The 57334-nt window shown below is 72.4% G+C and carries 49 protein-coding genes and 1 pseudogene (2 of these 50 cut by a window edge); 24 read left to right on the top strand and 26 right to left on the bottom strand.

The genetic code is table 11. From position 1 onward, the window contains the following. The 3 genes from GHR20_RS35225 to GHR20_RS35215 form a co-directional block, all read right to left on the bottom strand. Nucleotides 1-240, bottom strand: the 5' end (the start) of a protein-coding gene (locus GHR20_RS35225; RefSeq protein ID WP_111582978.1) for a hypothetical protein. Its footprint begins 486 nt before the window's first position; the window shows 240 of its 726 coding nt (coding positions 1-240); the start codon lies at nt 238-240; the stop codon falls past the left edge of the window. A 342-nt stretch (nt 241-582) separates the two neighbouring features. Continuing rightward, on the bottom strand, nt 583-1956 hold the full coding sequence (locus tag GHR20_RS38230) for an RICIN domain-containing protein (protein ID WP_153815570.1): 1374 nt from the start codon (nt 1954-1956) through the stop codon (nt 583-585). Between the two features lie 54 nt (nt 1957-2010). Beyond that, nucleotides 2011-2928: a spherulation-specific family 4 protein gene (locus GHR20_RS35215; RefSeq protein ID WP_194859075.1), complete on the bottom strand. Its 918-nt coding sequence runs from the start codon at nt 2926-2928 to the stop codon at nt 2011-2013. Nucleotides 2929-3619: 691 nt separating this feature from the next. Between GHR20_RS35215 and GHR20_RS35210 the strand changes: the two genes are divergently transcribed. Then, nucleotides 3620-6496, top strand: coding sequence for a LuxR family transcriptional regulator (locus GHR20_RS35210; RefSeq protein WP_194859074.1), 2877 nt, complete (start codon nt 3620-3622; stop codon nt 6494-6496). A 37-nt stretch (nt 6497-6533) separates the two neighbouring features. Here the strand turns inward: GHR20_RS35210 and GHR20_RS35205 are convergent, their stop codons facing one another. Next, on the bottom strand, nt 6534-7346 hold the full coding sequence (locus GHR20_RS35205) for a DeoR/GlpR family DNA-binding transcription regulator (RefSeq protein ID WP_153815567.1): 813 nt from the start codon (nt 7344-7346) through the stop codon (nt 6534-6536). 752 nt (nt 7347-8098) lie between these two features. On the opposite strand from GHR20_RS35205, the gene GHR20_RS35200 reads away from it, so the two are divergent. Then, on the top strand, nt 8099-9829 hold the full coding sequence (locus tag GHR20_RS35200; RefSeq protein WP_153815566.1) for a hypothetical protein: 1731 nt from the start codon (nt 8099-8101) through the stop codon (nt 9827-9829). Continuing rightward, entirely contained in the window at nt 9830-10312 is a 483-nt protein-coding gene (locus tag GHR20_RS35195) for a hypothetical protein (RefSeq protein WP_153815565.1), read from the top strand. It abuts the gene before it with no gap. Between the two features lie 159 nt (nt 10313-10471). Here the strand turns inward: GHR20_RS35195 and GHR20_RS35190 are convergent, their stop codons facing one another. Further along, nucleotides 10472-11062, bottom strand: coding sequence for a TetR/AcrR family transcriptional regulator (locus tag GHR20_RS35190; RefSeq protein WP_111582972.1), 591 nt, complete (start codon nt 11060-11062; stop codon nt 10472-10474). 127 nt (nt 11063-11189) lie between these two features. On the opposite strand from GHR20_RS35190, the gene GHR20_RS35185 reads away from it, so the two are divergent. Further along, complete coding sequence (locus GHR20_RS35185; protein WP_153815564.1) at nt 11190-11576, top strand: nuclear transport factor 2 family protein; 387 nt, start codon at nt 11190-11192, stop codon at nt 11574-11576. A gap of 9 nt (nt 11577-11585) precedes the next feature. On the opposite strand, the gene GHR20_RS35180 is transcribed toward GHR20_RS35185, so the two are convergent. Continuing rightward, nucleotides 11586-12218 (bottom strand): TetR family transcriptional regulator, encoded by a 633-nt coding sequence (locus GHR20_RS35180; protein ID WP_153815563.1) that lies wholly within the window; start codon nt 12216-12218, stop codon nt 11586-11588. A gap of 163 nt (nt 12219-12381) precedes the next feature. Here GHR20_RS35180 and GHR20_RS35175 point away from each other — a divergent pair, with 163 nt between their 5' ends. The 5 genes from GHR20_RS35175 to GHR20_RS35155 all read left to right on the top strand — a co-directional run bounded on the left by GHR20_RS35175 (nt 12382) and on the right by GHR20_RS35155 (nt 17350). Continuing rightward, the gene (locus GHR20_RS35175) at nt 12382-13167 is read left to right on the top strand and encodes an SDR family NAD(P)-dependent oxidoreductase (protein WP_153815562.1); all 786 of its coding nucleotides are present in this window, start codon (nt 12382-12384) and stop codon (nt 13165-13167) included. Between the two features lie 135 nt (nt 13168-13302). After that, nucleotides 13303-14067, top strand: a complete 765-nt coding sequence (locus GHR20_RS35170; protein ID WP_153815561.1) for a glucose 1-dehydrogenase — start codon at nt 13303-13305, stop codon at nt 14065-14067. A gap of 111 nt (nt 14068-14178) precedes the next feature. Beyond that, on the top strand, nt 14179-15705 hold the full coding sequence (locus GHR20_RS35165; RefSeq protein WP_153815560.1) for a hypothetical protein: 1527 nt from the start codon (nt 14179-14181) through the stop codon (nt 15703-15705). Nucleotides 15706-15911: 206 nt separating this feature from the next. Further along, nucleotides 15912-16664 carry a hypothetical protein gene (locus tag GHR20_RS35160; protein WP_153815559.1) on the top strand — a complete coding sequence of 251 codons (753 nt, stop codon included), beginning with the start codon at nt 15912-15914 and terminating at the stop codon, nt 16662-16664. Further along, entirely contained in the window at nt 16661-17350 is a 690-nt protein-coding gene (locus tag GHR20_RS35155) for a DUF4166 domain-containing protein (protein WP_153815558.1), read from the top strand. The genes GHR20_RS35160 and GHR20_RS35155 overlap by 4 nt, the downstream gene beginning before the upstream one ends. Nucleotides 17351-17426: 76 nt before the next feature. Here GHR20_RS35155 and GHR20_RS35150 read toward each other — a convergent pair whose 3' ends face one another. Continuing rightward, the gene (locus GHR20_RS35150; protein WP_243878231.1) at nt 17427-18047 is read right to left on the bottom strand and encodes a restriction endonuclease; all 621 of its coding nucleotides are present in this window, start codon (nt 18045-18047) and stop codon (nt 17427-17429) included. A 535-nt stretch (nt 18048-18582) separates the two neighbouring features. On the opposite strand from GHR20_RS35150, the gene GHR20_RS35145 reads away from it, so the two are divergent. Together GHR20_RS35145 and GHR20_RS35140 are read left to right on the top strand one after the other, a co-directional pair. Beyond that, entirely contained in the window at nt 18583-19167 is a 585-nt protein-coding gene (locus GHR20_RS35145; protein ID WP_153815556.1) for a sigma-70 family RNA polymerase sigma factor, read from the top strand. Further along, nucleotides 19164-19913, top strand: coding sequence for an anti-sigma factor (locus tag GHR20_RS35140; protein WP_153815555.1), 750 nt, complete (start codon nt 19164-19166; stop codon nt 19911-19913). Before GHR20_RS35145 ends, GHR20_RS35140 begins: the two co-directional genes overlap by 4 nt. 98 nt (nt 19914-20011) lie before the next feature. Here GHR20_RS35140 and GHR20_RS35135 read toward each other — a convergent pair whose 3' ends face one another. From GHR20_RS35135 to GHR20_RS35105, 7 genes and pseudogenes are all read right to left on the bottom strand, one after another. After that, on the bottom strand, nt 20012-20821 hold the full coding sequence (locus GHR20_RS35135) for a DUF1295 domain-containing protein (protein WP_148025150.1): 810 nt from the start codon (nt 20819-20821) through the stop codon (nt 20012-20014). Further along, nucleotides 20818-22134, bottom strand: a complete 1317-nt coding sequence (locus tag GHR20_RS35130; protein ID WP_153815554.1) for a cyclopropane-fatty-acyl-phospholipid synthase family protein — start codon at nt 22132-22134, stop codon at nt 20818-20820. Before GHR20_RS35130 ends, GHR20_RS35135 begins: the two co-directional genes overlap by 4 nt. After that, nucleotides 22131-23417 (bottom strand): cyclopropane-fatty-acyl-phospholipid synthase family protein, encoded by a 1287-nt coding sequence (locus tag GHR20_RS35125; RefSeq protein WP_153815553.1) that lies wholly within the window; start codon nt 23415-23417, stop codon nt 22131-22133. Before GHR20_RS35125 ends, GHR20_RS35130 begins: the two co-directional genes overlap by 4 nt. Then, on the bottom strand, nt 23414-24160 hold the full coding sequence (locus GHR20_RS35120; RefSeq protein WP_153815552.1) for a DUF1365 domain-containing protein: 747 nt from the start codon (nt 24158-24160) through the stop codon (nt 23414-23416). Before GHR20_RS35120 ends, GHR20_RS35125 begins: the two co-directional genes overlap by 4 nt. After that, nucleotides 24157-25470: an FAD-dependent oxidoreductase gene (locus GHR20_RS35115; RefSeq protein WP_153815551.1), complete on the bottom strand. Its 1314-nt coding sequence runs from the start codon at nt 25468-25470 to the stop codon at nt 24157-24159. The genes GHR20_RS35120 and GHR20_RS35115 overlap by 4 nt, the downstream gene beginning before the upstream one ends. Before the next feature lie 204 nt (nt 25471-25674). Beyond that, entirely contained in the window at nt 25675-26328 is a 654-nt protein-coding gene (locus tag GHR20_RS35110) for a fasciclin domain-containing protein (protein WP_153815550.1), read from the bottom strand. 99 nt (nt 26329-26427) lie between these two features. Beyond that, nucleotides 26428-28076: pseudogene (locus GHR20_RS35105) on the bottom strand (molybdopterin-dependent oxidoreductase). 733 nt (nt 28077-28809) lie between these two features. Here GHR20_RS35105 and GHR20_RS35100 point away from each other — a divergent pair. Next, nucleotides 28810-29739: a CapA family protein gene (locus GHR20_RS35100; RefSeq protein ID WP_194859073.1), complete on the top strand. Its 930-nt coding sequence runs from the start codon at nt 28810-28812 to the stop codon at nt 29737-29739. 108 nt (nt 29740-29847) lie between these two features. Then, complete coding sequence (locus GHR20_RS35095) at nt 29848-30339, top strand: hemerythrin domain-containing protein (protein WP_111582953.1); 492 nt, start codon at nt 29848-29850, stop codon at nt 30337-30339. Between the two features lie 63 nt (nt 30340-30402). Here the strand turns inward: GHR20_RS35095 and GHR20_RS35090 are convergent, their stop codons facing one another. Then, nucleotides 30403-31416, bottom strand: a complete 1014-nt coding sequence (locus GHR20_RS35090; RefSeq protein ID WP_153815548.1) for a YhjD/YihY/BrkB family envelope integrity protein — start codon at nt 31414-31416, stop codon at nt 30403-30405. A gap of 305 nt (nt 31417-31721) precedes the next feature. On the opposite strand from GHR20_RS35090, the gene GHR20_RS35085 reads away from it, so the two are divergent. Both GHR20_RS35085 and GHR20_RS35080 read left to right on the top strand, forming a co-directional pair. Continuing rightward, nucleotides 31722-31985, top strand: coding sequence for a GlsB/YeaQ/YmgE family stress response membrane protein (locus tag GHR20_RS35085; RefSeq protein ID WP_111582951.1), 264 nt, complete (start codon nt 31722-31724; stop codon nt 31983-31985). A 228-nt stretch (nt 31986-32213) separates the two neighbouring features. Continuing rightward, nucleotides 32214-32639, top strand: coding sequence for a DUF6003 family protein (locus GHR20_RS35080; RefSeq protein WP_111583054.1), 426 nt, complete (start codon nt 32214-32216; stop codon nt 32637-32639). 50 nt (nt 32640-32689) lie between these two features. On the opposite strand, the gene GHR20_RS35075 is transcribed toward GHR20_RS35080, so the two are convergent. The 3 genes from GHR20_RS35075 to GHR20_RS35065 all read right to left on the bottom strand — a co-directional run bounded on the left by GHR20_RS35075 (nt 32690) and on the right by GHR20_RS35065 (nt 34877). Then, nucleotides 32690-33082, bottom strand: coding sequence for a DUF2267 domain-containing protein (locus tag GHR20_RS35075; protein WP_111582950.1), 393 nt, complete (start codon nt 33080-33082; stop codon nt 32690-32692). Between the two features lie 65 nt (nt 33083-33147). Next, on the bottom strand, nt 33148-33645 hold the full coding sequence (locus GHR20_RS35070; RefSeq protein WP_111582949.1) for a hemerythrin domain-containing protein: 498 nt from the start codon (nt 33643-33645) through the stop codon (nt 33148-33150). 185 nt (nt 33646-33830) lie between these two features. After that, nucleotides 33831-34877: a LacI family DNA-binding transcriptional regulator gene (locus GHR20_RS35065; protein WP_153815547.1), complete on the bottom strand. Its 1047-nt coding sequence runs from the start codon at nt 34875-34877 to the stop codon at nt 33831-33833. A 218-nt stretch (nt 34878-35095) separates the two neighbouring features. On the opposite strand from GHR20_RS35065, the gene GHR20_RS35060 reads away from it, so the two are divergent. From GHR20_RS35060 to GHR20_RS35030, 7 genes are all read left to right on the top strand, one after another. Beyond that, nucleotides 35096-36385, top strand: a complete 1290-nt coding sequence (locus GHR20_RS35060) for a sugar ABC transporter substrate-binding protein (protein WP_153815546.1) — start codon at nt 35096-35098, stop codon at nt 36383-36385. 5 nt (nt 36386-36390) lie between these two features. After that, nucleotides 36391-37335 carry a sugar ABC transporter permease gene (locus GHR20_RS35055; protein WP_153815545.1) on the top strand — a complete coding sequence of 315 codons (945 nt, stop codon included), beginning with the start codon at nt 36391-36393 and terminating at the stop codon, nt 37333-37335. Further along, complete coding sequence (locus GHR20_RS35050; protein WP_153815544.1) at nt 37332-38240, top strand: carbohydrate ABC transporter permease; 909 nt, start codon at nt 37332-37334, stop codon at nt 38238-38240. The genes GHR20_RS35055 and GHR20_RS35050 overlap by 4 nt, the downstream gene beginning before the upstream one ends. A gap of 41 nt (nt 38241-38281) precedes the next feature. Further along, a complete protein-coding gene (locus GHR20_RS35045) occupies nt 38282-39538 on the top strand; it encodes a glycosyl hydrolase (protein WP_153815543.1) in 1257 nt (418 codons plus the stop codon). Beyond that, complete coding sequence (locus tag GHR20_RS35040; protein WP_153815542.1) at nt 39535-41562, top strand: endo-beta-N-acetylglucosaminidase; 2028 nt, start codon at nt 39535-39537, stop codon at nt 41560-41562. Before GHR20_RS35045 ends, GHR20_RS35040 begins: the two co-directional genes overlap by 4 nt. 90 nt (nt 41563-41652) lie before the next feature. Continuing rightward, nucleotides 41653-44673: a glycoside hydrolase family 38 C-terminal domain-containing protein gene (locus GHR20_RS35035; protein ID WP_153815541.1), complete on the top strand. Its 3021-nt coding sequence runs from the start codon at nt 41653-41655 to the stop codon at nt 44671-44673. 122 nt (nt 44674-44795) lie between these two features. Continuing rightward, entirely contained in the window at nt 44796-45083 is a 288-nt protein-coding gene (locus GHR20_RS35030; RefSeq protein WP_153815540.1) for a hypothetical protein, read from the top strand. Nucleotides 45084-45144: 61 nt separating this feature from the next. On the opposite strand, the gene GHR20_RS35025 is transcribed toward GHR20_RS35030, so the two are convergent. Then, entirely contained in the window at nt 45145-46038 is an 894-nt protein-coding gene (locus GHR20_RS35025; RefSeq protein ID WP_153815539.1) for an NADP-dependent oxidoreductase, read from the bottom strand. Nucleotides 46039-46124: 86 nt separating this feature from the next. On the opposite strand from GHR20_RS35025, the gene GHR20_RS35020 reads away from it, so the two are divergent. Further along, on the top strand, nt 46125-46730 hold the full coding sequence (locus GHR20_RS35020; protein WP_153815538.1) for a TetR/AcrR family transcriptional regulator: 606 nt from the start codon (nt 46125-46127) through the stop codon (nt 46728-46730). A gap of 58 nt (nt 46731-46788) precedes the next feature. Here the strand turns inward: GHR20_RS35020 and GHR20_RS35015 are convergent, their stop codons facing one another. The 6 genes from GHR20_RS35015 to GHR20_RS34990 all read right to left on the bottom strand — a co-directional run bounded on the left by GHR20_RS35015 (nt 46789) and on the right by GHR20_RS34990 (nt 53405). Further along, nucleotides 46789-47469 carry a class I SAM-dependent methyltransferase gene (locus tag GHR20_RS35015; protein ID WP_153815537.1) on the bottom strand — a complete coding sequence of 227 codons (681 nt, stop codon included), beginning with the start codon at nt 47467-47469 and terminating at the stop codon, nt 46789-46791. 143 nt (nt 47470-47612) lie between these two features. Beyond that, entirely contained in the window at nt 47613-49337 is a 1725-nt protein-coding gene (locus tag GHR20_RS35010; protein WP_153815536.1) for an acyl-CoA dehydrogenase family protein, read from the bottom strand. A gap of 77 nt (nt 49338-49414) precedes the next feature. Next, nucleotides 49415-49978, bottom strand: coding sequence for a PadR family transcriptional regulator (locus GHR20_RS35005; RefSeq protein WP_153815535.1), 564 nt, complete (start codon nt 49976-49978; stop codon nt 49415-49417). A gap of 125 nt (nt 49979-50103) precedes the next feature. Next, the gene (locus GHR20_RS35000; protein WP_153815534.1) at nt 50104-50871 is read right to left on the bottom strand and encodes an alpha/beta fold hydrolase; all 768 of its coding nucleotides are present in this window, start codon (nt 50869-50871) and stop codon (nt 50104-50106) included. Between the two features lie 110 nt (nt 50872-50981). Then, a complete protein-coding gene (locus tag GHR20_RS34995) occupies nt 50982-52481 on the bottom strand; it encodes a GMC oxidoreductase (RefSeq protein ID WP_243878230.1) in 1500 nt (499 codons plus the stop codon). 309 nt (nt 52482-52790) lie between these two features. Further along, entirely contained in the window at nt 52791-53405 is a 615-nt protein-coding gene (locus tag GHR20_RS34990; protein ID WP_202440620.1) for a LuxR C-terminal-related transcriptional regulator, read from the bottom strand. A 365-nt stretch (nt 53406-53770) separates the two neighbouring features. On the opposite strand from GHR20_RS34990, the gene GHR20_RS34985 reads away from it, so the two are divergent. Then, nucleotides 53771-57289 (top strand): AfsR/SARP family transcriptional regulator, encoded by a 3519-nt coding sequence (locus GHR20_RS34985; RefSeq protein ID WP_194859072.1) that lies wholly within the window; start codon nt 53771-53773, stop codon nt 57287-57289. Nucleotides 57290-57310: 21 nt separating this feature from the next. Here the strand turns inward: GHR20_RS34985 and GHR20_RS34980 are convergent, their stop codons facing one another. Continuing rightward, a protein-coding gene (locus GHR20_RS34980) for a ferredoxin (protein WP_111582932.1) crosses the window boundary here: on the bottom strand, nt 57311-57334 show its end. Its footprint extends 171 nt past the window's final position; the window shows 24 of its 195 coding nt (coding positions 172-195); the start codon falls outside the window, past its right edge; its stop codon occupies nt 57311-57313.

Genomic DNA, 57334 nt, shown 5'->3' with positions numbered 1-57334 from the left:
CTGGTAGGGGTAGAAGCCGCAGCTGACGTCGGAGAGGGTGTTCATCTGGGCCTGTGCGCAGTCGTTGACGAGTTGGGTGGCGCTGACCGCCCCATGCTGCGACTGGGCGGGGAACGCGTCGGCCGGTGCGCCGAAGCGGGTCCCGTCCTTCAGGCACACCTCGTGGTCGCAGTACTGGGGTGTCTCGGCGAACGCGAGCGCCGTGCCGAGCGTGGTGAGGGCCACCGTGGTGGCTGCCACGGTCAGGGCGCGAGTGGTACGACGGGGCAATTCGGGCTCCGATCGAGATCGTTCCGTCCGGGGCGGGCGACGGCCGGGCATGGGAGTGGGGGTTCCGCATGTGCCTGATGTCGCCCGCCCGGACGGGTGGGGGGTGTGGGGGGATGTACGCGGCTGGGGGGAACTGGAGGCGGTGGAGACACCGTTCGCCTCACGTTCCTTCTGGGGCGCGCGAGTTGGGACGCTACGGCACCGGGTCTCCCTGGTGCCACCGCCGGGGGCGGACCGTGCGGGGCGGGTGAGCCGTTCCCGGCGACGTGTTGACAGGGCCCGTTGCCGCCGGTAGGGGGTGGCGGGGTCGCCTCAGCGGTAGTCGCCGGCCGGAGCCCACCACTTCTGCTGGGTGCCGCCCCAGCAGTCGAAGAGTTCGAGGTTCTTGTCGCCCCTGGTGCTGGAGGCGTTCGCGACCTCCAGGCAGCGGCCGGACACGGGGTTGTAGACCTGGCCGTAGCGGCCCAGGACCCACTTCTGGTGCTGTCCCCCGTCGCACGCGTCGAGACCGACGGGCGTGTGGTCGGCCGTGCCGTCTCCGGATGTGCCCAGGCACAGGCCGTGCACCTGGAGGGTGTCGTCCTGGCCCATGGTCCAGTCCTGGGCGTCGCCGCCGTTGCAGTCCCAGATGTCGGCGACGGCGGGCGGCCGCGTGGCGTTGTCGTAGTCGTCCAGGCACAGGGACTGCCCGTCGCTGCCCTTGAGGCCGTACGTCAGGGGTGCGTGGACGGGTGCGCTCGGTGTCATGCGCGCATCGACGTCGCTGACCGAGGCCGTGGTGGAGCTGCCCGTGTTGCTGCTGACGATCTGCACGCCCCGCAGGACGAAGTCGGACTTCGGGAGGTGCCCGGGGTTGACGTAGTCGACGTAGCGGTCGAACAACTGGCTGAAGTCGTCGTCGATCGACGCCCAGGTGGCGTCCTTCATCAGGTCGGGGCTGCGCACCATGACCCGGCAGCCGTCGGGGCAGGTCATGGTCTTGTCGTCCCTCGTGTACCAGACGACTCCGTTGCCGTCGGGGGCCTTGAACGTGCCGGGATCGTAGTGGACGACGGAGATCACGTCGGGGTGCGCCGAGCCGTGCTCGGAGTCCTCGAAGATGAGGTCCGTGGTCAGGAGCGCGCGCTTCTCGCCGCAGGTGAAGGGCTTGGTCTGCTGGATCTTCGCCCGGTAGGAGACGTCGATCCGGCCGTCCGCCGCGGTGCGGTACCCGCGGTCGGGCCCCGGTTCGAGCTGGGAGTCGGGGTAGGTGTAGCTGACGTTGGTCTCGTGCAGTCCGCAGACCCCGGAGGCGTCGTTCTGCATGGTCACCGTCTTGTCGGCGGTCTGGGTGGTGAAGGAGTAGCCGGGTGAGGTCCCCCAGTCGGAGGTGTTCCACCCGTAGGTGCCGATGTCCCAGGTGGGACGCTCGGGGCTCTTCCGGGTGAACTCCTTGGTCCCGGCGAAGGCACCGCAGCCGGCGCTGCTGGTACGCCCGGGATCGGGTGTCGTGTTCTTGTCCGGCGGGTCCTCCACGACCATTCCGTAGCAGTCGTGCGAGGGGCCGGGGTCGTACAGCAGCGAGAAGGAGCCGGTGTCGGCCGACGCGGGCTGCGTCAGCCGCGGCCACAGCACCGGTATGAGGAGGAGCAGGGCGGGCAGTGCCAGCAGGGCGATCCTGCGGGGTGGGGCGGGTAGGGCCCTCATATGACGCTCCGAGAGGGGTGAGAGGGGACGGGCGGCGACCAGGACCGGCCGCGGTCAGCCGACGGTGTTCACCTCGGCGGACCAGTACGACGGGAGGGTGTCCCACGGGTTGCCCCAGTCCTGGCCCGGGGGGTGGGAGTTGTCGTCGTCGGTGACGTAGACGTAGCCCGCGCCGCGCTGCTTCGAGAGGGCGATGGCGTTCTGCATCCGCGCCTGGCTTCCCGTGGTGTGGATCAGGTGCCAGATCTTGGACGGGTCGGCCGATGCCTCCCAGGACGCGCGGTCGTCGCCGTAGTGGTTCACATAGTCGTCGTAGGTGCCCTCGAAGGTGACCAGTGTGTCGGCGGCCTGTGTGTAGCACTCCTCGGGCGAGGCACCCGGGTTGATGACGACCTTGGCGCCGGCGTCCTTGCCCTTCACATAGGACCGGAGCCTGTTGTAGGCGTCGACGTAGGCGGTGGCGTCGGACGGGGTGCCGCAGGCGGTGAGGCCGTCGTCGAAGAAGATCCCGTCCAGGCCGGAAGCGCCGTAGTAGCTGTACCACTTGTCGACGTTCCGCTCCGCGCCGTCGACCCAGTCGTCGATGGACGTGCCGCCGTCGGGCGCGGTCCAGCCCTTGGTGCCGAGGTATCCGGAGTCGACGTATCCGATCACCTTCGTGCCGGCGTCGTGCGCGTTCTTGATGGCGCTCGCGTAGCCGCCGTCCTTGCCGTCGCCGGGGCCGGACTGCGGATTGGCGACGGCCAGGCCCGCGCCGGGGGCCGGACTGGACAGCCGCGCCCACAGATCGCCGTCGGCCGGGTTGAAGTACGCGGGTACGGCCACCGTCTGCCGGACGGCGGCGGACGCGTGGCCGGCCGGGAGGGAGATCAGGGCGCCGGTGGCCAGGCCCGCGCTCACGGCCGCCGCGCACAGGCGGCGCCTCCTTCCGGCGGCGCCCGGCCCGCGGTCCAGATGAGTCCTGCTTCTCATTGCGGCATGCCTCCACATTGCTTTCCTCCGGCGGACTGCCGAATCACTCGGCCTTCACGAGGAGAGGGTCTGTTCGTGAGCGGGGAGAGCGGCCTGGGGTACGCGGGAATTCGTGGGGGAAGGTGACTGCTGCGGCCGGCTCCGCGATGCGTTTTAGTCCTCGGTATTGATACTCGTCAAGGCGCGGAATTCGCAGGTGCCTTGGGGAACCGGAACCCCGAGACCGCCTCCCCGGGCCCGGCCCGGAACCGCCGCCCGCACGTGCGACGCGGCTCTCCGCGCACTCTGATGGCGTTCCCTGGCTGAGCTACCTGCGGTGATACCTCGGCAACGGTCCCGGGCGGCCACGCGCCGGCGTGCCCCGGGTCGCCGTTCCCCCTCGGCGGACCGGGATGACCGGAGCCGATGACGACGGACCGAAAACGCTCACCGTTTACGCACGGTCCGCCCGGACACTTTCCGGATGTCCTAGCCGGGTTTCATTCCGTTCCGGCGGCTCGGCACCGATATTCCGATTTCGACGGGTGGCGCGGGGATCGGTCCGTCCGATCGGGGGTGCGCCGCGGTCGTGGCGGGTGCCTGTCCGCCGTCGAGGGATACGGCGTCGGTGGCATAGGCTGCCGTTCCACAGTGCGGAGCCGAGGTCATGGCCTGGATACCCAGACGCCCGGCCCCGGCGGAAAGGGTGGGGATGTTCACCGGCCGCCTGAGCGAGTCGCGGGCGCTGCGCGCCGCCGCCGACTCCGCCCGCGCGGGTACGGCCACGGTCGTGCTCGTGCAGGGGCCGCCCGGCGTCGGAAAGACGGCCCTCGTGCGCCGGTTCCTGGCCGGCCTGAGCGGCTTCTCCGTGCTGGAGAGCGCGGCGACACCGTCTTTGGCGCCTTCCGACGGCGACTGCCTGTCCCGCCTGCTGCGTCAGGCCGCGGTGCGGGTGCCGGGCCGCTCCCCGGCCGGAGAGCCGAGCGCACCGGCGCGGAAGAAGCCCGCCGCCGCCCCGGGGCCGCGTGCGCTGCGGGAGTTCCTTGACATGCCGGCGGCGGCCCCCTGGGCCCTGTTCGTGGACGACGCCCAATGGGCCGACGGCGCTTCGCTGAAGGTGTTGTTCGAGGCCGCGCGCGAGGGCGGTCCCCTGTGCCTCGTGCTGGCCGCGCGGCACACGCGCGGCTGGGACGAGGAGGTCCTGCGGGCCCTGCACACGGTGGCCCCGCTGACCCACGTCGACCTGGCCGGACTGGGGGAAGCGGAGGCGGGGGCCCTGGTGGCCACCGCGCTCGGCGATCTCGCCGACGACGTGCTCACCCGGCGCCTGGTGCTGCGGTCCGGCGGCCACCCGCTGTATCTCAGGAGCCTGCTCGACGGCCACACCACCGCGCGGCCCGGCGGCCCGCCCTGGCCCGCTCTGCCCGCCTCCGTGGTACGGCGTCAGCTGAAGGGCGTGCCCGCCGAAGGTGTGGCGGCCCTGGAGGCGCTGGCCGTGCTCGGCGGTTCCGCGACCGTGCCGACCCTGAGTACCGTCCTGGGCGCCCCCGACTGCGCCTCGGCGCTGGACCCGCTGGTCCACGAGGAGTTCATCACGCGGACGGATGTCCACGTGCCCACCGTCGCGATCCGGCACGGCGTGTTCCGCGACGCGCTGTACGACACGCTGCCGGCCGCGCGGCGGCGCGCGCTGCACGTCGCCGCGGCCGGCGCGGTCGACGAGCGGCGGGGTCTGGCGCACAAGGTGGCGGCCGCCGAGACCGTCGACCTCCGCCTGTCCGCCGACCTCCTGGAGACCGCGGCCCACGAACTCGCCGAGGGCGGGCTCCTGCACGCGGCACGGACGCTGCTGTCGGCGGCGTCCCTCTCGCACGCCGACGACCACCGGACCGACCATCTGTTCTACGGCGCGGTGCGGCTCCTCTTCTGGGCCGGCGCCGACGGGGAGCTGACCCGGCACGGGGAGGCGGTGGCCGCCCGCCGGCCGTGCCCGTGGCGGGACGAGGCGCTGGGCCTGACCGAGTTCGCCGCCGGCCGTCTCACCTCGGCACGGCGGCTGCTGGACCAGGCGGGGCAGTCCCTGCGGGGGGCTCATCCCGGCCAACGGGCGGTCGTGCGCACCGAACTGGCCCTGGTGCACGCCATCCTGGGCCAGGGGGAAGCCACCCGGCTCCACGCCGACCAGGCCCTCAGCCCGGCTCCCCCGGAGGGCGAGGCATGCCCGTACGGTCCCGCCGGACGCCACCGGGGAACCGGTCCGGCCATGGACCGGCCCGCGCCGGATGAAGCCGCCGACGCCGGCCCGCCGTCCGGTGGCCTCCTGGAGGTCTGCGCGCAGGGTCCCTGCGTCGTCGTACCCCCGGGTGTCCGGCAGGCGGCACGGGCTCTGGCCGCCTACGGTACGGCGCTGCGGGACGGCCCCCGGGCCGGTCTGGATCTCCTGGCCGGCCTGCCCGAGGACGCGGACCGGATCGGTGAGGAGGACCTCCCGGCCCTGACCGTCCGGGGCATACTCCGGCTCGCGGACGCGCAACTCTCGTCCGGGACGACCGATCTGACCATGGTGACGGCCCGCCGCCGCCCCGGCGCCGCACGGCTCCTCGGGACGAGCGCCTCGGTCCACCTCGCCATGTGTCATCTGCTGGGCGGCGACTGGAACCGGGCGGTACGGGAAGTGGAGACGGCGCTCGACGACGAGCAGGGGCGCTGTTTCGACCCGCCCGCCCTGTGGTCCCTGCGCTCGGTCCTCGACGCGTTCCGGGGCGACGCCGGAGCGGCCGAGGCGGGTCTGCGCCGGGCCCGAGGACTGGCCCAGCCGCTGGACTTCGGGGGGCCGCAGTACCACACGGCCATGGCCCGGGCGATGGGGGCGCGGGCGCGGGGCGACCACCGCGGGGTGGTGGACGCCCTCCAGATGCTGGCCGAGCGTTCCGCGCACTCCGAGCGTGTGCGGATCGTCTCCACGAGCTGGCTGCCCTTTTTCGCCGAGTCGCTCGTCGAGTGCGGTCTGGCCGATCTCGCGCGGGCGGCCGTGGCGGAGCTGACGGCCACGGGCGCCGCGGCCAACTGGCACCTGCGGGTCGCCGACGCCTGGCTGCGGGGTCGTACGGCGGAGGCGGCGGGCGCGCACGAGGCCGCGCTCGGCCGGTACACCGAGGCGGTCGGACTGCTCGGGCCCGGCCGGGACATCCCGCTGGTGCGCGGGCTGCTGGAGATCTCCCGCGGGCGGGTGTCGGCGGCACTCGGCGCGGCGGGAGCGGCGCGCGCGTACTTCGACAGCGCCGAAGACGTGTTCACCCGGCTGGGCGCGCGGCCGTTCCTGGAGGAGTGCCGGGCCGAGCGCCGGGCCCGCGTGCCCGAACGCCCGGACACATCGGCTCTGGACCGACTGCTCACCGGACGCGAGCGCGAGGTGGCCCGCCTGGTGGGGCTCGGCTGCACCAACCGGGAGATCGCCGACGAGCTGACGCTCAGCGTGAAGACGATCGAGTACCACCTGCGCGGCGTGTTCGTGAAGCTGGGCCTGCGCAGCCGTGGCGAACTGCGCCGGCGGGTCCAGGAGGCGGGCGGCGCGGACGGTCGCCGGTGAGCCGGAAGCACGCCCCGGGCCGGGGCGGCCCCGCGTGTCAGGAGGGCCGGCGGCGGTGGGGCCGTACGGACGGGGGGATGACCACGAGCACCATGTTCAGGCCGGTCCCGCGCAGTCTGGCGACCATGTCCGTGTTCGCGTGCGAGTCCGTGACCACGGTGTGGACCGCGTCGATGCCGGCGATCTTGGCCTGGTGCACCTGCCCCAGTTTCGAGCTGTCGGCCACGACGATCCGCCGCGTCGCCTGCTCCAGCATGACCCGGTCGATCTCCGCTCCGTCGCAGCTGTACTGGGTGAACCCAGCCGCCGGGCTGATGCCGTCGGCCCCCACGATCGCGTAGTCGAAGCGGTAGGAACGCAGTGTCCGCTCGGCCGGTCTGCCGACCAGGTCGTTGGACAACGGCCGTGCCGTGCCGCCGGTGACCACCACCCTGGCTGCCTGACGCTCCGTCAGGATGGTGGCGGTGTCGAGCCCGTTGGTGACCACCGTCAGGTCCGACCTGCCGGCCAGGCTCCTCGCCACGAAGCCCGCCGTGCTGCCTCCGCTGAGCGCCAGGGTGAGCGGGCGGCTCGGGATGAGGGAGGAGGCGAGCGCGCCGATCCGGCGCTTCGCCTCGGTGTTCTGCGACCGCCGCAGGCTCACCGGCAGTTCGGCGCTGCGCCGGGCGGCGGCGATCCTCCCGTACGACCGCCGGATCAGCCCCCTCTCCTCCATGACGGCGAGGTCCCGGCGCACGGTGGGCCCGGAGACGCCCAGAACCGAGGGCAGCAGACGGACCGGGAGCTCTCCGCGCTGCGACAAGAGGGTCAGGACGGTCGAGATGCGGGTGTCGCGCGTCCCCTCGTTCATCCGCGTCTCCGTCCCGCGGTGCGGGCCAGGTGGAGGTCCGCGCGGCGGCACCGCTCCCCCGCCGCGCGCGTCTCATCGGTCCGTGCATACGGCGGCCTTCCCGACGCGGCCGTCGCATGTGTCAAGGAATGCAAACTTCGAAACTCCACTCATGATCCGCCCCGTGCGCATGGCTTCGTGTCCCGGTCGCGGAGCGGTGCTGTCGATGACGGCGTCCACCGGTGTCCCGTCGCCGACCGTCAGCTTCTCCGAAGCGGGTGGCGAGCGGATCAGGGAAAGTTCCTAGGGTTCGAGGGGCGTCGGCTGATCCGCGTGGACACCCCGGCCCGCGCCGCGGCCGGTGCGGCTCCGCTTCCCGGCCGTGCGGCAGGTGGTTCCTCCCGCGTCCTCGGCAGCCTAGGTACATCGCGGTGCCGTGCGGGAGCCGTCCGGGCCAATCGCTCACACCCCGCGATCACTCCTGCGCTCGGCCGCGCCGGACGCCCTTCCCGGGTCGTACGGAGCGAAGTGCTCACTCCTGCTGAGCAGTTCGGGCGGTGAATCGTGGCCCGCGCCCGGGGCTTCGCCCACCGGATCGGCGTGACCCGCCCGTCACCGCCCGCCCGAAGCGGCCGGGACCGGGTGGCCGGGCGCTTCTATCAGCTCCCCGCCGTCGTCACAAGACGCGCCGCGGCTCGCCATCCGCAGGGGTGAGACGAGCGCGAGATCCCCGTAGAACGGTGCCGCACATCCGAGACCGAAGGGACATGCGCATGGGCACGCGCGGCAGGGCAGTGAGGCGAAGACTGACCGTCACCACGCTGGTGTTGGCGGCGGGGGCCGTGACAGCGGTGCCGGCGGTGGCGAGCACGGCGACGGCGAGGGCGGCCGCCGGTACGGCGGGGACCGGGGCCGCGCCGGCCGTCGAAGCGGTCTTTGGCCCGGCCGCTCCGGCGCCCGCGGACATCGCGCTGGGTTCATGGATGGACCAGCTGCGCGGCACGATCGGCGATCGTCCGATGAACCAGGTCGTGATCCCCGGCAGTCATGACGCGGGCACCGCCGGCATCACGAAGGACAGCGGCATGTGCGACGCCGGCGACACGGTCGGCACCGCCCGCACGTGGCCGGCGCTGGCGGCGAGCATGTCACGCACCCAGAGCGGTTCCCTGGTCCAGCAGCTGGACGGCGGCTCGCGCTATCTCGACCTGCGCCTGTGCAAACAGGACGGGAAGTGGTTCAGCTATCACGGCGGACCGCTGGGGCGGCTCTTCTTCGACGCCCCGGACGGCAAGGGCGGGGTGATCCCGGGCCAGGCGCGGGAGATCGCCGACTGGATCACCGCGCATCCCAGGGAGATCGTGATCCTGCGGGTGACGGCCACCGGTCCCGCGGCCACCCTCCAGCAGGACCGGCGCGAGGCCATCACCGAGCTGGGCGATCTGGTGGGCGGCGGCGCGGGCCATCCGGCCATCGCCGACGACTCGTTGCGCCCGACGTCGACGTACGACCAGTTCATGGCGGCGGGCAGGCATGTCGTCATCGTCGACGACACGGACAGCACGGCGTACCCCTGGGCCTGGCACCAGCCGGACGTGCAGGACTACCGCGGCAGTTACGTCGGGGCCAGCACCGCGTGGCAGGACATCCTGAAGGCGGCCCTCGACCCGAAGCTGTCGCAGAAGACCTTCGACGCGGTGCTCCAGCGGGGTGACGAGGTACTGGGACGGGCACCGGGCACGGCGGCGGACAAGTTCTTCGTGCAGCAGGGCATCATCGACCCCACCGACTCCATACCCGACGCCGCGATCACGCAGATCCTGGCGGCGCTCAAGCTCACCTCCGCCTGGAAGGCGGACAACTTCCTGCTCAGTCTGGAGGACGAGCTGAACCGGCAGCTGCTCGCCAAGCTCCGGACCTCCTGGAACAGCACCAACGTCACGGACAACATGAACATCGTCATGCACGACGATGTGAACCAGAACCGCAACGGGGTGGGGTCCGGCGACCTGGAGCGGGAGATCATCTCCAAGAACCTCCCGCAGCCGGTCACCTCGCACACGTTCTACGACACGGCCCGCGCGGCGGACGGTACGTGGACCGCGCCGAGCCCCCTGGCGGGCGCGGGCGACGCGTTCCGGTTCGCGGGGAGCCGGGAGGCCGTCGCCGCGCTGCCCGACGGCAGCGTCCAGGTTCTGGGCATCGGGCTCGACGGCAATGTCTGGCACAACGTACGCGGAGCGGACGGTGGTTGGCAGGGCTGGCGCGCCCTGACGGCGGCGGACAACAAGAAGACCGGGTTCGCGGCCAAGGACGTCGCGATCACGGGCATGCCGAACGGCGACTCCCAGATCACGGCGATCGGCACGGACGGATACACCTACCACAACATCCGTCACGCCGACGGTTCCTGGCAGGGCTGGGCGGCCATGGCGGGCGACGACTCGGGCCGGGGGAAGGCCACCAGGGTCGCGATCGCCGGTATGCCGAACGGCTCCTCGTAGGTGCTGGTCTACGGCGCGGACGGCCGGATGCGGGTGGACACCCGTGCCGCCGGCGGCGGCTGGAGCGGCTGGTCGCTGGTCCCCGGGGTCGGCGCGCCGGACTTCGCCGGGCCTGCCCTGTCCATCGCCGCCCTGCCGGACGGTGACAGCCAGATCGCCGCCATCGGCCTCGACGGGCACGTATGGCACACCGTGCGGCGGGCGGACGGCGGTTGGTCGGGCTGGGACAGTCCGTCCGGGCCGGCGGGCGGTCCGATGGGGGCCTCGGCGGTCGCCGTCGCCGGCATGCCCGACGGGGACGGTCAGCTGGTCGCCGTCGGACTGGACGGGAACGTGTACCACGCCGTCCGGGGCCGGGACGGGGAGTGGACGCCCTTCCGGGCGGTCGGCGGGCTCCGGGGCGCCGGAACCTTCGCGGGGGACCAGGTCGGCATCGCCGGGCTGCCCGACGGGTCGAGCCGGCTCCTGCTCACCAGCCGCTGAACGGTGCCGGGGCGGCGTGCCGTGGGCGCGCCGCTCCACCGCCTCCCGGCGCCCTTCGCTCCCGCCGGACGGCAGGTTCGAGGATGGGCCGCCGGTGCGCGGGTTCCGCCGGAACATGGCGGCCTGCCGGTGACCCGTCCCGGCGAAGTACCGCGATTCTCAGCGGAGTTCGACGGGCGTGTGCCAGGTCCCGCTGAACAGGTCGGCCACCAGGGCGCGGGCGTAGGTCTCGTCGGTGTCCGGCACGGAGAAGACGACGCGGAAGTAGAGCGGGGCGACGATCCGGTCGAGCAGCCGCTCCGTCGGCGGCGGCGTCTCGCCCCGCTCGCGGGAGGCCGCTAGGACCATGTCCAGGCCCACCGTGGCGCGTCGCAGGCATTCCCGCAGGCCGCTGCGGCGCTCGTCGATGTCGGGTGAGACCTCCGCCTGGAAGAACGCGATACCGCCGGGCCGGGTCAGATCGGCCAGTGTCCGGACCGCGTACGCCTCCAGGTCCGTGCGGAGGTCGCCGCTGGAGGACGGCGGGGCGTCGGCCCCCCGCAGGGCCGCGACCTCGGCGAGCAGGGCCTGCAACGTGCCCCAGCGCCGGTAGATGGTGGTGGGGTTGACCCCGGCGCGCTCGGCCACCGCGGGAATCGTCAGCTGGGTCACGTCGCACTCACCGGCCAGGTCGGTGAGTGCCTGGTGGACGGCCGCCTGGACGCGGGCGCTGCGGCCGCCGGGGCGCTTGGCGAGGGGTTCGGCATTCACACTCCCCAGGCTAACGCAGATCGGATTGCTTTTAGCGGACGGGGGGCGTTAGCCTCCCTAAAGCAAAGCGATCTGCTTTAGCCGTGCCGTCACTCGCACCGTCGCTCGCACCCCGAAGGGGACCGCCATGACCACGACCACCACCGCCCACGACCTCGGCCGGCACTTCCACGCCGCGCTCACCTCCGGCGACTGGCCGGCCATCCGGCTCATGCTCCACGACGACGCCACCTGGACCCTGCCGGGCGACAACACCGTCAGCGGCACCGTCGTCGGCGCGGACGCCGTGGTCGAGCGCGCCCGGAAGATCGCGTCCTACGGACTGTCCTTCGAGCTGCTGCACATCCTGGTCAGCCGCGAGAACATGGCGCTGTCGCTGCACAACACCGCCCGGCGCCCGGACGCGATCCTCGACGAGTACCTGACCACCGTCTGCCGCCTGCGCGACGGCAGGATCACAGGCATCGAGACCTACCTGTCCGACGTTCCCGGCATGAACGCCTTCTTCGTCTGACGAGCCGCCTCACTCCCCCAACGGGGGCATTCCGCCGACGAGTTGGCGCAGGCAGCGCGTCGCCAGCTCGGCGGGTGAGCCCGGACCCTCGGCGCCGGCCTCCGTGTCGGCCCACGTCTCCAGCGCGATCCGGATGGCGTCGGTGGCGGCCGCCGCCGCGAGCCGCACCTCCAGCTGCCCGGCGGGCCGGCCCGCGAGCCGGGCGATGACCGGGACCAGGCGCTCCTCCGACTCCTGGTTCACCCGGTACCAGACCGCCCGCAGCGCGGGGTCGTCCACCGCCGCCCGCAGCAGCCCGCGCGTACGCAACAGTGCCTGGACGGACTCCTCGTCCGGCACGGACAGCGCCTGCTCGACCGCGGCCTCCAGCGCCCGGGGCAGCGCCGTGCCGGGCTCCGTCGCCTCCAGCAGCGCCCGCCAGCGGTCGGCACCCGCGGCGAGCAGCGGAGTCACCGCGTCCTGCTTGGAGCGGAAGTACCGGTAGAAGGTCCGCAGCGCGACACCCGCCCGCCGGGCGATGTCCTCCGCGGTCGTTCCATGGGGGCCGTCGATGGCGAAGAGCTCCGCCGCCGCGTGCGCGATGTCGAGCTGGGTGGCGGCCTTGCGGCGCTCGGTCAGGGAGGTGGACGGGTTGCTGCTCACCTCGGAAGCCTACGCCCCGCGCTCGACGTTTGGCATGCCGTGACGAGATGGCAAAACGTGCCACCCAGGCGTAACGTGAACGCATCGACAGCGCCGGCGCGGCAAGAGGGCCGGCGCCACAGGGCCGCGCCGGACACCGACCGGCCGGGTTGGAGAAGAAGACATGAACCGCTATGAAGGCCGTCGCGCACTGATCACGGGCGGCGGCTCGGGCATCGGCCAGGCCACCGCGCTGCGCATCCTCGCCGAGGGCGGCACGGTCGTGGCCGCGGACATCAGCGAGCAGGGCCTGCGGGACACCGTCGGGAAGGCCGGCGCCGACGCCGAGCGGCTGTCCACCCGCGTCGTCGACATCGCCGACGAGTCGTCGGTCCGCGACGGTGTCGCCGCCGCGACCGCCACCCTCGGCGGCCTGGACGTGCTGGTCAACGCGGCCGGCATCCTGCGCTCCTCGCACACCCACGAGACGAGCCTCGACGCCTTCACCCGCGTCGTCCAGGTCAATCTCGTCGGCACCTTCCTGGTGATCCGCGAGTCCATTCCGGCGCTGCTCGAGGGCCGGGACGCGGCGGTCGTCAACTTCAGCTCGACCTCGGCGGCGTTCGCCCACCCCTACATGGCGGCGTACGCGGCGAGCAAGGGCGGCATCCAGTCCATGACGCACGCGCTCGCGAGCGAGTACGCCAGGCAGGGCATCCGCTTCACCGCCGTGCAGCCCGGCTCCATCTCCTCCGGCATGACCGACGGCAGCGGTGCCAGCGGGCAGAGCATGGGCCCGGGGCTGCCCGAGGACGCCGACATGGGCCTGTTCGCGAAGCTCTCCCCCGCGCTCGGCCAGGGCTTCGCGGGACCGGAGACGGTGGCCTCGGTGGTCGCGATGCTCGGTTCCGAGGACGGCAGGTTCATCACCGGCACCGAGGTCCGTGTGGACGGCGGCACCCACTTCTGACGGCCGGTCACCGGCCCGCGCACCTCGCGGGCCGGCCTGGACCACCCCGCCCCGCCCCGCCATCGACATCACCCGCCCCCGTACACCGCACCGCACCGCACCGCACCGCACCGCACCGCACCCAAGGAGCACACCATGAACGGCCTCACCGGCAAGACCGTCGTCATCACCGGCGGCGCCCGCGGCCTCGGCGCCGAAGCGGCCCGTCAGGCGGTCGAGGCCGGAGCCCGGGTGGTGATCACCGACGTCCTCGACGACGAGGGCGAGGCCACCGCCGCCGAACTCGGCGCGAACGCCCGCTTCCTGCACCACGACGTCACCTCCGAGCAGGACTGGCGGCGCGTCGCCGACTTCACGCTCGACGCGTTCGGCGCCCCGCACGGCCTGGTGAACAACGCGGGTATCCCGACGGGGCAGTCGCTGGAGGCCGAGTCCGTGGAGCACTTCCGCAAGGTGCTCGACATCAACCTCACCGGCGTCTTCATCGGCATGAAGACCGTGATCCCCGTGATGAGGGAGAACGGCGGCGGCTCCATCGTCAACATCTCCTCGGCGGCGGGCCTGATGGGCCTGGCGCTGACCGCCGGCTACGGAGCCTCCAAATGGGGCGTACGAGGGCTGACGAAGATCGGCGCGGTGGAACTGGGCACCGCCCGGATACGGGTGAACTCGGTGCACCCCGGGATGACGTACACGCGGATGACCGCGTCCGCCGGGATCGAGAAGGGCGAGGGAAGGTATCCGAACACCCCCATGGGCCGGGTCGGCGAGCCGCACGAGATCGCGAGCGCCGTCGTGTACCTGCTGTCCGACGCCGCGTCCTACGTCACCGGCGCCGAGATCGCGGTGGACGGCGGCTGGACCACCGGGCCGACCGTCAAGTACGTCATGGGCCAGTGACCGCGGACCGTGGACGCGGCTCCGCCCTCCCCTTCCCGCGGACGCGCCACAACTGCCTGATCATCAGGTAAAGACGGCCTGGGATCGTCACCGCGACCATACGTTCCCTGTGTGAACAGATTGACGAGAACCGCGGCCCTTCTCGCCGCGACCATGGCCACCGTCGGCGCCGCGTGGAGCACCGCGCCGGTGGCCGGCGCCACCGGTACGGCCCCGGGTCCGGCCCCCACTCCGGTCACCGTGCACGCCGACCGGACGCTGGCGACCGTCGGGCAGGACGCGCTGGGTAGCGACGACTGGCAGACCGACCCCGAAGCGGGTGCCCCCGGCACCGGCCGTCTGCTGCGCGCGGACGGGGTCCGGCTGCGGGAGCTGAACACCGGCCCCTGGGACGACACCTACCGGTGGCGGACCAACTCCTTCGACCCTGATCCGATCACCGGCGATTCCTCGCCCGCGGCACAGCCGTGGCAGTCCTGGGCCGCGAGCGTGAAGAAGACCGGCGCGCAGATGATGGTGCATGTCAACTACGGCAGCACCGCCGATGACGGGCCCGGGGGCACGGACATCGGTCCGCAGGAGGCCGCGGCGTGGGTGCGGCAGGCCAACATCGTCGACCACGACCACATCAAGTACTGGGCGATCGGCGAGGAGGTGTGGGGCAACGGCTCCATGTACGCGGGTGCGACCGAGCCGGATCACCACCCGCTGAAGACGCCCACCGAGTACGGCCAGAACCTCGTGAAGTTCGCCAAGGCCATGAAGGCGGTCGATCCGTCGATCGAAATCGGCGTCGAACTGGCGCCGTTCGCGTCCATCGGCGACAAGGACTGGAACGACCCGGTGCTCGCCGCCGCCGGCGACTCGGTCGACTTCGCCGACGTGCACTGGTACAACTACGGCCGCGGCGCGGCGGCGAACACCGACGCCGCGCTGTTCGCCAGCACCGGCCGGATCGCTCCGACCATGGCCGCCGTCCATCAGCAGATCACCGCGAACCTCGGGGCGCACGCGAGCCAGGTGCGCACCATCATCGGCGAGACCGACACCACCCCGGCCGACCCCGGCGTGCAGAGCACGACCGTCCCGTCGGCGCTGTACGCCGCCGACGACATCACCACCTGGCTGGAGCAGGGCGCCTCCGACGTCTCCTGGTTCGACACCCGCCACAGAGCACAGCAGGACCAGGCGGGTTCACCCGACGACCCGGACGGGCTGGGCTACGGCACCTGGGGCATGCTCTCGGACGGCCCCGGGTCCTGCCAGACGAACACCCAGGGCCGGCGGGTCTGCGAGCCCCCGCTCAACACCCCCTACCCCAGCTATTACGGCTACGGAATGGCCAGTCGCCTCGCCGCGCCGGGCGCACGGCTGGTGGGGACCACAGGAGCCGGCCCGATGATCGTGACGCACGCCGCCGTACGGCGGGACGGAAGGCTCGTCGTCCTCATCGAGAACGAGGATCCGCAGGCGAGTCACGCGGTCCGCCTCGACTACACCGGCTACCGTCCCGCTCCCGTCGGCACGGCCTCTACCTACGGTGCCGGCACTACGGCACCGACCAGATCGCTCGGCTCAGCGCGCTCCGTCCGTCTCGCTCCCTCCAGCATGACCGAACTGGTGCTCACCCGGCGTTGACGGCAACCCGCGCCACCGTGGCCCCGGACCGTGTGTCGGTACGGGGCCACAGTGCTGCCCGGAGTCGGCCGACGGCGGAGTGCTCCCGCGGCCTGACGCTCGCTCATTCCGGGTCCCTGCATTGAGCGATCGCTCAAAGAGGTGTACTTTCCCTGCCAGAGGGTTTGAGCGATCGCTCAAACACCGATGGAGCATGGGGGGACACCATGGGTCTCTACGTAGAAGCACATATACGCGCCGACCTGGACGAGCTCTGGTCGCGCACCCAGGACCCCGCCCAGCACCAGCGCTGGGACCTGCGGTTCTCGGAGATCGACTACCTCCCGCGCGCGGAAGGCGAGCCCCAGCGCTTCCGTTATTCCGTGCGCGTCCCGGCCCTGTTCACGGTCTCCGGCACCGGGATCTCCGCCGGCGAGCGGGAGCGCCCCGACGGCACCCGCACCTCCGCCCTGCGCTTCGCCTCCCCGCACCCGCTCTCCCCGCTCGCCCGCGGCAGCGGCTACTGGCGCTATGTGCCCGACGCGGACGGCGTACGCTTCCTCACCGGTTACGACTACCTGCCCCGCTGGGGTGCCGTCGGCGCGGTCGCCGACCGGCTGGTGTTCCGCCCCCTGATGGGCTGGGCGACCGCCTGGTCCTTCGACCGGCTGCGGCTGTGGCTGGAGCGGGGCATCAGCCCCGAGCGGGCCCGGGCCAACTGGCTGGCCGAACTGGCGGTCCGGGCGCTGCTGCTCGCCGGATGCCTGACCGGCCTGGGGCTGGAGTCCGCCCTCGGTCTCTTCGGCCGGTTCGGGGCCGGCGTGACCTCCCTCTGCGTGCTCGCGCCGGTGGTCGTGATGTCGCTCGCCCTCTTCAAGGCCCCCCTCGCCCGCACCCCCGCCGCCCGCCGGTGCCTGCGCGCCCCGGCGGAGCGGGCCCGGACCCCTCGCGTCCTGCGCACCCTGGAGAAGCTCGGATGACCGCGCCCGCCTCGATGTTCCGCACCGTGCTCGGCGACGGCTTCGACCGCCTCCACCCCGAACTGCGGCGCCGCTTCTCGGTAGGGCTGGCGAGCGGCGAGAGCTGCACCGGGCGGGGCGTCATGGACCGGATCTGGCACGGCCCGGCGTACGTGAAGCCGTTCCTCGCCCTCGGCGCGACCCGCAACATCCTCGTGCCGCGGGCCGGCCGTGACATCCCCTTCGTGATCGAGAATGTCCCGTACACCGACACCTTCGGCCGTGAGACGGTGAGCTTCGTGCGCACCTTCGACCTGCCCGGCCGCCCCCGCCGGTTCGACGCCCAGATGGTGCTCAGCCCCAAGGGCGACCGGATCCTCGACTACCTCGGCACCCACCAGCACCTCGCCAGCGAACTGCACTTCGCGGCCGAGCCGGACGGCTCGCTGCTCATCCGCTCCGGCGAGCACCGTTTCCGGGAGGGCCCGGTGGATGTGCGCATACCGGAACTCTTCGGCGCCACGGCCGAGGTGCGCGAGTCCTTCGACGACACCACCGGACGCTTCCGGATCCGGGTGCGGGTGGTGAACCGCCGCTTCGGGCCGCTCTTCGGCTACGAGGGCTCCTTCACGGCGTCGTACACGGATGCCGGTCCCCGCGGCACGCGGCCGGGGCTGCGCCCGGTGCGAGAGGAGGCCCGCGCCTGAGCCCGGGCACGGCGAGGTCGCGGGAGACGAAGGCCAGGCTCCCCGGCTCCGTAAACGGACCGCTCGTCGTCCGGGTCTAGCCGGAGGGGGGTCTCCTGGTGCCGCCGCCGCTGCCGTTCAGCGGTACCAGGGTCTCCAGATGAGCGCCTCTGACCCAGGAACCCAGCAGGTCGCGGTGCAGGGCCACGATGTCCTGGCGCACCGCCAGGCCCAGCGCGGCCTTCGTGAACGACCGGCAGGTGGTGACGAACAACGCGACGTCCGCGCCGTGCTCGGGACGGGCGGTGCCGACGAACTTCTGCATGTCCTGCGAGGACACGCTCCGCCCCGGCGCGTACTTCTTGCACTGGACGACGAGCTTGCGGCCGTCGGCCAAATAGCCGACGACGTCCGCGCCCAGGTCGCCGCTCCGGCCGCTGACGACGACCTTGGTGCAGCCGTCCCGCCGGCACAGATCGGCGACGTACCGCTCGAACTCCTGCCACGACAGCGCGTCGACCTCCGCCATCGACAACTCCCGCGCCCTGGCCTCCTCCTGCGCCCGCCACACGCGGTCCCGGCCTACCGCGAGCCGGTGCGAGCGCAGCAGCATCCAGCCGACGCCGCCCGCCAGGGCCGCGGCGAGCACGGCCACCAGGACGGGCCACACCAGCGACCAGTGCCCGGCCACCCACACCCCGGCGGCCACCACCGCCACCGCACCCCAAGCCCACAGCCGATCGCGCGTCCGCTTCCGCAAGCGCCGGCGCCGCCGACGTGCCGCCATCACTCCCCCGCTCCACAACGCCGTCGCAGGGTTCTTGTGTAGCGGCGCCCCGACGACGTGGGGGCGGGTTGCCGGCGAATGGCACAAAGGCATCGGACCTGGCCGGATAGCGTGGTGGCCGCGGCCGCGCAGCGGGGCCCTCTGCCGTCTCGGCGTCGGCGGCGGGTGGGCGCCGAGGTCTCCGTGCGCTGGGTCGTGCCGCCGAGCGCACGGTGTGCAGCCCGGGCGCTCGGCCTCGGTGAGGATGTGTGCGGCAACCGGGAGGCGATCCCCTCCCACGCCACGACCCCGGGTATCGCGCCACGATGGCGACCAGGGGGAGCGTTCCGGAAGCCGGTCCCGATGTCATGCGGATCATGAGAGGGTCTCTGTCGTCCACACTTTCGCACGGGAGCAATCCGCAGCTCGCGTGGCCCCGGATTACACGTGACGTTCCGTTCTGCGACGGCCACGAGAGAGAGCCACGGTGAAAGAACCAGTACATATCAGCACCAACCCCTCAGGGAAACCCGATCTGCAACGCCTGCTGCACGAGGTGGCGCTGGGGGACCATGAGGCTTTCGCGGCGGTCTACGACATCGTCGCCGGCTCCGTCCTCGGGGTCGCCCGGGCGGTCCTGCGCGATCAGGCGCAGTCGGAGGAGGTGGCGCAGGACGTGCTGGTGGAGGTGTGGCGCACGGCCCCGCGCTACCAGCCCGAGCGCGGCAGTGCCATCAACTGGATCCTCACCCTCGCCCACCGGCGGGCCGTGGACCGGGTCCGGTCGGTGGAAGCGGCCGCGGCCCGTGACACCAAGGTCGCTCTCCTCGAACACCAGCCCGCCTACGACGAGGTGACCGAACAGGTCGAGAGCCGGCTGGAGCAGGAGCAGGTGCGGCGCTGCCTGCGCACCCTGACCGAGCTCCAGCGCCAGTCGGTCACTCTGGCGTACTACCGCGGCCTGACCTACCGTGAGGTCGCCGAAGCACTCGCGTTGCCGCTCGGCACGGTGAAGACCCGCCTGCGCGACGGACTCATCCGGCTCCGCGACTGCCTGGGGGTGACCGCATGACCACGACCGATCCGCATGCCCTGACCGGCGCCTACGCGGTACACGCGCTGGAAGGTGAGGAACGTACCGCCTTCGAGCATCATCTGGCCGCGTGCGCCGCCTGCGCGCAGGAGGTCGCGGAGTTCACGGCCACCGCCGGACGCCTGGCCCTGGCCGCCACGGTGCGCCCGCGCCCGGTGATGCGGCAGCAGGTCCTCACCCGCATCACCACCGTGCGGCAGGTGCCGCCCGGCGCCGCGCCCGCGGAGCGGGTACGCCGCGGCGTACAGCGTGGACGGCGGCTCACCCGCTGGGCGCTGGCCGCCAGCGTGGCCGTCGCGGCCGCGTTCGGCGGGACCGCCGTATGGCAGTACGAGCGTGCCCAGGACGCCCGGCATCAGGCGGCCGCGGCCGAACGGCACGCGGAGGAGATCGCGGGGGTGCTGGCCGCACCGGACGCGAAGACACGTTCGGCGCGGGTGGCGGGCGGTACGGGCACCGTGGTGGTCTCGGCCCGGCGTGACCGGGCCGTGTTCGTGACCTCGGACATGGCCGAGCCGCCCCGGGGCAAGGTCTACCAGCTGTGGTTCGCCGTCGGCGGGTCGATGCGTCCGGCCGGGCTCATGAGCCCCGACCGCGCCAGTCAGACCGTGCTGATGCGGGGCGGGGTGGACGGGGCCTCGGGCGTCGGAATCACCGTGGAACCGGCCGGTGGCTCGCCGCGGCCGACCAGTACGCCCATCGGCCTGCTGGCGCTCCCCTCCTGAACCGGCGACGCGTACGTCGGCCGGCGCGCGGTGCCGGGGGTCAGGAAAGCGGCCCCCGGCACCTGTTCGCCGATGCCGGGGGCCGCGTCCTGGCTCGCTCAAGGGCGCCGGCGGGGCGGCAGGGGGAAGAAGCCGCTGGTGCGCGCGGCGTACTCGGTCCAGCCCGGCCTGCCCTCCATGCGCCGCTCCAGCAGCCGCTTTCCGCTGCCCTTGATCAGCAGCAGGCTCATGACCAGGGGCGAGACGACGGACACGGCGGCGGGGGCGGCTCCGCCGTCGCAGGCGACCAGGAACAGCCCCCACCAGACGCAGAAGTCCCCGAAATAGTTCGGGTGCCGGGTCAGCCGCCACAGCCCCTGGTCCATGATCCGGCCCCGGTTCGCCGGGTCGGCCTTGAACCGGGCCAACTGCGCGTCCCCGACGGTCTCGAAGAACATCCCGAGCGCCCAGAGCGCCGTACCGGCCCAGGCCGGGCCGGACAGCGGTCCGGGCGCGTACGCCGCCGCCTGCACCGGCAGCGAGACCAGCCAGACCAGCCCGGCCTGGAGCAGGTAGATCGTCCGCAGGGCGTACAGGGCGCGGCTGCCCGGTGCGCGTGACAGCAGGTCCTCGTAACGGGGGTCCTCGCCGTGGCCGCGGCCGCGGTACGCGATGTGCACCGCCAGCCGCAGCCCCCAGACGACCGTCAGCAGCACGACGAGCGCGCGCCGGGCCCCGTCGCCGGTGCCCGCCGACAGGCCGTAGGTCAGCAGGGCGACCGCGGCGAAGGCGGCTCCCCAGGCGCTGTCGACGATCCGGTGCACGCCCTTGCGCAGGGCGAGCAGGAAGGTGGCGAGCAGGACCGCCAGGGCGCAGGCCGCCGCCCAGCCGAGATTCACCGCGAAGGCGCCCCATGGAAACGCGCTCATGCCGACCCCAGGTTCCGGTACCAGTCGGCCGTCTCGGCGGCCGTCAGACCGCTGTCGCCGTCGATGGTGGGCCGGACGCACAGGATCTGGTCCACGCCCATGCGGCGCTCCCGGAAGGCCAGGGACCCGCCGACCAGGTACAGCCGCCACACGCGGGCCGTCTCCTCGCCGACCAGGCGTACGACGTCGGGCCGGCGCTCTTCCAGCGTGCGGTGCCAGGCGTCGATGGTGCGCACGTAGTGCTCGCGCAGCGACTCCACCGACCGCACTTCCAGCCCGGCCGTCTCCAGGAGCCCGACGGTCTCGCCGATCGGCCGCATGTGCATGTCGGGGGCGATGTACGCCTCGATGAACGCGCCGCCGCCGGGTGCGCGCGTGCCCCGGGACATCTGCTGGACCAGTACGCGCCCGCGCGGGCGGACCAGCCGGTGCAGGGTGGCGGCGAAGGCGGGGTATTCGTCGTCGCCGACGTGCTCGCCCATCTCGATGGTGGCGACGGCGTCGTAGGCGGAGCCGGTGATGTCCCGGTAGTCCTGGCACACCACCTCGACCCGGTGCCCGAGCCGTCGCTCCCGCACCTGTTCGCGCACGTACGCGGCTTGTTCCCGGGCCAGGGTGACGGCGGTGACCTGTGCCTTGTGCACTTCGGCCGCGTACAGGGACAGCGAGCCCCAGCCGCAGCCGATGTCGAGCAGGCGGCCGCCGGGCACGAGGCCGAGCTTGCGGCAGACCAGCTCCAGCTTGGCGCGCTGTGCGCCGGCCGGGTCTGCCCCGGACTCCGCTTCGGGCCAGTAGCCGCAGGAGTAGGCCATGGTGTCGTCGAGCAGCAGGCGGTAGAAGTCGTTGGACAGGTCGTAGTGGTGGCTGATCGCCGCCCGGTCCCGCGCCTTGCTGTGCAGGCCGCCGCGCAGCCGTGCCTGGGTGGCGGGGGCGGGCGGGCGCGGGCCGAGGGCGCCGAGGCGCAGGCCCTTGCCGATGATGCGGGCCCGGTCGGCCGGCGAGAGCCTCGGCGGGTGCAGGCCCCGCTCCCGTGCGGCGGTCCACAGGGCGCGAAGGCCCTGGGCCAGGTCGCCCTCCACGTCGAGTTCGCCGGTGACGTACGCCTGGGCGAGGCCGAGTTCACCGGGCTGCCACAGCAGGCGGCGCAGCGCGCGCCGAGAGCGCACGACGACCACGGGGGCGTCCACCGGGCCGGTCTCGCTGCCGTCCCAGGTGCGCAGCCGTACGGGCAGCGGGCCGCCGAGCGCGTCCTCGGCGAGAGCGGCGAGCCGCTGCGCGGCCCCGGTGCGGACCGGGGTACGCGTGGTGGTCATCGGGCCGGGTCCTCCTTCGTGAACAGGTACTGCTGGACATCGAGGTATCCGGAGCGGAAACCCGCCTCGGAATAGGCCAGGTAGAAGGTCCACAAGCGGCGGAAGGTCTCGTCGAAGCCGAGCGCTTCGACATCGTCGGCGCGGTCCGTGAACCGCTCCCGCCACAGGCGCAGGGTCTCGGCGTAGTGCGCGCCGAAACCGTCCCTGGCGGTCGGCGCGAGACCGGTGTGGTCGCGAACCGCCTCCTCCACGGCCGTCGTCGAGGGGATGAGGCCGCCGGGGAAGACGTACTTCTGGATCCAGGTGTGGGTGCCGCGGCTGGCCAGCATCCGCTCGTGCGGCATGGTGATCGCCTGGAGGGCCAGCCGGCCGCCGGGCGCCAGGCGCTCGTCGAGGGTTTGGAAGTAGACGGGCCAGAACTCCGCGCCGACGGCCTCGATCATCTCCACGCTGACGACCGCGTCGTAGGTGCCGTGTGCCTCGCGGTAGTCGCACAGTTCGATCGAGACGCGGTCCTCGTACCCGGCCTCGCGTACCCGTGCCAGCGCCAGCTCCCGCTGTTCCGTCGACAGGGTGAGCGAGGTGACGTGCGCGCCCCGGGCGGCGGCGCGCAGCGCCAGTTCGCCCCAGCCGGTGCCGATCTCCAGCAGCCGGGTGCCCTCGCGCACCTCGGCCAGGTCCAGCAGCCGGTCGACCTTGCGCTGCTGGGCGGCGGCCAGCAGCGAGCGGTCGGCGGGGAAGCCGCGGAAGACGGCGGAGGAATAGCTGAGCGTCTCGTCCAGGAACAGCGCGAACAGGTCGTTGGAGAGGTCGTAGTGACGGCTGATGTTGGTCCGCGACCCGTCCGGGGTGTTGCGCTGCGTGTGCGGCTGGCGCTGCGTCCACAGGCCCCGCAGCCGCTGTAGTCCGGGCGGGATCAGGTCGGCCGCGTGGGCGGCGAGGACGGTGAGCGCGCCGACCAGGTCCGGGGCGTCCCACTCCCCCGCCATGTAGGACTCGCCGAAGCCGATGAGCCCGCTGGTGCCGACGCGGGAGTGGAACGCCCGGTGGTCGTGCACCGCTATCAGTGGTCCGCCCAGGCCGAGGGTGGTGCCGTCGGCGAACCGTACGCGCAGGGGCAGTCGCCGCAGGGCGCGTTCCAGTACGGCCGCGGTGACGGCGCGCACCGGCCAGGACGCCCGCGGTACGGCGGCCACGTCGGGCCAGCGGTCGGCGTCGACGGGGGCGGTTCGGGGGCCGTTCGCTCGGTGGCGGGCGGCGGGGCGGTCTTCGACCGTGGTCATGACGCGTTCTCCGGGGTACGGCGGCCCGGGCGCGGCTGCACCGGCAGGCCGCGCAGGAACAGGCGGATACCGTGGAAGCGGATGGCGGCCGACACCGCGAGCGTCGACCAGGGGTGGCGCAGGGACAGGCGGAGCAGTTCCGGGACCGTGGCCGTGCGGCGGGTGCCGCGGACCGCGGCCGTGAAGGGCGGGCCGCCGGGCCGGTGCAGCCGTATCGACAGGCGCAGGAGCTCGCCGGGCGGCGGGACCCGCATCTCGTAGTGGCCGTCGACCGGGTGGAAGGGCGACACGTAGAAGTCCTTGGCGACGGTGGCGGTTCCGGTCGCATCGGGGTGCAGCAGGTAGGCGTGGCGCCCGCCGTAGGTGTTGTGGACCTCGGCCACCACGCAGCGCACGGTGCCCTGGGGGCCGTAACACCAGTACAGGGTGAGCGGGTTGAAGACATGGCCGAGGATCCGGGCGTGCGCGAGCATCAGCACCCGGCCGCCCTCCAGGTCGATGCCGTGCTCGTCCAGGAAGCCGTCGAGCGCGGCCCTGATCGACGGAGCCCGTCCCGTGAAGTGGTCACGGGCGCTGAAGTGGGCCAACGGCCTCAGTGGGCGCGGCAGTTCGGGCAGGCGGTCCGGGTCGACCAGCCACAGGTACGTGCGGTGCCGCAGGGCGTAGCGCTGGGGTGCGCGGCGTCGGTGGGTGATCACGCACGGGTACAGGACGGCCGGTGGCCCGGCGGACGGAGCCGTCACCACCTCACCCCCAGGGCGGCGGCGGCCTCGACGCCCGAACGGCAGCCGTCCTCGTGGAATCCCCAGCCGTGGTAGGCGCCCGCGAACGCCGTGACGGCCGTGTTCAGTTCGGGCAGCCGGTGCTGGGCGGCGACCGACTCGGGGGTGTACACCGGGTGTTCGTAGGTCATCCGGGCCAGCACCCGGGCGGGGTCGACCCGGTCCTGGCCGCCGAGGGTGACGACATACGTCCGCGAGGCGTCGAGTCGCTGGAGCCGGTTCATGTCGTAGCTCACCCGCACCCGGTCGGCGCCGGCCCGGCAGCCGGGCATCAGGTAGTTCCAGGAGGCGCGGGCCCCGCTCGACCGCGGGAGCAGGGAGGTGTCGGTGTGCAGCAGGGTGGTGTTGCGGGAGTAGCGGAAGGCGCCGAGGACGTCCTTCTCGGCCGGAGTCGCGTCCCCGAGCAGCCGTAGCGCCTGCTCGGGGTGGGTGGCGACGACGAGGTGGTCGTAGGCGGCGGTGGTCCCGTCCGCCGCGGTCACGTCCACGCCGTCGGCGTGCCGGAGCACGGACCGTACGGGGGTGCCGGCGCGGACCTCGTGCAGGGCGGCGGCGATCCGTTCGACGTACCTTCCGGAGCCGCCCGTGACGGTCCGCCACACCGGTGACCCGCTCACCGAGAGCATGCCGTGGTGGGCGAGGAACCGGAACAGGTAGGCCGCCGGGTAGCGCAGGGCGGTCTCCGCGTCGCAGGACCACACGGCGGACACCACCGGCGTCATGAAGTGGGCCCGGAAGTACGGCGAGAAGCCCGCCGCGTCGAGGAACTCGCCCAGGGTGAGCGTGTCGTCGGCGGCGTCCCGCGCCAGCAGGGCGCGGGCGGCCCGGTGGAAGCGCGGCACCTCGGCCAGCATCCGCAGGTACGGCAGGCGCAGGGCGTTGCGCGGCTGGGCGAGCAGTCCGCGGGGGCCGCGGGCGCCGGCGTACTCCAGTCCGCAGCCCTCGCACCGCACCGACATGCTCATCTCCGACTCCTGTGTGACGACACCGAGTTCGGAGAAGAGGCGGAGCAGGTTCGGGTAGGTGCGCTGGTTGTGCACGATGAAACCGGAGTCGACACGGTGCGTGCGCCCGTCCGGCGCGGTCAGGTCGTGTGTGTGGGCGTGGCCGCCCAGTCGGCCGTCGGCCTCGTAGAGGGTGACGTGATGGGCGCGGGCCAGGATGTGCGCGGCGGTCAGCCCCGCGACCCCGCTGCCGATGACGGCCGTACGGCGCGGGCTTACGGCGCCGGCTGACGGTTCGCGCGGCGTCGCGTGGGACGGTCGTTCCATGGTGTCGTCTGCCTCCCGTACGGATGAGGAACTCCTCGGGGCCGGTGCGCGGGCGTCGCCGCTCGCGCACCGGCCCGGGAGCAGGGCACCGGCCGCGCCCTGCCGGTCGGGCGGCCGGCGGGTGCCCTGGTGCAAGGACGCGCGGCGGCAGGTCGCTCCCGTCGAGGCGACCTGGCGGGCGCGCGTCCTCGGCCCGCGGTGGTGTCAGCTCTTGGGCATCAGGACGGTGTCGATGATGTAGACATTGGCGTTGGCGGTCTTGACGTTGCCGCAGACGACCTTGGCGGAGTCGTTGACGGTGTAGGACTCGCCGGAGCCGGAGGTCATCAGCTTCGACTTCTCCAGCGTGGCGAAGGAGCCGTTCTCCAGGTCCTTCGGCATGAGCTTCTGGCCGACGACGTGGTAGGTGAGGATCTTCGTCAGCTGGGCCTTGTCGTTGAGGACCTTGTCCAGGGTGGCCTTCGGGATCTTGGCGAAGGCGTCGTTGGTGGGCGCGAACACGGTGATGTTCTGGGCGTTGTTGAGGGTGTCGACCAGACCGGCCTTCTTCACCGCGGTCACCAGCGTGGACAGGGCCGGGTTGTTGGAGGCGGCGGTGGCCACCGGGTCCTTGGCCATGCCGTTGAAGGAGCCGGCGCCGTTCTTCGGCACGGACGAACAGGCCGGGCCGAACGGCTGGTCCATGCTGCTCATCTCGCCGCCGCCCGTGCTCGCCGAGGCCGAGGCCGACGCCGACGCCTTGTCGGAGGAGTCGGACTTGCCCGAGTCGCTGCCGCTGCCGGAACAGGCGGTCAGGACCAGGGGCAGCACGGCGGCGGCAGCGAGGAGACCGGTGGTACGGCGGATACGGGTGTTCATCATCTTCTCCTGTTGAACGGTGCAGCGCTCTGCTGCGTCGGGGGTGTTACGGGAAGGTGGTTCGGGGTGGGCCGGAGGCCCTGGTCATGGAACGGGTGGTCAGTCGACGGTCACGACGACGGAGTGCCATCCACTGGCGCCGTCGGGGATCGTGCGGGTCCGTTCCTCGGTCTGCACGGCGCCAGTGCGGTCGGTGGCACGGACGGTGAGGGTGTGACCGCCGCTGGTCGCCTGCCAGGGAAACGACCACTGGCGCCATGTGTCACGGGTGTACTCGGCAGCCAGGTGGGCTTCCTGCCAGGGGCCGTCGTCCACACGGACCTCGACCCTGTCGACACCCCGGTGCTGGGACCAGGCGACCCCGGCGACCATCACCGGGCCGGCCTTGGGCCGGGCGAACGGCTTGGGGGTGTCGATACGGGACTCGGTCTTGATCGGCGCCCTGCGGGCCCAGCCGCGCTTGACCCAGTAGGGGTCGTAGGAATCGAAGGTGGTGAGCTCGATGTCCTCGATCCATTTGCAGGCGGACACGAAGCCGTACAGACCGGGGACGACCATCCGGACCGGGAAGCCGTGCTCGAAGGGCAGCGGCTCGCCGTTCATGCCGAGGGCGAGCATCGCGTCCCGGCCGTCCATCAGGTCCTCGACCGGGCTGCCGATCGTCATGCCGTCCACCGAGCGGGCCACCAGCTGGTCCGCCCGGCCGCCCCGGGAGGGGGCTTCACCCCGCACTCGGCGAGCAGGTCGGCCAGCCGGACGCCGATCCAGCGGGCGTTGCCCACGTACGGGCCGCCCACTTCGTTCGACACGCATGTCAGGGTGATGTCCCGCTCGATCAGCTCCCGGCGCAGCAGGTCGTCGACGGAGTAGGTGGCCGGCCGGCGTACGCCCTTGCCGTGGACGCGCATCCGCCAGCTGGTCGCGTCCACCTTGGGCACCACCAGCGCGGTGTCCACCCGGTAGAAGTCCTGGTTCGGGGTGACGAAGGGACTGATCCCGGCGACCCGCAGCCCGGCCCGCTTCGGCACCGGCCGCGCCGGTGAGCCGGGCAGCGGGAGAACGACCTTGTCGCGCGAGGCGACCGCGTCCCGACCGCTGGTGCCGTTCAGCGACCGGCCGACCGTACCCACCACGGCGGAAGCCGCTGCCGCGGAAGCGGCCGCGAGGACGAATCCCCGCCGGTCCCATGCCTCGGGCGCGGGCGAACCGTCTGCCGCTTCCTCGCTGACGGAGCCGGACTCCGGCGTCGTCGGCCGAGCGGGCGCCGTCGGCCGGGCGGGGGCCGTGAGGCGCCCCACCAGGCCGTACAGGAGCAGGGCCCCGGCGACGGCCCCCGCGACGGAGGGCAGGGCGTCGGCGATGCCGATGGAGTCGGGGCGGTTGAGGGCGGCCGCCGTTCCGACGGCCCCGAAGAGAAGGATCCCGGCGGCTCCGACCCGCCGGAACCGCACCGCCAGCACACCCAACGCCAGAGCCGATACCGCCAGTACGGCCAGGATGCCGAGCTGGAGCACGAGCTTGTCGTCGGTGCCGAAGTGGCGGATCGCCCAGTCCTTGACCGGCGCGGGCGTCGCGTCGATGGACGCGCCGCCCACCACGACGACCGGACTGGACTGCGGACGCACCGCCGCCGCGACCAGTTCGGCCGAGGCCAGCGCGGCGAAGCCGGCCAGCGCCCCGCTCAGCGCGCCCAGCGCCAGGCGTGGCAGACCCGGTCGGCCCCTTTGATCCTTCTCTTCGTCCCTCACGCAGGGAATTCGGTTCTGGTCGCCCTGGCGGATTGGTCAGGAACCTGATCGAGTGAAAAAAGATCTCGGACCAAACCGCTCGGCGTTCCGCAACGGAGTCATTGGTTGGGCACCTGGAGCATGGGCGCGGTCAGTGGTGTCGCGCTGCGGGCGACGGAGCGGGCGCGGCCCGTGTGTTCGGTGGCGGCCGAGGTCGCCGCCGCGGGTGCGGTCGATGAAGGGGCGGCCGCTTTTCTCGGCACGTCGACGGGGCGTCATCTCGCTCCGGACGCGGGCCGTTGGCGCGGGCCGCACGACGCGCCGGCCGAACACCGGACCGATCTCGCCGAGTTGGCCGCCACGCCGCCGGTGCCCGGCGCCGGACCACCCGCTCCGCCCTCCCCCGCCCCGCGGGGCTGGTCGTCGGCCGATGGTGGGCCGCCGGGTCGCGGCGGACACGCCGGTGACCCTGCGTGAAGGAGGGTAGGACGCTTCGTAGCATGATCCGGTGATCACGTCCGGTGGACCGTGTCCTCGGCGGCGGCGCGCACGGCGAAGGCCGGTGGGGCGCCGCTTGCTCGTCCTCTGTCTGCTCGTGGCCGGTGCGGTGGTCGTCGCGGCGTGCGCGTTCCGCGGCGGCTCCGGGAGTCCGGCCCCCACCGGCTCCGTCCGGGCCCCCGGGGGAAGGGCCGGGGCCACGGCGTCCGGTGCGCCTGCGGCGCCGCTCCCCCGGGGCGACGTGACGATCGCCGCCGTGGGGGACGTCGTCCTGGGCACGCTGCCGGACAGCCTGCCCCCGGACGACGGCGCCTCGTTCTTCGCCCCCGTCGACGACCTGCTCACCGGGGATGTGGTGCTCGGGAACCTGGAGGGCACGCTCACGACCGGCGGCACCAGCAAGTGCGCGTACCTCGACGGCCCGAACTGCTTCGCGTTCCGCGCCCCGCCGTCCTACGGCCGCCTGCTCGGGAAGGCCGGGTTCACGGTCATGAACACGGCGAACAATCACATCGACGACTTCGGGGCACAGGGGCGGCGCGACACCTTCGACGCGCTGCGCGCCGCGGACGTGCGGTTCACCGGGCGGCTGGGCCAGATCACCGTCCAGCGGGTGCACGGCATCCGGGTCGCGCTGATCGGGTTCGCCCCCGACCGAGGGGCGAACGACCTGACGGACATCCCCGCCGCGAAGGAACTCACCGCCCGCGCCGCGAAGTCCGCGGATGTCGTGATCGTCACGATGCACGCGGGCGCGGAGGGTTCGGACCGCACCCACGTCGAACCCGGCACCGAGTACTTCCTCGGCGAGGACCGGGGCGACGGCTACCGCTTCAGTCATGCGGTGATCGACGCCGGGGCCGATCTCGTCGTGGGCAGCGGCCCGCACGTGATGCGCGGAATGGAGTTCTACAAGGGCCGGCTGATCGCCTACAGCCTGGGCAACTTCACCGGCTACAAGGTGCTCGGCCTCGGCGGCAACCTCTCGACCAGCGGCGTGCTCCAGGTCGCCCTGCGCGCCGACGGCACCTATGTGTCCGGGCGTCTGCGTCCGACCCGGATCGTGGAACCGGGCACCCCGGAGCCGGGCGGCGAGGCGATCGACCTCGTCTCCGGCGTGTCGGAGGAGGACTTCGGCGCGCACGCCGCCCGCGTCTCGGCGGAGGGGGAGATCCGGAAACCGTAGCCGCGCACGTCACGGGTCACTCTCCTGCCGCGGGTGAGGTCATCAACGCGGCCGGTGGGGGTAGACGACAGGATCCCGATTCGTTCGTACGAAAGTGGTGCCACTGCCATGGCCGAGACCCAGGACGTCGTCGAGCTCATCCTCCAGGACCACCGGCGCATGGAGGACCTGTTCCACCTGATGCGCAGCGTCGAGGCCGACCGGGCAGCCGCGCTCCAGGAGTTCGCGGGGCTGCTGATCGCGCACGCGCAGGCCGAGGAGGCCGAGGTCTATCCCGCGCTGAAGCGTTACAAGAACATCGACGACGAAGAGGTCGAGCACGGCGAGCACGAGCACGACGAGGGGAACGAGGCCCTGCTGGACCTCATGGAGGTGGCGGACGTCGGCTCCGAGGAGTGGGACGCCAAGCTGGAGGCGCTGGCGGAAGCCATCGCCCACCACACGGACGAGGAGGAGCGCACCATCCTCAACGGTGCGCGCGAGAACGTGGCGATGGAGCGGCGCGAGGAACTGGGAGCGGCGTTCTGGGAGGAACGCGGGCGCCGGCTGAAGGCCGACTGCGGCTCGGTGGAGAACGTACGCCGCGTCGTTCGCTCCTGACCACGCCCCGGTGCGGGACGTCCCGCACCGGGCCGGGCCCGCCCCAGGGTGGCGGGCCCGCCGTCAGGGCGTACCGTCCGGTGGTTCCTCCCGGCGGGGCTCGGGCGGCGGCTCGAAGCGCACGCTGACCTTCTGGAAGCCCTTGAACGCCTCGGTCGCGGCGTACGACCGGTAGGCGCGGCGGTCCGCCGCGCTGAGGCGCACCCGGTCCGTGAACGGCGTCAGCAGGCTGCGGGGCCACAGGCGCATGACCCGTACGGCGCCCGTCTCGGCCACCGCGACGAAGATCAGGGCCCCGACGTAGAGCCAGGCGAGCAGGCCCAGGACGATGCCGAACATGCCGTAGGTGGCGGTGGCGCCGCGCAGCACGTGGCTGACGTAGTAGGAGCCCACCCATTGCAGCGCCTGCCACGCGAGGGCGCCTCCCAGCGCCACTCCGGCGAGCCGGCGCAGGGGCAGGGTCCGCTGGGTCAGCAGCCGGTAGCTGAGCAGCAGCAGAAAGGCGTTCAGGCACACGGAGCCCGCGCTCGCGGCGATCCAGCTGCCGCCCCGCAGCCGCACGCCGAACAGGTAACTCTGCGCGGCCACCACCGACAGCAGCGTGGACGCGCACAGCCCGACCGCGAGGAGCAGCAGGAACACCAGCCCCTTCAGCCGCGAGCGGAGCGGATCCGGGCGGGCGTGGCGCGGGACCGCCCAGATCTTGTTGAGGGCGTACTGCGCGGCCTGGGCGACACCGAGCGAACCGTAGACGCTGCCCACGATGCCCGCGGCGAGGACGACCCCGCTGCCGTGGAAGGAGTGGATGTTGTGCCCGAGCTGGTCGCCGATGACCGGGAACTCGCTCAGTGCCGAGTCCATCACACGTTGTCGCACGGCCGGATCGCCGCTCAGGAAGGTGCTCAGGACGGCGACGAGGATCAGGAGCAGCGGGAAGAGCGAGAGGAAGCCGTAGTAGGCGAGCAGGGCCGCCAGGTACACGGCCTGGTCGTCGAAGAACTTGTACGCGACGGCGAGCGGCAGGCCCACCCAGCGGTGGCGCCGCTGGAAGCCGTCGACGCGTTCGAGGAATCTCATGGCCGCGCGCCGGTCCTGAGGTGTTCCGACGGAGGTATCCGCCTGGATCCGGATAGCGGCTGCATGGGAACCACTCCTCGGTCGTCCGCATCGCGCGCACGGGGGGCCGCGCAGGGGGGTGCAGTGTGAGGAGTCTCCCTCCGCCCGGCCCCGAAACGGATGTGCGGCGGCTCCCGTGCGCCGTTCGCCGTGGGCATACGAAAGTAGGGACCATCGGTCCCGCATACGCCGCCTCATCGGGGATATCCGGAAGCACGTGAGAGCCCCGCCCCGGGGTCGCACAGCGGAACGGAAGGAACATCCTCGTGGGCATCATCGCCTGGATCCTGATCGGCCTCATCGCGGGCGCCATCGCGAAGGCACTGACCCCCGGCAAGGACCCGGGCGGCTGCCTGGTGACGATGCTGATCGGCATCGTGGGCGGCCTGCTGGGCGGCTGGCTGGGCAAGGTGATCTTCGGCGTGCACTCGATCAACGGCTTCTTCAGCCTCTCCACCTGGATCGCCGCGATCGTGGGCTCCGTGATCGTGCTGGTCCTCTACCGAGTGGTGACAGGGCGCTCGCGCTGACCGAGTACACGAAAGAGGCGGCCACCCGGTGGGGGGCCGCCTCTTTCGTGTACTCGGTCCTCCGGGTGGGCTCGGTTCCCGGCACCCGGCGGGACCCGGTGCGCGAGGAGTCGGACCCGGACGAGTGATCCGGGCGAGTGGGCGGGGCATGCGCGGGCAGAGCGCATTCTGAGGGGATAGTGAATGACGTCCCTGCCCTGCTGCTTCTGCGAAAGGGGTGTCACGGCCATGGCCGACGATGCCTTGTTGTTCCTTCTCCCCGAGCGTCACCCGCGTCTGGGGGCGGCCCTGTCGGCGGTCGGCGACCTGGAGTGCGCCGAGAGTCCCGCCGTGCTGGGGTGGCTCCACGCGCATGGGACACCCGCTTCCTCCGAGCGCGTCAGGATCGTCCCGGCGGGCTCCGAGGTGCTCATCCCCGAGGAGGCGGAGCGGCTGCCGGTCCCGCTCGGCGAGGAGGAGACGCTGCGGGTCGAGCACGCGTGCGCGCCGGCCTCCCTGACGGACATGGAGTCCGAGCTGCTCAGCTTCCGGGACACCACCCAGGACTGGCAGTCACTGGTGCACCGCGCCCTGACCGCCGGCATTCCCGAGCCGCGCATCGCCCAGCTCACCGGACTGGACCCGCAGGACATCGTCCAGGCCGTCGGCGAGTGACCCGGGCGCCCGCCGAGGGCGCCCGGACCGCCTCCCCTCTCTCCCGCCGGTCATCCGGGGTCGGTGCAGCCGAACAGACCGGCGTGCCCCGGCGGGAGTTGGGTCAGCAGCCGGCGCAGCAGCGCGTGGTCCGCGGCGTCGGCGAGGGTGGGCAGTACGGCGTCGATCTCGCGCCTGGCCTCGGCCAGGTCCTCGTTGCTGTGGTCGGCCACGGCCCGGACGAACGACGCGGGTGACAGCGGTTCGCTGGCCGGCTCGGCCGCGGTCAGCAGCGGCCCGCACCCCTCGGGGAGCAGGGCGGCCAGGTCCGTGCGGTCGTCGCCCACCAGGTGGGCGCCGAGGACCTCCAGCACATTGCGTACGGCCCTGGCTCCCTGCTGCGGCCTGTCGTAGTGTGCGCGTTCGGTGACCTGGGTGATGAAGGTGTCCAGGTTCCATTCCATGGCGGCTCCTGTCGTAGGTCTGTCCCCCGCTGCGGTCCGGATCGTGCGGCCGGTGCGCGTCGGCGTCACACGGGGGCGGCGGTCCGCACCATGCGGTGCACGTTGGCGACGCTGCCGCAGCGGGCCGTCAGCAGATCGGCCTCCGTCCGGGCGAAACCGGCGCCGAGTTCCTCCCGGCAGTGTTGGCTCAGGCTTTCCCGCACCTTGTTGACGAGCGTGCGCTCCTCCTCGTCGGTGTGGCGGGAGGTGGCGGAGGCCAGCTGCTGGAGGCGCCAGTCCCATTCGACCGAGCCGATCTCCCGCACCCGCAGCAGCGCGTAGAGGACCTTGACGGCTTCCAGGTGCGCGTTCTCGATGTGCTCGACGGTGTCCGCGTCCTCGAAGGAGACGAGAACGGGGTGCACCGAGGCTTTCTCCGCCTCGCCGTGGGCGATCATCAGGTGCGCGAAGTCATGGAGCGCGGTCTGGCGGTCGGCCTCCGTGCTGCGCATGAGGCGGAGCAGGTCCTCCAGCGTCCGGTGATCCTCGAGGATCATCTCGACGACATCCCGAGTCGGTGTCATGCGATGCGCCTCCCAGTTGGAGTGGCTTTCACCTCCCGCTACCCGCACCCATGTCAGAGATTCCACGATATGACCCGTTTGCCCAGTTATCCCAGGTCAGGCGGGGTCCAGGAGCGACGCGCGCCGAACCGCGCCGCCCAACGGAGCCAATAAAGGCGGCGCGTGACGGATCATCAGGTCATCGGTCACGCCCCGCGCGCCGGCCCTGTGCTCTCCCGTTCGATCAGCCGGGGCACCGGCACCCTGACCGTCCCGGCCGGGCCGCCGTCGAGCAGCGCGGTCAGCTCGCGGGCCGCCGTGCGGCCGAACTCCACGCTGTCGCGGGACAGGGCCGACAGCCACGGCCTGACCATGCGGCACAGGGCCGAGTCCTCCCAGGCCACCACGGAGACGTCGGCCGGCACGGAGAAGCCGAGTTCGGTGGCGGTGGCGACGCCCGCGAGGGCCATGACGTCGTTGTCGTAGATCAGGGCGGTCGCAGGCGCGGCCGAGCCGAGGACGCGACGGGTGACGGCGGCGCCCTCCGCATCCGAATAGTCGGTGGTGATCGACTCGACGCCGGTCAGCCCGCGCCGCCCGGCCTCGGCCCGCAGCGTACGGATGCGCCGCTCGGTGTGGGCGAGGCCGGAGAGTCCGGCGATGTGCACGATCCGCCGGTGACCGAGGGCGTACAGACCGTCCACCACCGACGCCATCGCGCCGGCGTCGTCGGCCCACACCGTGGACAGCCCGGGGTGCCGCTCGTCCGGCGCGCCGCCGATCACCACGGCGGGCAGGCCGAGTTCGTCGAGCAGGCCGGGGCGCGGGTCGTCGGTGCGCGGGTCCACCACCAGGACGCCGTCCACCCGGTGTTCGGCCCACCATCTGCGGTAGACCGCGCATTCGTCCGGTACGCCCTCCACCACCTGGAACAGCAGGCCGAGGTGGCGCTCCGCCAGCACTTCCTGGATGCCGGAGACGAGCTGGAGGAAGAAGGAGTCGACGCCGAGGGTGTCCGCGGGCCGGGCCAGCACCAGGCCGACCGTGGCCGCACCCTCGCCCGACAGCGCGCGGGCCGCCGTACTGGGCCGCCAGCCCAGTTGCTCGGCGACCCGGCGCACCCGCTCGCGGGTGACGTCGGAGACGCCCGGCCTGCCGTTGAGCGCGAAGGAGACCGCGCTCTCCGAGACACCGGCGCGGCGCGCGATGTCCTTCATCGTCGGCCGACGCGCCGGTGACCGCTTGGCCGGCATGTTCGCCTCTTTTCTCGACAGTAATCGCTAAAGCGCTTGAGTGGACGTAGCATAAAGCGCTTTAGTATGGCTGACAAGCCTCTCTTGACACCGCCCTGAGCTGCACTAATGTCGCGTTCTCGACTTTAGCGATGACGAATCCATTGACTTTCCCCGAAGACGGCGTGCATGGTCCTTTCCGACACCAGCCGCAGACGCCGCAAGGGAGCCGTGTCACCGTGCCCATATCCCGCAGAGCACTCGCCGCCGCCACCGCCGCCCTCGTCCTGCCGCTGAGTGCCTGCGGCTCCGGCGGCGGTGGCGGTGGCTCGACGGACGCCTCCGGCAAGGTCGAGGGGGACATCACCTTCCAGACCTGGAACCTGCGCGCCAACTTCAAGGACTACTTCGAGGGCCTGATCGGCGACTTCGAGAAGAAGTACCCGGGCACCCACGTGAAGTGGGTCGACCAGCCCGCCGAGGGCTACGCCGACAAGATCAGCGCCGACGCGGCCGGCGGCACCCTGCCGGACGTCGTCAACGTCTCCCCCGACCTGGTCGCGCCGCTCGCCCGGGCGGGCCTGGCCATGGATCTCGGCAAGGCCGCCGCGAAGTACAAGGGCGAGTACCTGCCGGGCGCCTGGGCCGGCCACCAGGTCCCGGGCATGACCGGCACGTACGCCTTCCCCTGGTATCTGAACACCGGCCCGATGTTCTACAACAAGGCCCTGTTCAAGAAGGCCGGACTGGATCCGGCGAAGCCGCCGAAGACGTACGACGAGCTGTTCACCGACGCGGTGCGGATGGCACGGAGTTCGGGCGGCAAGGTGGCCACCCTCGCCAACATCCCCACCATCGAGGACTTCGGCCGCTACGGCGCCTCCCTGATGAACAAGGACGGCACCGGCTTCACCTTCAACGACGCCAAGGGGATCGAACTCCTCACCAAGTACAAGGAGTTGTACGACGCCAAGGGCCTGGACCCGCAGGCGCTGAACGCCACCCCGGAGTCGGCCGGGAAGGAGTTCCTGACCCAGGCCGTCGCCATGAACCCCGGCAGCGCCCTGGACCTGGACAACTTCAGGAAGCAGGCGCCGAGCCTGTACAAGAACATCGGCATCACCGACCAGATCACCAACACCGGCCACGTCAACATGTACGTGATGGGCGTGATGGTGAACTCCCGGACGAAGCACACGCCCGCGGCCGTCGCCTTCGCCCACTACGTGACCGACGCCGAGCACCAGATGTCCTTCGCCAAGAAGGTCGCCATCTTCCCCTCCACCGCCGGCTCCCTCGACGACCCGTACTTCACCAAGGAGGACGGCACCGACGAGACCCGGGTGCGTGTCGCCGCCGCCAAGTCGCTGAAGAACGCGGTCAACTACACGCCGGTGCTGTTCAGCGACCAGATGAAGACCTCGTTGCGCAACGAGGTCGGCAAGGCCCTCCAGGGCAAGCAGAGCCCCAAGGCCGCTCTCGACAACGCTGTCACGGCCTGCGACCGGCTTCTGAAGCAGCAGGGATAGCCCTCATGGCCACCTCGACCGTCTCCCGGACCCGCCCCTCGCGTCCGGCGCGGCGCCCGCAGCGGCGCCCGGCGATCCGGATACGGCGCCAACTGCCCGCCAGTCCGTGGCTGTTCGCCGCCCCGGGCCTGCTGATCACCGGCGCGTTCATCCTCTACCCGTTCGTCTCCACGGTGCTCAACGCCTTCACCGACCGCCGCACCCTGATCCCGGGGCAGTTCGTCGGCCTCGCCAACTTCCGCGAGCTGCTGCACGACGACATGTTCTGGATCGGCCTGCGCAACAGCGCGCTGTACGTCCTCGGCGTCGTCCCGGCGCTGGTGCTCCTGCCGCTGCTGCTCGCTCTGCTGGTGCAGAAGAACATCCCCGGCATCACCTTCTTCCGGTCCGCCTTCTACACCCCGGTCGTCGCCTCGATCGTCGTGGTGGGTCTGATCTGGGTGTGGCTGCTGGACGAGCGCGGCCTGGTGAACTCGCTCCTGGAGACGATCGGGGTGGGCAAGGTCGGCTTCCTCAGCGACCAGTGGCTGCTCCTGCTGAGCGCGATGGCCGTCACGGTCTGGAAGGGCCTCGGCTACTACATGATCATCTATCTGGCGGCGCTGGCGAACGTGCCGCGCGAGCTGCACGAGGCCGCCGCCGTGGACGGTGCGGGACCGGTCCGCCGTTTTCGCACCGTCACCGTGCCGGCCATCCGCTCCACCATGGTCCTGGTGGCCGCGCTCTCCTCGGTCTCCGCCTTCAAGGTGTTCTCCGAGGTGTACCTGCTGGCCTCGCCGAGCGGCGGCCCGGCGGGCGAGGACACCACCCTGGTGATGCTCGTCCAGCGCACCGGCACCGGTCTGACCGGCCGGGTCGGCTACGCCTCCGCGATCTCCCTGGTCGTCTTCGCCGTCACCGTCGCCCTGATGCTGCTCGTCCTGCGCGCCGACCGGAGGGAGGAGACGTGAGCGTCGCCGAGAAGGCACCGGAGACCGGCACACGGCCCGACCGGGTCCGCGCGCCCCGCTTCACCGACGAGCACGGACGCCGCGTCCGGGTGTGGGAGCTGGTCCTGCGCTATGTGCTGCTGATCGCCGTACTCGCCCTGACCGTCGGCCCGTTCGTGTGGCAGCTGTCCACCTCGTTCAAGGGCCCCACCGAGGACATCTTCAGCTCCCCGCCGAAGTTCCTGCCCGCCCACCCCACCCTGCACAACTACGAGCGGGTCTCCGCGACCATCCCGGTCTGGGACTACGCCCTCAACTCCCTGAAGGTCGCCACCGCCAACGTGGTCACCAACTGCGTCGGCTCCGCCCTCGCCGGCTACGCCCTGGCCCGGCTGCGCTACCGGGGCCGCCGGGTGGCCGCCCTGGTCTTCGTCCTCGCGATGCTGGTGCCGGCGGAGGGCATCATCATCGCCCAGTTCACGACCATGCGGGAACTCGGCCTGAACAACACCCTCATCGGCGTCGTCCTGCCCGGCTCGATCGGCGCGATGAACGTCCTGCTGATGCGCAACGCCTTCCGCAACCTGCCCTACGAGATCGAGGAGGCCGCTTACGTCGACGGCGCCAACGCCTGGCAGCGGTTCCTGCGGATCGCGCTGCCCTCGGTCAGGGGCACCCTCGCCGTGGTGGCGATCTTCGCGTTCATGGGCGCCTGGGACGACTTCCTGTGGCCGCTCATCGTGCTCAGCGACCCGTCCAGGTTCACCCTGACCATCGGCCTCAACTACCTGCACGGCACCTTCGCCAACGACGAACGTCTCGTCGCCGCCGGCACGATCATCGCCGTGGCGCCGCTGATCGCCCTCTTCGCCTGCCTCCAGCGCTTCTTCTTCCGCGGGGTCGGCGAGGGCGCCGTCAAGGGCTGATGCCGGGCCCCTCCCCCACTCCGCTTCCGCAAGGACCCCGTATGCCTGCTGCCGTGCGCTTCGGCGTCAACTACACCCCCAGTCAGGGGTGGTTCCATCACTGGCTCGACTTCGACCTCGACTCCGTACGCGCCGATCTGGACTCCGTCGCCGCGCTCGGCCTGGACCACATCCGGGTCTTCCCGCTGTGGCCGTACTTCCAGCCCGACCGCGCGCTGATCCGCCCCCGTGCCGTGGAGCAGCTGGTGCGGCTGGTCGACGCCGCGGCCGAACGGGGGCTCGACGTCAACGTGGACGGTCTGCAAGGGCATCTGTCCAGCTTCGACTTCCTGCCCGCGTGGACCCGCACCTGGCACCGGCGCAACCTCTTCACCGATCCCGAGGTGCTCGAAGGGCAGGCCGCCTATCTGCACACCCTCGCCGCCGCCCTCGCCGACCGGCCGAACTTCCTCGGCATGACCCTCGGCAACGAGGTCAACCAGTTCTCCGCCGGCCCCCACCCCGATCCCGACCGGGCCACCGCCGGCCAGATCGACGCCTGGCTGGAGCGGATGCTCGCCGCCTGCGAGAAGGGCGCCCCCGGCAAGCTGCACCTGCACGCCGAGTACGACGCCACCTGGTACCAGGACGACATGCCCTTCACCCCGGCGCAGGCCGCCCGGCGCGGCGCGCTCACCGCCGTCCACTCCTGGGTCTTCAACGGCACCGCCCAGCTGCACGGCCGTACCTCCGTGGCCGCCGAGCACCATGCCGCGTACCTGATCGAGCTGAGCAAAGCCTGGGCCGAGGACCCGCACCGGCCCGTCTGGCTCCAGGAGGTCGGCGCCCCGGCCCCCCTCGTGCCCGCCGAGCACGCCGCCGCCTTCGCCGAGGCCACCGTCGCGGGCGCGCTGGACTGCCCCGATCTGTGGGGCATCACCTGGTGGTGTTCCCACGACGTCTCCCGCGACCTCGCCGATTTCCCCGAACTCGAATACGGCCTGGGCCTGCTGACCAACGACCGCCGGCCCAAGGACCTCGCCCGCGCCCTGTCCCGCGCGGCCCGCGGCCATGGCGACGCGCCGGCCCCGCGCACCCTCGCCCTCACCGTCCCCGCCGACCCGGCCGCCCGCTCCCGGTGCGCCCCCGGCGGTGACGTCTTCGAGGCGTTCTTCCGGCTGACCGCCGACGGCGCCCGCCCGACCACCGTCCTCGAGACCCGGGCAGCCGACCGGGACCACCTGTCCGCCCGGGCCCTCACCGAGGTCGTCACGCCCGACCAGGTACTGCGCACACCCCGAGGAGGCATCCGCTCGTGAACCCGACCAGACGCACCGTCCTGCTCGCAGGCGCCGCCGCCGCGCTCCTGCCCGCACTGCCCGCGCCGCTCTCCGGTACCGCCGAGGCCGCCCCGAAGGCGACGGCCTCGCTCCAGCCGTACGCCTCCTACTGGTACCCGGACTCCCTGCCCTCCGGCAGCCCCGGGCCCGGCATCACCTGGCGCAGCCTGAAGAGCTGGCGGGCCGCCACCGACGCCGATCTGCCCTTCAACGCCGCCTCCGTGCCGCTCGCGCCGCGCTTCACGCCGACCCCGGCGAACACCACCGCCCGCGCCGGACAGGCCCGGATCCAGTCCCTGGTGTCGTTCGGGCCCACCTCCGCGAACCCCTCGCAGGGCTCGGCCACCGCCGACTACTACGCCCTCACCCACTGGGCGTACATGGACGAGCTGGTGTTCTGGGGCGGCTCGTCCGGGGAGGGCCTGATCCTCGCCCCGAACGCGCCCGTCGTGGACGCCGCCCACCGACACGGCGTGCCCGTCCTCGGCAATGTCTTCCTGCCGCCCGCCGCCTACGGCGGACAGCTCCGGTGGACCCGCGACCTGGTGCGGAAGGACGCCGCCGGGCACTACCCGCTGGCCGCCCAGCTCGTGGCGGTCGCGTCGGCCCACGGCTTCGACGGCTGGTTCGTCAACGCCGAGACGGACGGCGGCGACAGCGCCCTGGGCGCCGACATGCTCGGCTTCGTCAAGGAGCTGAAGCGGCTCGCCACGGCCGCGGGGCAGCGGATCACCTGGTACGACGCGATGACCGTGAACGGCTCGGTGAGCTGGCAGGGCGCGCTGAACGGGCAGAACCAGGCTTTCTTCCAGGCCGCCGACGACATGTTCGTGGACTTCCGCTGGAGCCCGTCCTCGCTCGCCTCCTCCGGGCAGAAGGCCGTACGGCTGGGCCGCGGCCGCTACGCGTTGTGGGCCGGTGTCGATGTGGAGTCGGGCGGCTGGAACACCTCCGTGGACTGGGACGCGATCGTGCCCGCCGACCACGCGCACGTCACCTCGCTCGGCCTGTACCGGCCCGAGTGGACCCGCAACCAGCTGCCCGCCGGCCACACCCCGGAGGACTTCCACGGCGCCGACGACCGGTTCTGGACCGGCCGTTCCCTCGACCCGTCCCGTCCCGACCCCGCCGACGGCTGGCGTGCCCCCGCCGTGTCCGTCGCCGACCGGTCGACCGTCGCCTCGCTGCCGTTCGCGAGCGTCTTCAACACCGGCCACGGACTGCGCTGGTACGAGGACGGGCAGGTCGCCTCCGACAGTCCCTGGAACCATCTCGGCCTCCAGGACCGGCTGCCCTCCCGACGCTGGGTGGTGCGCACCGACGGGCAGCGGCCCGCCGTCGCCTTCGACTTCGCGGACGCCTGGCGCGGCGGCAGCAGCGTCCTCGTGGCCGGCGCGCTCGACCGTCCGGCCGAGCTGGACCTGTACGCGACCCGGCTGCCGCTCTCCCCCGACACGGTCGTCGAGCTGACGCATCGCGCAAACGCGGGGGCCGTCCGCGTCGAGCTGGCCGTGGCGACCGCCGAGCCGGATGCCGCCGGGGGCGCGCCGCCGTACACCTACCTGCCCGTGCCGGCCGTGCCGGGCGACGGCTGGCACACCTCGGTCGTCCGGCTCTCCGGCCTGTCCGGGACCGTGCACGCCCTCGGCGTCCGGCTCACCGCCACCGGCGGCGGCCCGGTGAGCTGGCGGCTCGGCGCTCTCGCCGTCCACGACCGCGCCGACACCCCGGCCGCCCCCGGCGGTCTGCGGATCACCGCCGCCTCCGGCGGCGATCTGCGCCTCGCCTGGGACCACCCGGCCCCCGGCACGGTACGCCAGTACGTCCTGCACCGGGTGCTGCCCGACGGCACCCGCCGCTTCCTGGGCGGCACCGGCCAGCGGGCGTACTTCACCGGCGGCCAGACGCCCGTGCCGGGCGAGACCGCCGGACGGTTCGAGGTACGGGCCGTCGGGGAGTCGTACACCTCGTCCGCACCCGCGACCGTCACCCGTACCTGGTGAGCGCCCGCCGATCCACCCGCTGACCCGCCGACCCACGACCCACGACCCACGACCCACGACCTACGACCTACGACCTACGGAGCATCCCGCATGCATGACGACCGCAGTCTGGTCGAAGCCCGCCTCAAGCGCGTCCTCGACGAGCGCGTCCGCCCCGCCGTGTACCCCGAGTCCGTCCCGCTGGAGGTCGCGGTGTGGCACGCGCCCGGCGAGCCGGTGCCGGTGGCCGAGGGGCTGGCCGCCGAGCCGGAGCCGGTCCGGGTGGGCGCCCGCTGGGGTGCTCCGTGGGGCACCAGCTGGTTCCGGGTGACCGGCACCGTGCCCGACGAGTGGGCCGGGCGCACCGTGGAGGCGCTCCTCGACCTCGGCTTCGACGAGAACATGCCCGGCTTCCAGTGCGAGGGCCTCGTCTACCGGCCCGACGGCACCCCGGTGAAGGGCCTCAATCCGCGCAACCAGTGGGTGCGCGTCGGCGCGCCGGTCGCGGGCGGCGAGGAGGTGCGGCTGCACGTCGAGGCCGCCTCCAACCCCGTCATCCTCGACTACCACCCCTTCCTGCCCACGCGGTTGGGCGACAAGGAGACCGCGGGCAGCGCGCCGCAGTACACCCTGACCCGCATGGATCTCGCCGTCTTCGACGAGACCGTGTGGCAGCTGGTGATCGATCTGGAGGTGCTCGGCGAGCTGATGGCCGAGCTGCCGGAGGACTCGCAGCGCCGCTACGAGATCCTGCGCGCCGTGGACAGGGCGCTCGACGCCCTCGACCTCCAGGACGTGAACGGCACGGCGGCCCGCGCCCGCGAACGGCTCACCGTTGTCCTGTCCGCGCCCGCCGTGCCGTCCGCGCACCGCGTCAGCGCGGTCGGGCACGCGCACATCGACTCCGCCTGGCTGTGGCCGCTGCGCGAGACGGTGCGCAAGGTGGCCAGGACCACGGCCAACATGACCGCCCTGCTGGAGGACGAACCGGACTTCGTGTTCGCCATGTCACAGGCGCAGCAGTGGGCGTGGGTCAAGGAGCACCGGCCCGAGGTGTGGGCGCGGGTGAGGAAGGCGGTGGCGGACGGGCGGTTCGTGCCGGCCGGCGGCATGTGGGTGGAGTCCGACACCAACATGCCCGGCTCGGAGGCGATGGCCCGGCAGTTCGTGCACGGAAAGCGGTTCTTCCTCGACGAGTTCGGCATCGAGAACGACGAGGCGTGGCTGCCCGACACCTTCGGCTTCGCCGCCGGACTGCCGCAGATCATCAAGGCGGCGGGCGCCACCCGGCTGCTGACGCAGAAGATCTCCTGGTCGCAGACGAACACGTTCCCGCACCACACCTTCCAGTGGGAGGGCATCGACGGCACGCGCGTCTTCACGCACTTCCCGCCCGTCGACACCTACAACTGCTCGATGAAGGGCAGCGAGATCGCGCACGCCGCCCGCAATTTCAAGGACAAGGGCGTCGCCCGGCACTCGCTCGCGCCCACCGGCTGGGGCGACGGGGGCGGCGGCACCACCCGCGAGATGGTCGCCAAGGCGGCCCGGCTGCGTGATCTGGAGGGCTCGGCGCGGGTGGTGTGGGAGACCCCGCGGGCCTTCTTCGACCGGGCCGAGGCCGAGTACCCCGAGCCGCCCGTCTGGGTCGGCGAGCTCTACCTGGAGCTGCACCGGGCCACCCTCACCAGCCAGGCGGCGACCAAGCAGGGCAACCGGCGCAGTGAACACCTGCTGCGCGAGGCCGAGTTGTGGGCGGCGACGGCGACGGTACGGACCGGGCTGCCCTATCCGTACGAGGCTCTGGACCGGATCTGGAAGACGGTGCTGCTGCACCAGTTCCACGACATCCTGCCCGGTTCGTCCATCGCCTGGGTGCACCGCGAGGCGCGGGCGACCTACGGGCGCGTCGCCCGGGAACTGGACGAGATCATCGAGGGCGCCCAGCGCGCGCTGGCGGGCGAGGGCGGCACGCCGCTGGTCTTCAACGCGGCCCCGCACGCCCGCGCGGGCGTCCCGGCGGGCGCCGCCGCCACCCCGGCCACGGAGGGACGTACCGGCCTGACGCCCCGCCAGGGCGGCGGGTACGTCCTGGACAACGGCCTGCTGCGCGTCGAGATCGACGGCCGCGGCCTGGTCGTCTCGGCGTACGACATCGGGGCGGACCGGGAGACGATCGCGCCCGGCCGGACCGCGAACCTCCTCCAACTGCACCCCGATTTCCCGAACATGTGGGATGCCTGGGACGTGGACGAGTTCTACCGCAACACCGTCACCGACCTCACCGGCGCCGAGTCGGTCACGCCCGGCGAGGACGGCGCGTCGGTGCGGATCGTCCGGTCCTTCGGTTCCTCCCGGGTCACCCAGGTGCTGTCGCTGGCGGCGGGTGAGCGGCGGCTGGTGCTGGACACCGAGGTGGACTGGCACGAGACGGAGAAGTTCCTCAAACTCGCCTTCCCGCTGGACGTGCACGCCGAACGGTACGCGTCCGAGACCCAGTTCGGGCACTTCCACCGGCCCACCCACACCAACACCTCGTGGGAGGCCGCCCGGTTCGAGGCGTGCAATCACCGCTTCGTCCACCTGGAGGAGCCGGGCTGGGGCGTGGCGATCGTCAACGACTCGACGTACGGCCACGATGTGACCCGGGCCGTCCGCGCCGACGGCGACCGCGGCACCACCACGACGGTCCGGGTGTCGCTGCTGCGCGCCCCGCGTTTCCCCGACCCGGAGACGGACCAGGGCGTGCACCGCTTCCGGCACGCGCTGGTGCCGGGCGCGGGCATCGCCGACGCGGTGCGCGAGGGCTGGCGGATCAATGTGCCCGAGCGGCGGGCGACCGGCGCGAGGGAGGTCGCGCCGCTGGTGTCGGTGGACGAGGACGCGGTGGTGGTGACGGCGGTGAAGCTGGCCGACGACGGCAGCGGCGACGTGGTGGTGCGCTTCCACGAGGCTCACGGCGGCCGGGCCCGGGCCACGCTGACCGCCGGGTTCGAGGTCGCCGGGGCGGAGGTGACCGACCTGCTGGAGCGGCCCCTGCCCGGCGCGGCGGCACCGCGTCGGGACGGCGGCCGGATCGCGGTGCGCCTGCGGCCGTTCGAACTGGTGACGCTGCGGTTGCGGCGGTCCTGACGGCAGGGGGCCGGGCGGTCGCCGCGGCGGCCGCCCGGCCCGGTGGCGTTCCTCGTGAACCTCACCGGCCGGATTCCCGTCTTCCCCGGAGAACGTCAGCAGCCGCGAACCGGAGAACCACCGTGACAGACAGAGGCGTTGAGCGCAGCGACGGCCGGGGCCAGGGGCCGGGACCCTGGTGGGCCGGCCTCGGGACGTGGGGGGCCGTCGCCCTGATCGTCTTCGGCGGCCTCGGGGCGGTCTGGATCTCGTTGCGGCTGCCCGGCACCCCGCAGGAGCCGGCGAGCGGTTACTACGGGGCGGCCAGGGTCGTCGCCATCGGCCTGGTGATCGTGGGAGGCGCGCTGCTGAATCGCCGGCGCGCCCGGTCCGCGGCCACCGGGGAGTCGGCCGGGGCGGAACACGACTGACGCCACCGGCCGACGTGCCGTGCCGGCCCCGCTCCAGCGGGGCCGGCGGGCGGACGCGCCGTCAGACGACGATGACCCGGCGCCCTCGGGCGTGGCCCGCCCGGCTGTCGATGTGGGCCGCCGCGGCCTGGTCGAGCGGGTACGCCTTCTCGACCGGGATGTGGAGCCTGCCCCGCGCGATGAGATCGGCGGTCGCGGCAAGCGCGTCCGGCACGCTCCCGGCCACGCCGGAGAACCGGACGCCGAGATCCGGCGCGCCGAGATCCGCGATGGAGACGACCTTGTCCGGGTCGCCGACCAGGTCGACGAGTTCGCGGATCACGCCCGAGCCGGCCAGATCGAGGGCCGCGTCGACCCGGCCGAGCCGCCGTACCCGCTCGGCCCAGCCCTCGCCGTAGGTCGTGGCGAGGGCGCCCAGGCCGCGCAGGTAGTCCTGGTTCGCGGCGCCGGCCGTGCCGATCACCGTGATGCCGCGGTCGCGGGCGATCTGCAGCACCGCTGAGCCGACTCCCCCGGACGCGCCGCTGACCAGCAGCGTCTGGCCGGGTTGCACACCGACCTCGCGGACGACGCGCAGCGCGGTCTCCATCACGGAGGGGTATCCGGCCGCCTCCTCGAACGTCAGGCCCTCGGGCATCCGGGCCCAGGCCGTCAGCACGGCGAACTCGGCATAGGTGCTGATGCCCTCGCCGAACACAGGGTCACCGACCTCGACCCCGGCGACGCCCTCGCCGACCTCGTCCACCACTCCGGCGGCGTCCTGCCCGACCCCGGAGGGCAGCTCGACCGGATGGGCGCCCAGTTTCTGGCCCTCGCGAAGCCTCCAGTCGACGGGGTTCACGCCCGCCGCCCGCACGGCGACGCGTATCCGGCCGGGGCCCGCGTGGGGCTCCTCGGCATCGATGAGGCGCAGTACATCGGGACCGCCGAACGCGGCGAAGCTCACTTTTCTCATGCGCCGACCGTAGCACTAACGGTTAGGATTTTGGAGTTGGTGTTGTTTCACAACGGGTTCGGACCCGTATCTGATAGCGTCGCGGCATGACCGTGCCGCTCGGACGCCGTGAACGCAAGAAGGCCGCGACCCGTCAGAAGATCGCCGACACCGCTCTCCGGCTCTTTCTGGAGCGGGGGTACGAAGCGGTGGGAATCCGTGAGGTGGCCGCCGAGGCCGATGTGGCCGTCACCACGCTCTTCTCCCACTTCGCCTCGAAAGAGGCCCTGGTGTTCGAGCGGGACGACGACTTCGAGCAACGCCTCACGCGAGCGGTCACCGACCGGGCGCCGCACGAGCCGCTCGTCCCGGCGCTGCGCCGCGAGGTCCGGTCGATGGTCCGGCATTGCACGGCGGACGGCGCGGCGCCGATCTGGCGCATGATCGACGGCTCCCCCGCGCTGCGGGAGTACGAGGAGTCGATGAGGCTGCGGCACGCCGAGTCGCTGGCGGCGGCCATCGCCGCCGATCCCGGTCTGTCGCGGGGCACGACGGCGGACCGGGCGATCGCGAGGTTCGTGATCGACGCGTACGCGCTGGCCCGCGCGGCGTCCGATCCGGACGCCGCGTCGGACGAGATCTTCCGGATGATCGAGGCGGCGTGGGCCGTCGCACGCCCGGGCGGCGACGTGGCCGACGAGTCCGGACGCTAGTCGGCGCCCTGCCCCGCCCGGCGCCCGCCCGTCCCGGTCATCGCCGGGGCGTACGGCGTCAGCGCAGTCGTCGCACGCGCAGCACCAGGTCGTCGGTGTGGTGTGCGCCGGCGCCGCCGTCGGGTGCCACGCGTGGCCGCTGCTCGTCCACCTCCACCCGCCAGTCGCCGTCGAGGAGATCGGCGACCATCGCGGGCCAGACGTAGTCGGCCGGGTCGAAGCCGCTCTCGTGCGTCTGCCGGCTGTCCATTCCCGCGTGGTGGACGAGCAGCAGCACACCGCCGGGCGCGACGGCCGCGAGCAGGGCGCGCTCGGCGGCGGCGTCGGGGGTGCGGTGCAGGGCGGGGTACTGCGCGGAGACCAGGTCGAAGGAGGCCGGCGGCAGCGCGGCCTCCGTGAGCGCGGCGTGGACCCAGCGGATGGTGAGGCCGGCGTCCCGCGCGTGCCCGGCCGCGCGCTCCAGCGCCACGCCCGAGACCTCGAGCGCGGTCACGTCCCAGCCGGAACGGGCGAGCCAGACGGCGTCCGCGCCTTCGCCGCAGCCGACGTCGAGCACCCGCCCCGGGGTGAGATCGGCGACCTCGGCCACGAGCGCGCCGTTGGGCCGACCGCTCCACAGCTGCGGCCGGTCGGCGTACCTCTTGTCCCACTCCGCCCGCACCGCGGGGTCTCCGACGTATCCGCCGGCGGGCGCGGGAGCGCCGGCCGCGGGCGATTCTTCTGCGATGTTCTCGGTCACGGGCCCACCGTCACCCACGGCGTGCCGGTCGCACCAGTCTTGTTGCCGGTCCGGCAAATCGGCGTCCCGGGACCCGGACCGGGCGCCGGGGCGACCGCCGCTCCGGTTCGAGCGGCGGTCGCCAGGGCGTTCCGGGGGTGGGGCTACGGAGCCATCTCGTACGACCCCGACAGCGCCTCCACCTGCTGCCAGACCCGGTGCGTGCGGTCCTGGTCGGCGACGGGGCGGCGGATCGCGTCGAGGGCCCAGGTCCGCTGGTCCTCGGTTGCCGAATCCTTGCCGTGCAGTTCGACGGCCTGTGCGGAGAAGTCCCGTACGAGGACGGCGAAGAGTTCGTCGAGCACGTCCGTGTCGAGGCCGGTCAGGGCGGCCTGCTCCAGGACGAGCTGGCCGTGCACGACGAGGGCGAAGAGCTGGCCGACCGCGAGGACGAGGTCGAGGTCGCGGCTCTGCTCCGCGTCAGGAGCGGCGGTGGCGACGAACGCGCAGAGCGCGTCGGCCTGTTCGCGGAACCGGCGCACGTTGGGCAGGTGCGCATACGCGTCGAAGGCGGGCCGCCAGTCGTGGAAGCGCACCGCGCCCAGGCCGCGGGCGGGGCCCTGCCGGAACAGGAAGTCGTCGTCCGCCGCGTCGTGGCGGGTCGGTACGGCGGGGTACTCGGCCGGGTCGAGGAGGTGGCTGCGCAGGAACTTCAGGATCAGCGCCAGGTTGACGTGGACCGTGCCCTCCAGCTTCGGCAGGCTGCGGATCTCCACGGCCGCCTGGGCGAAGTAGTTGTCCCTCTCGAAGCCCTTGGCGGCGATGACGTCCCACATCAGGTCGATGACCTTCTCGCCCTCGGTGGTCACCTTCATCTTCGTCATCGGGTTGAAGAGGAGGTAGCGGCGGTCGTCGGGGCCCGCGGTGCGGAAGTAGTCGGCCGCGCGGTCGCTGAACGCCTTCATGCCGACGAGCCGGACGTACGCGTCGGTCAACTCGCGCCGTACGTGCGGGAAGTCGGTGACGGGGCGGCCGTAGAGGACCCGGTTGTGGGCGTGGGTGACGGCCTCGTACATCGCGTGCTCGCAGATGCCGATGGAGGCGGTGCACAGGTTGAACTTGCCGACGTTGACGGTGTTCAGGGCGGCGTCGAAGGCGGCGCGGCCGGTGTGCAGGACGTCCTCGGCCGTGACCGGGTAGTCCTCCAGGCGGAACTCGCTGACGAACTTCGAGGAGTCGACGACGTTCTTGACCAGGTGGTAGGCGGGGTGGCGGCTGTCGGCGGCGAAGAAGACGTAGCCGTCGGGACCTTCGACGTCGGTGCGGCGGCCGAAGACGGAGACGAGTCCGGCGGCGTTGCCGTTGCCGATGTAGTACTTGGAGCCGGTGGCCCGGAAGCCGCCGTCGCCGTCGGGTTCGAGCAGCATGTCGGTGGAGTAGATGTCGGCGCCGTGGGCCTTCTCGGAGAGGCCGAACGCGAACACCTCGCCTTGGTCGAGGAGTTCGGCGGCGCGGGCGCGGGCTTCGGCGTTGTCGCTCTGCCAGACCGGGCCGAGGCCGAGGATCGTGACCTGCCAGGCATACCAGTAGTCCAGGCCGTAGAAGCCGAGGATCTCGTTGAGCGCCGCGATCCGGGCGGTGTCCCAGCGCTTGTCCGGCTCGCCCTCCCCCGCGGCGGACGACGGGGTGAGGAAGGTGGCGAACAGGTTCTCCTTCGCCGCGAAGGCGAGGAAGTCGCCGAGCCACGCACGGCTGCGGTAGTCCTCGATCAGCCGCCGCTTCCCGCGCTCCTCGAACCAGTCGACGGTGGCCCGCAGCAGGCGGCGCGTCTCGGGGTCGAAGTGCGCGGGGTCGTAGGTGCGCGGGTTGAGCAGCAGCTGGTCAGCCATGGGTGAGGGCGCCTTTCGGCTGGTGGGCGGGCGGGATTCGGGTGGCCCGGCGGCCGGCGGGGCCGGGCCGGCGGGGGTCAGCGGTCCGGACCGAACCGGGCCAGGGTGGCGAGCACGTCGTCCAGCCAGCCGATCATCATCCGCTCGTACGCGATGCCGCCGCGCAGTACGGCGTGCTGGAGCTCGCGCTCCGCGTCGGGCGGCGCCTGCGGACCGGCGTCGGACTGAGTGAAGTCCCGTGCCTGGCCCGCGAGATAGTGCGTCAGCCGGTCCCGGTGCGCCTGGCGGTGCCGCTCCACCTCGCGGATCAGGGCGGCCGGGTCGTCGAAGGCGGCGCCCCGGATCTTGACGGCCAGGTCGTGGCGGACGCTCTCCGGCTCGATGGGATCGTGCAGCCAGGAGGACAGCGCGGCGCGGCCGAGGTCGGCGACGCTGTACTCCCTCTTGTCCGGCCGTCCTTGCTGCGGGACGTCCCGGGCGTCGACCCAGCCGTCGTGCTCCATGCGCTTGAGCACGCGGTAGATCTGCTGGTGGGTCGCGGTCCAGAAGTAGCCGATCGAGCGCTCGAAACGCCGGGCCAGCTCATAGCCGGAGCCCGGCTTCTCCAAGAGCGACACCAGGATCGCGTGTTCGAGCGCCATGCCCTCGATCCTTCTATGCAACTCGTTGCATAGCAAGCCCCGCCCGCTCCGATGCGACGCGGGTCACCCTCCGGCCGGTCCTCGTGCCGGAGGCCGGCCCCCGCCTCGGAGACCGGCGCCCGTTCTCATGGCCGTACGGGCGACTCCAGCCGGGAGGTGATGAGGCGGATGATCTCCGGCTGGTGTTCGGCGAGGAAGAAGTGGCCGCCGGGGAAGACCTTCAGGGTGAAGGGGCCTTCGGTGTGTTCGGACCAGGCGGCGGCCTCCTCCACGGTGACCTTCGGGTCGTCGTCGCCGACGAGGCAGGTCACCGGGCAGCGCAGGGGCGGTCCGGGTTCCCACGTGTACGTCTCGGCCGCGCGGTAGTCCGCCCGGATGGCCGGGAGGATCATGCGCAGGATCTCCTCGTCGCCCAGCAGCTGGGGGTTGGTGCCGCTGAGGGCGCGCATCTCGGCGACCAGGCCGTCGTCGTCGCGCAGGTGGACGGTCTCGGCGCGGTGTGCGCAGGGCGCGCGGCGGCCGGAGGCGATGAGGGCGGCGGGCACGAGGTCCTGGTCCCGCTCCAGGCGCCGGGCGACCTCGTAGGCGAGGGAGGCGCCCATGCTGTGCCCGAACAGGGCGAGGGGCCGGTCGGTCCAGGGCAGCAGCGCCTCGTGGACCTGGTCGGCGAGCGCCGGTACGGAGTCCACGAGCGGTTCGGCGCGGCGGTCCTGGCGGCCGGGGTACTGCACGCAGAGCACGTCCACGTCCTCGGGCAGGGACCGGGAGACGGGGAGGAAGAAGCTGGCGGAGCCGCCCGCGTGGGGCAGGCAGACCAGCCGGACGCGGGCGTCGGGGCGCGGATGGAACCTGCGGATCCACAGGCCGTTGGCCTCGGTGAGCGGGGAGTTCACGGAAGCGTTCCCTTTCGGTTCGGGGTTCGGCCGCCCACCGTGGCGGGGCGTGCGTCACGGGGCGAAGAGACGAAGGGGCGGAGCGCATGCCGCGCCCCGCCCGTCGCTCGTCAGGAACCCGCGATGTCCTCCTTGATGACGCGCTCGACGTTCCGCTCCGCCAGCGCCGTGATGGTCACGAACGGGTTGACGCCGATGCTGCCGGGGATGAGCGAGCCGTCGGTGACGTAGAGGTTCTTGTACCCGGAGACGCGGCCGTAGTTGTCGGTGGCCTTGCCGAGGACGCAGCCGCCGAGCGGGTGGTAGCAGAAGTCGTCGGCGAACGCCTTGATCTGCTTGCCGAAGAGGTCGTACCGGTAGATGGTCGTGTTGGCCTTGTTGACGCGGTCGAACAGCGACTTGGCGGCGGCGACCGCGGGCGCGTTCTGGTCCCGGGTCCAGCGCAGGTCCGCCCGGTCCTTGGCGGCGTCGTAGACGAAGGTGCCGCGCTCCGGGTTCTTGGTGATGGCCAGGTAGAGGCTGACCCAGGTCTCGAGGCCCGCCGGCATGGGGGCTATCTCGGCGAAGACGGGGTTGTCGGGGTTGTCCCAGTCGTCGATGCCGAGGGCGGGGATCGACGACTGCTTGCTGCCCGTGGGGTTCCACACATGGTTGGCGCGGGCGGTCATGATGTTGCCGTTGGGGCCCCAGCCGCCGCCGATCTCGGAGCTGAGGCCGGGCAGGGTGCCGGTCTCCCGGGCGCGCAGCAGCAGTTCGGTGGAGCCGAGGCTGCCGGCGCCGAGGAAGAGGTGGCGGCAGGAGATCTCCTTGGTCCCGAGCAGCTTGCCGTCGGGGTCCTTCTGCTCGACGGTCAGCAGGTAGGTGCCGTCGTTCTGCTGACGGATCGTCTTGACCTGGTGCAGGGTCTCGATGGTGACCTTGCCGGTGCCCAGGGCGGCCGCCAGGTAGCTCTTGTCGAGGGAGACCTTGCCGTGGTTGTTGCCGTAGATGACCTCGGCGGCGAGCGCGGACTTGGGGTTGGTGCCGTCCGCCTCACCGCGCATGTAGTCCCAGTCGTAGACGTTGGGCACGAAGGTGGTCTTCAGGCCGGCGTTCTCGGCCTGCTGACGGGCGACGCGCGCGAACGTGTACCACTCGGTCTGCTCGAACCAGTCCTTGTCGATGTTGTTGACCCGCAGGCCGGAGTTCGCGCGCGGGAAGTAGGTGCCGTACATCTCGTCGGCGTCGACCTGGGGCAGCACCTCCTGGAAGTAGGAGCGCCGGGGCGTGACGGCCATACCGCCGTTGACGAGCGAGCCGCCGCCGACCCCGCGGCCCACGTACACGGACATCTGGTCGAAGTTGACCCGGTCCAGGACGCCCGCGTAGGGGTCGATGTCCCGGTTGGCGAGGTCGAGCCAGAGGAAGGAGCCGAGCGGGGCCTCGGTGCGGGTCTTGAACCAGCTGGAGCGCTTGTCGGGCTTGAGCATCCCGCAGAAGACGTTGCCGTCCGGGCCGGGCTGGTTCCACAGCTGGCCCATCTCCAGCATCAGGGTGGAGACCCCGGCCTCGCCGAGCCGCAGGGCGGAGACGGCCGCGCCGTAGCCGGTGCCGATCACGACGGCGGGCACGAACGTGCCGCCGGAGCCGCCGGGGGCGGTGGCGGCGGCCGCGCGGGGGCCGCGGTGATCGTGGTCTGCCCGGTGAGTGCGGCGGCGCCCAAGGCGGCCAGGCCGAGCATGCGGCGGCGCGACAGAGGCTGGTGTGCGTTCACGCTGTTGCTCCTGAGCTTCGAGAGGGGACTGAGAGGTATCGGGGGCCGGTCGGGGGGTTCCGGCGTGGGGACTGTCGGGGAGATCGGCGGACGTCGGGGCCGAGGGGGTCGGGTCACCCGGTGTGCGGAAGCGGCCGTGCGGGGCGGGGACGGGCGGGGTGCCCGCTCACTTCACGAAGTCCTCGACGACCTCGGGGGGCCAGGCACCGACCTTCAGCACGCCCATGGAGTAGGCGCGGGAGACCAGTGCGGCGCGGTTGGGGACCTTGAGCTTCCGCAGCAGGCAGGTCACGTGGTACTCGACGCCCTGCCGGCTGAGGTAGAGGCTCGCCGCGAGGGGGATGGTGGAGACCCCGGCGGCGATGCCCTCCAGGATCCGGGCGTCCATCGCGGAGAGGATCTTCTTGCGCCTGGTCACCACGCGTGCCCCCTCACCGTCGCCGGCGGTGGGCATCATGACCAGGATCGCGGTCGTGTCGGGGACTCCCCCGCGCACCGCGACCGCGGTGAGGGGGACCGTGAAGGCGGCCTCCTCGCCGGGCCCCACGGCGATGACGGGGGTGACGAATCGCTGGTGCTTGCCTTCCAGCAAATTGGAGAATTGGCGCACCAGCGGCTGCTGCACGCTGGGGTGGACCACGTCGCGAAAATCGCGGCCGCATATGTCCTCGGACGAGCAGTTGAACTGACGGAAGAACTCCTGGTTCGCCTGCTGGATGGCCAGTGTTTTATCGAGGCTTGCCACGCACAGGCCCGGAGCAGCAGGTGCTGGACTCAGCAAGAATGGGCTCCCTGTCGAAGACTTGAGCGCGAAATCAATTCGGAGGCTGGTGAGCGGCCGGGGAGGCCGTCAGCAGGGGCGTCATCGGCCCTGGACCAGCAGTATCTCCAGACCCGGACATCCTGCGTCACCGACCTTGCGGGGTCCTGGTCGAGTCGCTGACGCCCCCTTGCCGCCCGCTGCCGTCGCTTTCCGGACCCCTTGTCGAAATCCTTGCCCAACACCTTCTGCTTTCTTGCCAATCGACGGATCGCCAGCTCAGCAGGCGCTTTCGCTATGTCATGATCGGTAGCGGACGCCCTGCGACAGCCCCTGCTCGAAGCCGTCCGTCAACCAGCCGTACCCGTAAGAGATCGGGGACCGTCATGTCCACGCCTCCCGTGAACACGTCGCCCATGACCAGCGGCCGGGCCGAGCCCCTCCTCAGGGTGCTGGGGCCCATGTCGGCGCGGCTCGACGGGCGCGACCTCCCACTCGGGCCGCCGCGCCGGCGCACCCTGCTCGCCCTGCTGCTCATCCGGCTCGGCCGGGTGGTGCCCACCGAACTGCTCGTCGAGGAACTGTGGGGTGACGGAGCGCCCCGGCATGCCGTCGCGACCCTCCAGAGTCATGTGTCCCATCTGCGCCGGACCCTGGACACGGCGGGAACGGGCCAACTTTCGGTGCTCCGCCACCGCTCGCCCGGCTACGTCCTGGAACTCGATCCCGAACGCGTCGACGCCTGCCGCTTCGAGCGTCTGGTGACGGACGGACGCAAGCTGCTGGAGCAGCACGATCCGCGTACCGCGCACGTCCGGTTCACCGAGGCCCTCGGACTGTGGCGCGACTCACCCTACGCGGAGTTCGACGGCCATCCGCCGCTCAGCGACGAGTGCGCCCGGCTCGAACAGATCCGGCTCACCGCGGTGGAGTCCTGCGCGGAGGCGCGGCTGGCCCTCGGCGCGGCCGAGGAGGTCGCCGCGGATCTGGACGGGGAGGCGCGCCGCCATCCCACGCGGGAGCGGCTGGTCGGCCATCTGATGACGGCCCTGTCCCGGCTCGGGCGGCAGGCCGAGGCGCTCGAGGTGTACGAGCGCACGCGCAGCCATCTCGTGGAGGAGTTCGGGGTGGACACCGCGGCCGAGCTGCGCGAGGTCAGGAACGCGATTCTGCGCCAGGAGCCGGGGGCGAGCACCCCGTCCGGAAAATCGTCTCCGGAGCGGGTCGCGCCCGTCGCGGTGTCCGGTGTTCCCCTCGTGCCGGAGGAGGCGGGTGAGGCGGCGGCACCGGACGGCGAGGGCTTAGCGGGTTTAGCGGGGTTATCGGGGTTATCCGGATCCGAGCACGCCGACGGCGGCGCTGCGGGCGTGATCGCCGTACAGAAGGAGGGGGCGGGGGGCGGCGGACGCGCGGAGGCGCGGGGCGAGGTGCCGCCGGACGCCGCCGCGCCCCAGCACCCGACGGAACGGCGGCCCGCGGCCCGGCCGGCGGAGGAGCGGGCGGCCGCCCAGGAGGCGGGCGGATTCCCTGAGTTCGTGTCGGAGTGGGCGACCGCCCCGTCGCCGTTCACCGGTCGCTGCCAGGAACTGGACCGGCTGACGACCGGCGCCGCGAGCGCGGTCGTCGGGCATGGTCATGTGGCCGGTGTCCTCGGCCCTGCGGGCGTCGGCAAGACCCGGCTGCTGCTCGAACTCGCCGCGCGGCTGGAGAACATGGACGCGCAGGAGGAGGGCTCCCGGCTGGAGGTGGTCTGGAGTCACTGCTTCCCCGGTGAGGGCGTCCCCGCCTACTGGCTGTGGACCCAGATCCTGCGCCGGCTGTCCGCGACCCGGCCGGACGCCTTCCAGGAGGCGACACGGCCCTACGGCGCCCTGCTCGCCCCGCTGATGCCCGAGCGGTCGGCGTCCCGGACCGAGGGCCCGGACCTGTCCGCCGACTGGTGCCAGGCCCGCTTCCTGGCCCATGACGCGGTGTGCGAGGTGCTGCTCACCCTGGCCGCAAGCCACCCGCTCGTGCTGTTCCTCGAAGACCTCCAGTGGGCGGACGCCGCCTCCCTCGATCTGCTCAGGCTGCTGAGCACCCGCTGCCAGGGCCGTCCGCTCGGCATCGTGCTCACGGCCCGGGAGTTCGAGGCGGAGTCGGACGCGACGCTGCGCCGGGTGGTCTCCGATGTGCTGCGCGGGCCCCGGCGGGACACGCTGCGGCTGCACGGGCTGTCCCCGCAGGCCGTCGGCGCGCTGGTCGAGGCGCACGCGGGGCCCGGGGTCGACCCCGAGGTGGTCGAGGTGCTGCACCGGCGCAGCGAGGGCAATCCGTACTTCGTGATGCAGTTGCTGTCCCTCGTGAGCAACGCGCGCGACCTCCAGCGCCCGGACGCGGTCGATGTGCTGCTGGCCCACATTCCCACCGGGGTGCGCGAGGCGCTGCGCCAGCGGTTCGCGGCGCTGCCCGAGCCGGTGCTGCGGGTGCTGCGGCTGTGCGCCGTGATCGGCGCCGAGGTGGACACGGATCTGCTGCACCGGACCGCTACGCCGGGCGAACCGGTCCTCGCCGGGCTGGAGTCGGCCATCCGTGCCGGTCTGCTCGGGGAGGACCCGCACCATCCGGGGCGGCTGCACTTCGCGCACGCCCTGGTCCAGGAGGCGCTCGTCGAGGAGCTCCCGCGCGCGGACCGCCACCGGCTGCACGCGAGGATCGCCGAGGCGCTGCACGCCCGGCACCGGGGGCGGATGGGCGACGAGGAGATCGAGCGGGTGGCCCACCACAGCTGGCACGCGAAGAGCGCGCTGCCCGCCGCGGAGGTCCTGCCCCGGCTGCTGCTCGCCACGGAGCACGCCGAGCGGTCCATGGCGTACGAGCAGGCGGAGATCTGGCTGCGCCGCGCGGTGCACCTGACCGGCTTCCTGCCGCCGGACGACGCCGCGACGGCACGGCTGGAGCAGCGGCTGCACATCCAGCTCGGCCAGATACTCGCCACCACGCGCGGCTACGGCCACCGCGAGGCCGAGACGGCGCTGACCCGCGGTCGCGCCCTCAGCGCGGCCACGCAGACGCCCGAGGACCCGTCGGTGCTGTGGGCGCTGTGCGCGTCGCGCCTGGTCACCGGCCGCTACGACGCCTCACGGCAGCTGTCCGGGCTGCTGCGGGACATCTCCGGCCGGACCCGGGAGCCCGTGGCGGCGCTCGGCGCGGCGTACGGCGAGGGCATCGTGCTGCATGTGCGCGGCATGCTGCCGCAGGCGCTCGCCGAACTGGAGCGCGGCGTCGGCCTCGCGGACCGGCTGGCCGACGAGGGGCACGCGCTGGCCCGCACCTTCCAGCACGACCCGCGGGTCTCCTGCCGTTCGTACGACACCTTCACGCACTGGCTGCTCGGGAACCGGGAGACGGCCGGGGAGCGCCGGCGTGAGCTGCTGTGCCTCACGGAGTTCGACAGCAGGCCGTCCGACCGCTCGTTCGCGCTCTACGTGGACGGGGTGGTGGCGGCCTGGGAGGGCGACACCCGCACGGCGCTCGCGTCGAGCGACGAGGGCGTGCGGGTCGCGGGCGAGCACGGGCTGCTCTACTGGAAGGCGATGCTGGGCGTCGTCAAGGGGTGGGGCCTGGCCCGCTCGGGGGACCCGGACGAGGGGCTGGCCCTGATGCACTCCTCGCTGGCCGAGCTGGGCCGGTCGCGGACCTGCCTGCGCCACCCGCTGCACCTGGGTCTGCTGGGCCAGGCGCAGCGGCACGGCGGGCGGACCGAGGAGGCGCGGAGCACCTTCCGGGCGCTGCTGGCCGCCGTGGAGCAGCGCCGTGAGCGCGTGTACCTCCACCCGGCGCTGCCGGCGACCCCGCTGCTGCGCGAACTGCTGGACCTCGGTGACGACGACGTGCACGGCCCCTACGGTCGGACGGCCCCGTAGTCCCCCGCACGCCGCCGCCGTTCAGTCCTCGGTGATCGTGACCGC

Source organism: Streptomyces sp. SUK 48, assembly GCF_009650765.1.
GTDB lineage: Bacteria > Actinomycetota > Actinomycetes > Streptomycetales > Streptomycetaceae > Streptomyces.
The sequence above is the reverse complement of the archived record's forward strand: the minus strand, read 5'-3'. Positions and strand labels throughout refer to the sequence as shown.

Excerpts from the sequence above, each read along its gene's own strand:
- GHR20_RS35005 (WP_153815535.1), bottom strand. The coding sequence starts at position 49,978 with ATGGCGCTCGAACACGCGATCCTGGTGTCGCTCTTGGAGAAGCCGGGC.
- GHR20_RS35020 (WP_153815538.1), top strand. The coding sequence starts at position 46,125 with ATGACCGTGCCGCTCGGACGCCGTGAACGCAAGAAGGCCGCGACCCGT.
- GHR20_RS38230 (WP_153815570.1), bottom strand. The coding sequence starts at position 1,956 with ATGAGGGCCCTACCCGCCCCACCCCGCAGGATCGCCCTGCTGGCACTG.
- GHR20_RS35045 (WP_153815543.1), top strand. The coding sequence starts at position 38,282 with ATGCCTGCTGCCGTGCGCTTCGGCGTCAACTACACCCCCAGTCAGGGG.
- GHR20_RS35110 (WP_153815550.1), bottom strand. The coding sequence starts at position 26,328 with ATGAACACCCGTATCCGCCGTACCACCGGTCTCCTCGCTGCCGCCGCC.
- GHR20_RS35205 (WP_153815567.1), bottom strand. The coding sequence starts at position 7,346 with ATGAACGAGGGGACGCGCGACACCCGCATCTCGACCGTCCTGACCCTC.
- GHR20_RS35125 (WP_153815553.1), bottom strand. The coding sequence starts at position 23,417 with ATGACCACGGTCGAAGACCGCCCCGCCGCCCGCCACCGAGCGAACGGC.
- GHR20_RS35065 (WP_153815547.1), bottom strand. The coding sequence starts at position 34,877 with ATGCCGGCCAAGCGGTCACCGGCGCGTCGGCCGACGATGAAGGACATC.
- GHR20_RS35175 (WP_153815562.1), top strand. The coding sequence starts at position 12,382 with ATGAACCGCTATGAAGGCCGTCGCGCACTGATCACGGGCGGCGGCTCG.
- GHR20_RS35090 (WP_153815548.1), bottom strand. The coding sequence starts at position 31,416 with ATGAGATTCCTCGAACGCGTCGACGGCTTCCAGCGGCGCCACCGCTGG.
- GHR20_RS35215 (WP_194859075.1), bottom strand. The coding sequence starts at position 2,928 with ATGAGAAGCAGGACTCATCTGGACCGCGGGCCGGGCGCCGCCGGAAGG.
- GHR20_RS35095 (WP_111582953.1), top strand. The coding sequence starts at position 29,848 with ATGGCCGAGACCCAGGACGTCGTCGAGCTCATCCTCCAGGACCACCGG.
- GHR20_RS35070 (WP_111582949.1), bottom strand. The coding sequence starts at position 33,645 with ATGACACCGACTCGGGATGTCGTCGAGATGATCCTCGAGGATCACCGG.
- GHR20_RS35160 (WP_153815559.1), top strand. The coding sequence starts at position 15,912 with ATGGGTCTCTACGTAGAAGCACATATACGCGCCGACCTGGACGAGCTC.
- GHR20_RS35010 (WP_153815536.1), bottom strand. The coding sequence starts at position 49,337 with ATGGCTGACCAGCTGCTGCTCAACCCGCGCACCTACGACCCCGCGCAC.
- GHR20_RS35075 (WP_111582950.1), bottom strand. The coding sequence starts at position 33,082 with ATGGAATGGAACCTGGACACCTTCATCACCCAGGTCACCGAACGCGCA.
- GHR20_RS35170 (WP_153815561.1), top strand. The coding sequence starts at position 13,303 with ATGAACGGCCTCACCGGCAAGACCGTCGTCATCACCGGCGGCGCCCGC.
- GHR20_RS35185 (WP_153815564.1), top strand. The coding sequence starts at position 11,190 with ATGACCACGACCACCACCGCCCACGACCTCGGCCGGCACTTCCACGCC.
- GHR20_RS35155 (WP_153815558.1), top strand. The coding sequence starts at position 16,661 with ATGACCGCGCCCGCCTCGATGTTCCGCACCGTGCTCGGCGACGGCTTC.
- GHR20_RS35080 (WP_111583054.1), top strand. The coding sequence starts at position 32,214 with ATGGCCGACGATGCCTTGTTGTTCCTTCTCCCCGAGCGTCACCCGCGT.
- GHR20_RS35130 (WP_153815554.1), bottom strand. The coding sequence starts at position 22,134 with ATGACCACCACGCGTACCCCGGTCCGCACCGGGGCCGCGCAGCGGCTC.
- GHR20_RS35135 (WP_148025150.1), bottom strand. The coding sequence starts at position 20,821 with ATGAGCGCGTTTCCATGGGGCGCCTTCGCGGTGAATCTCGGCTGGGCG.
- GHR20_RS35200 (WP_153815566.1), top strand. The coding sequence starts at position 8,099 with ATGGGCACGCGCGGCAGGGCAGTGAGGCGAAGACTGACCGTCACCACG.
- GHR20_RS35025 (WP_153815539.1), bottom strand. The coding sequence starts at position 46,038 with ATGAGAAAAGTGAGCTTCGCCGCGTTCGGCGGTCCCGATGTACTGCGC.
- GHR20_RS34985 (WP_194859072.1), top strand. The coding sequence starts at position 53,771 with ATGTCCACGCCTCCCGTGAACACGTCGCCCATGACCAGCGGCCGGGCC.
- GHR20_RS35055 (WP_153815545.1), top strand. The coding sequence starts at position 36,391 with ATGGCCACCTCGACCGTCTCCCGGACCCGCCCCTCGCGTCCGGCGCGG.
- GHR20_RS35210 (WP_194859074.1), top strand. The coding sequence starts at position 3,620 with ATGTTCACCGGCCGCCTGAGCGAGTCGCGGGCGCTGCGCGCCGCCGCC.
- GHR20_RS35115 (WP_153815551.1), bottom strand. The coding sequence starts at position 25,470 with ATGGAACGACCGTCCCACGCGACGCCGCGCGAACCGTCAGCCGGCGCC.
- GHR20_RS35140 (WP_153815555.1), top strand. The coding sequence starts at position 19,164 with ATGACCACGACCGATCCGCATGCCCTGACCGGCGCCTACGCGGTACAC.
- GHR20_RS35035 (WP_153815541.1), top strand. The coding sequence starts at position 41,653 with ATGCATGACGACCGCAGTCTGGTCGAAGCCCGCCTCAAGCGCGTCCTC.